54 protein-coding genes, 11 tRNA genes and 2 pseudogenes (2 of these 67 only partly in view) are annotated in these 57,671 nt (G+C 36.6%); 29 read left to right on the top strand and 38 right to left on the bottom strand.

Going from position 1 to position 57,671, the window contains the following annotated elements; genetic code table 11:
- From CVS95_RS04105 to CVS95_RS04095, 3 genes are all read left to right on the top strand, one after another.
- Positions 1 to 875, top strand: the end of a protein-coding gene (locus CVS95_RS04105; protein WP_107686147.1) for an NACHT domain-containing protein. Its footprint begins 1,621 nt before the window's first position; 875 of the gene's 2,496 nt are visible here — the last part of the coding sequence; the start codon falls outside the window, past its left edge; its stop codon occupies positions 873 to 875.
- 184 nt (positions 876 to 1,059) lie between these two features.
- Positions 1,060 to 2,781, top strand: coding sequence for a Tn7-like element transposition protein TnsE (locus CVS95_RS04100; RefSeq protein ID WP_107695663.1), 1,722 nt, complete (start codon positions 1,060 to 1,062; stop codon positions 2,779 to 2,781).
- A 53-nt stretch (positions 2,782 to 2,834) separates the two neighbouring features.
- Positions 2,835 to 3,530 (top strand): pentapeptide repeat-containing protein, encoded by a 696-nt coding sequence (locus CVS95_RS04095; RefSeq protein WP_107691788.1) that lies wholly within the window; start codon positions 2,835 to 2,837, stop codon positions 3,528 to 3,530.
- A 332-nt stretch (positions 3,531 to 3,862) separates the two neighbouring features.
- Here CVS95_RS04095 and CVS95_RS04090 read toward each other — a convergent pair whose 3' ends face one another.
- The 10 genes from CVS95_RS04090 to CVS95_RS04045 all read right to left on the bottom strand — a co-directional run bounded on the left by CVS95_RS04090 (position 3,863) and on the right by CVS95_RS04045 (position 14,921).
- Positions 3,863 to 4,657, bottom strand: coding sequence for a class I SAM-dependent methyltransferase (locus CVS95_RS04090; protein ID WP_107695662.1), 795 nt, complete (start codon positions 4,655 to 4,657; stop codon positions 3,863 to 3,865).
- On the bottom strand, positions 4,654 to 5,388 hold the full coding sequence (locus tag CVS95_RS04085; RefSeq protein WP_103600894.1) for an ABC transporter ATP-binding protein: 735 nt from the start codon (positions 5,386 to 5,388) through the stop codon (positions 4,654 to 4,656). Before CVS95_RS04085 ends, CVS95_RS04090 begins: the two co-directional genes overlap by 4 nt.
- Entirely contained in the window at positions 5,388 to 6,389 is a 1,002-nt protein-coding gene (locus tag CVS95_RS04080) for a FecCD family ABC transporter permease (RefSeq protein WP_103600893.1), read from the bottom strand. Before CVS95_RS04080 ends, CVS95_RS04085 begins: the two co-directional genes overlap by 1 nt.
- Positions 6,382 to 7,431: an ABC transporter substrate-binding protein gene (locus tag CVS95_RS04075; protein WP_107695661.1), complete on the bottom strand. Its 1,050-nt coding sequence runs from the start codon at positions 7,429 to 7,431 to the stop codon at positions 6,382 to 6,384. The genes CVS95_RS04080 and CVS95_RS04075 overlap by 8 nt, the downstream gene beginning before the upstream one ends.
- Before the next feature lie 32 nt (positions 7,432 to 7,463).
- Entirely contained in the window at positions 7,464 to 8,426 is a 963-nt protein-coding gene (locus tag CVS95_RS04070) for an ABC transporter substrate-binding protein (protein WP_107695660.1), read from the bottom strand.
- A gap of 32 nt (positions 8,427 to 8,458) precedes the next feature.
- Positions 8,459 to 10,315 (bottom strand): TonB-dependent receptor, encoded by a 1,857-nt coding sequence (locus CVS95_RS04065; protein ID WP_107695659.1) that lies wholly within the window; start codon positions 10,313 to 10,315, stop codon positions 8,459 to 8,461.
- Positions 10,316 to 10,517: 202 nt separating this feature from the next.
- Complete coding sequence (locus CVS95_RS04060; protein WP_103559944.1) at positions 10,518 to 11,483, bottom strand: TniQ family protein; 966 nt, start codon at positions 11,481 to 11,483, stop codon at positions 10,518 to 10,520.
- On the bottom strand, positions 11,480 to 12,373 hold the full coding sequence (locus CVS95_RS04055; protein ID WP_103559943.1) for a TniB family NTP-binding protein: 894 nt from the start codon (positions 12,371 to 12,373) through the stop codon (positions 11,480 to 11,482). The genes CVS95_RS04060 and CVS95_RS04055 overlap by 4 nt, the downstream gene beginning before the upstream one ends.
- A gap of 12 nt (positions 12,374 to 12,385) precedes the next feature.
- On the bottom strand, positions 12,386 to 14,284 hold the full coding sequence (locus tag CVS95_RS04050; protein ID WP_107695658.1) for a Mu transposase C-terminal domain-containing protein: 1,899 nt from the start codon (positions 14,282 to 14,284) through the stop codon (positions 12,386 to 12,388).
- Positions 14,277 to 14,921, bottom strand: a complete 645-nt coding sequence (locus tag CVS95_RS04045) for a TnsA endonuclease N-terminal domain-containing protein (protein WP_107691781.1) — start codon at positions 14,919 to 14,921, stop codon at positions 14,277 to 14,279. The genes CVS95_RS04050 and CVS95_RS04045 overlap by 8 nt, the downstream gene beginning before the upstream one ends.
- 312 nt (positions 14,922 to 15,233) lie before the next feature.
- Between CVS95_RS04045 and CVS95_RS04040 the strand changes: the two are divergent.
- The 15 genes and pseudogenes from CVS95_RS04040 to CVS95_RS03970 form a co-directional block, all read left to right on the top strand.
- Positions 15,234 to 15,869, top strand: a pseudogene (locus CVS95_RS04040) (ATP-binding protein); the annotation flags it as partial.
- Position 15,870: 1 nt separating this feature from the next.
- Positions 15,871 to 17,274 carry an NAD(P)H-hydrate dehydratase gene (locus CVS95_RS04035; RefSeq protein WP_107695657.1) on the top strand — a complete coding sequence of 468 codons (1,404 nt, stop codon included), beginning with the start codon at positions 15,871 to 15,873 and terminating at the stop codon, positions 17,272 to 17,274.
- Complete coding sequence (gene purN / locus CVS95_RS04030) at positions 17,256 to 17,843, top strand: phosphoribosylglycinamide formyltransferase (protein WP_107695656.1); 588 nt, start codon at positions 17,256 to 17,258, stop codon at positions 17,841 to 17,843. Before CVS95_RS04035 ends, purN begins: the two co-directional genes overlap by 19 nt.
- The gene (locus CVS95_RS04025; protein WP_107695655.1) at positions 17,836 to 18,558 is read left to right on the top strand and encodes a TerC family protein; all 723 of its coding nucleotides are present in this window, start codon (positions 17,836 to 17,838) and stop codon (positions 18,556 to 18,558) included. The genes purN and CVS95_RS04025 overlap by 8 nt, the downstream gene beginning before the upstream one ends.
- 427 nt (positions 18,559 to 18,985) lie before the next feature.
- Positions 18,986 to 19,063 (top strand) — tRNA-Pro (locus CVS95_RS04020).
- A 9-nt stretch (positions 19,064 to 19,072) separates the two neighbouring features.
- Positions 19,073 to 19,149: transfer RNA gene (locus tag CVS95_RS04015), tRNA-His, on the top strand.
- Between the two features lie 6 nt (positions 19,150 to 19,155).
- Positions 19,156 to 19,232 (top strand) — tRNA-Arg (locus CVS95_RS04010).
- Positions 19,233 to 19,247: 15 nt separating this feature from the next.
- A tRNA-Arg gene (locus CVS95_RS04005) sits at positions 19,248 to 19,324 on the top strand.
- Positions 19,325 to 19,339: 15 nt separating this feature from the next.
- Positions 19,340 to 19,424 (top strand) — tRNA-Leu (locus CVS95_RS04000).
- A gap of 140 nt (positions 19,425 to 19,564) precedes the next feature.
- Positions 19,565 to 19,640: transfer RNA gene (locus CVS95_RS03995), tRNA-Lys, on the top strand.
- 13 nt (positions 19,641 to 19,653) lie between these two features.
- Positions 19,654 to 19,729: transfer RNA gene (locus CVS95_RS03990), tRNA-Glu, on the top strand.
- A gap of 18 nt (positions 19,730 to 19,747) precedes the next feature.
- A tRNA-Val gene (locus CVS95_RS03985) sits at positions 19,748 to 19,823 on the top strand.
- Positions 19,824 to 19,831: 8 nt separating this feature from the next.
- A tRNA-Asp gene (locus CVS95_RS03980) sits at positions 19,832 to 19,908 on the top strand.
- 114 nt (positions 19,909 to 20,022) lie between these two features.
- Positions 20,023 to 20,098 (top strand) — tRNA-Lys (locus CVS95_RS03975).
- 8 nt (positions 20,099 to 20,106) lie between these two features.
- Positions 20,107 to 20,181, top strand: a tRNA-Glu gene (locus CVS95_RS03970).
- A 594-nt stretch (positions 20,182 to 20,775) separates the two neighbouring features.
- Here the strand turns inward: CVS95_RS03970 and CVS95_RS03965 are convergent.
- The 28 genes from CVS95_RS03965 to rpsU form a co-directional block, all read right to left on the bottom strand.
- The gene (locus tag CVS95_RS03965; RefSeq protein WP_107695944.1) at positions 20,776 to 23,151 is read right to left on the bottom strand and encodes a tetratricopeptide repeat protein; all 2,376 of its coding nucleotides are present in this window, start codon (positions 23,149 to 23,151) and stop codon (positions 20,776 to 20,778) included.
- Between the two features lie 22 nt (positions 23,152 to 23,173).
- Positions 23,174 to 24,664, bottom strand: a complete 1,491-nt coding sequence (gene nuoN, locus CVS95_RS03960) for an NADH-quinone oxidoreductase subunit NuoN (protein WP_107695654.1) — start codon at positions 24,662 to 24,664, stop codon at positions 23,174 to 23,176.
- Positions 24,661 to 26,172 carry an NADH-quinone oxidoreductase subunit M gene (locus CVS95_RS03955; protein ID WP_107695653.1) on the bottom strand — a complete coding sequence of 504 codons (1,512 nt, stop codon included), beginning with the start codon at positions 26,170 to 26,172 and terminating at the stop codon, positions 24,661 to 24,663. The genes nuoN and CVS95_RS03955 overlap by 4 nt, the downstream gene beginning before the upstream one ends.
- Entirely contained in the window at positions 26,172 to 28,010 is a 1,839-nt protein-coding gene (gene nuoL / locus CVS95_RS03950; protein WP_107695652.1) for an NADH-quinone oxidoreductase subunit L, read from the bottom strand. Before nuoL ends, CVS95_RS03955 begins: the two co-directional genes overlap by 1 nt.
- Positions 28,011 to 28,013: 3 nt before the next feature.
- Positions 28,014 to 28,316 (bottom strand): NADH-quinone oxidoreductase subunit NuoK, encoded by a 303-nt coding sequence (gene nuoK, locus CVS95_RS03945; RefSeq protein ID WP_103577233.1) that lies wholly within the window; start codon positions 28,314 to 28,316, stop codon positions 28,014 to 28,016.
- The gene (locus CVS95_RS03940; protein WP_107695651.1) at positions 28,313 to 28,849 is read right to left on the bottom strand and encodes an NADH-quinone oxidoreductase subunit J; all 537 of its coding nucleotides are present in this window, start codon (positions 28,847 to 28,849) and stop codon (positions 28,313 to 28,315) included. The genes nuoK and CVS95_RS03940 overlap by 4 nt, the downstream gene beginning before the upstream one ends.
- A 23-nt stretch (positions 28,850 to 28,872) precedes the next feature.
- Positions 28,873 to 29,490, bottom strand: a complete 618-nt coding sequence (nuoI, locus tag CVS95_RS03935; protein ID WP_107695650.1) for an NADH-quinone oxidoreductase subunit NuoI — start codon at positions 29,488 to 29,490, stop codon at positions 28,873 to 28,875.
- Positions 29,491 to 29,498: 8 nt separating this feature from the next.
- Positions 29,499 to 30,494, bottom strand: coding sequence for an NADH-quinone oxidoreductase subunit NuoH (gene nuoH / locus CVS95_RS03930; RefSeq protein ID WP_087585118.1), 996 nt, complete (start codon positions 30,492 to 30,494; stop codon positions 29,499 to 29,501).
- Complete coding sequence (locus tag CVS95_RS03925; protein ID WP_107695649.1) at positions 30,487 to 32,787, bottom strand: NADH-quinone oxidoreductase subunit G; 2,301 nt, start codon at positions 32,785 to 32,787, stop codon at positions 30,487 to 30,489. The genes nuoH and CVS95_RS03925 overlap by 8 nt, the downstream gene beginning before the upstream one ends.
- Positions 32,784 to 33,494, bottom strand: coding sequence for a hypothetical protein (locus tag CVS95_RS03920; protein WP_107695648.1), 711 nt, complete (start codon positions 33,492 to 33,494; stop codon positions 32,784 to 32,786). Before CVS95_RS03920 ends, CVS95_RS03925 begins: the two co-directional genes overlap by 4 nt.
- Positions 33,491 to 33,721 carry an NADH-ubiquinone oxidoreductase subunit E family protein gene (locus tag CVS95_RS03915; RefSeq protein ID WP_107695647.1) on the bottom strand — a complete coding sequence of 77 codons (231 nt, stop codon included), beginning with the start codon at positions 33,719 to 33,721 and terminating at the stop codon, positions 33,491 to 33,493. Before CVS95_RS03915 ends, CVS95_RS03920 begins: the two co-directional genes overlap by 4 nt.
- Positions 33,718 to 34,947, bottom strand: a complete 1,230-nt coding sequence (gene nuoD / locus CVS95_RS03910; protein WP_107695646.1) for an NADH dehydrogenase (quinone) subunit D — start codon at positions 34,945 to 34,947, stop codon at positions 33,718 to 33,720. Before nuoD ends, CVS95_RS03915 begins: the two co-directional genes overlap by 4 nt.
- Positions 34,944 to 35,696 (bottom strand): NADH-quinone oxidoreductase subunit C, encoded by a 753-nt coding sequence (locus CVS95_RS03905; RefSeq protein ID WP_107695645.1) that lies wholly within the window; start codon positions 35,694 to 35,696, stop codon positions 34,944 to 34,946. The genes nuoD and CVS95_RS03905 overlap by 4 nt, the downstream gene beginning before the upstream one ends.
- Complete coding sequence (locus tag CVS95_RS03900; RefSeq protein ID WP_021083979.1) at positions 35,693 to 36,205, bottom strand: NuoB/complex I 20 kDa subunit family protein; 513 nt, start codon at positions 36,203 to 36,205, stop codon at positions 35,693 to 35,695. The genes CVS95_RS03905 and CVS95_RS03900 overlap by 4 nt, the downstream gene beginning before the upstream one ends.
- Complete coding sequence (locus CVS95_RS03895) at positions 36,187 to 36,576, bottom strand: NAD(P)H-quinone oxidoreductase subunit 3 (protein WP_021090439.1); 390 nt, start codon at positions 36,574 to 36,576, stop codon at positions 36,187 to 36,189. The genes CVS95_RS03900 and CVS95_RS03895 overlap by 19 nt, the downstream gene beginning before the upstream one ends.
- A gap of 105 nt (positions 36,577 to 36,681) precedes the next feature.
- Positions 36,682 to 38,316, bottom strand: coding sequence for a multidrug ABC transporter permease/ATP-binding protein (locus CVS95_RS03890; protein WP_107695644.1), 1,635 nt, complete (start codon positions 38,314 to 38,316; stop codon positions 36,682 to 36,684).
- The gene (locus CVS95_RS03885; RefSeq protein ID WP_107695643.1) at positions 38,316 to 39,680 is read right to left on the bottom strand and encodes a coproporphyrinogen III oxidase family protein; all 1,365 of its coding nucleotides are present in this window, start codon (positions 39,678 to 39,680) and stop codon (positions 38,316 to 38,318) included. The genes CVS95_RS03890 and CVS95_RS03885 overlap by 1 nt, the downstream gene beginning before the upstream one ends.
- 184 nt (positions 39,681 to 39,864) lie before the next feature.
- Positions 39,865 to 40,089 carry a hypothetical protein gene (locus CVS95_RS03880; RefSeq protein ID WP_107695642.1) on the bottom strand — a complete coding sequence of 75 codons (225 nt, stop codon included), beginning with the start codon at positions 40,087 to 40,089 and terminating at the stop codon, positions 39,865 to 39,867.
- Positions 40,090 to 40,522: 433 nt separating this feature from the next.
- Entirely contained in the window at positions 40,523 to 40,930 is a 408-nt protein-coding gene (locus CVS95_RS03870; protein WP_107695640.1) for a hypothetical protein, read from the bottom strand.
- A 57-nt stretch (positions 40,931 to 40,987) separates the two neighbouring features.
- On the bottom strand, positions 40,988 to 41,545 hold the full coding sequence (locus tag CVS95_RS03865; protein WP_107695639.1) for a hypothetical protein: 558 nt from the start codon (positions 41,543 to 41,545) through the stop codon (positions 40,988 to 40,990).
- A 23-nt stretch (positions 41,546 to 41,568) separates the two neighbouring features.
- The gene (locus tag CVS95_RS03860; protein WP_107695638.1) at positions 41,569 to 42,360 is read right to left on the bottom strand and encodes a YegJ family protein; all 792 of its coding nucleotides are present in this window, start codon (positions 42,358 to 42,360) and stop codon (positions 41,569 to 41,571) included.
- Between the two features lie 274 nt (positions 42,361 to 42,634).
- Entirely contained in the window at positions 42,635 to 43,132 is a 498-nt protein-coding gene (locus CVS95_RS03855) for a YajQ family cyclic di-GMP-binding protein (RefSeq protein ID WP_107695637.1), read from the bottom strand.
- 16 nt (positions 43,133 to 43,148) lie between these two features.
- On the bottom strand, positions 43,149 to 43,907 hold the full coding sequence (locus CVS95_RS03850; RefSeq protein ID WP_107695636.1) for a hypothetical protein: 759 nt from the start codon (positions 43,905 to 43,907) through the stop codon (positions 43,149 to 43,151).
- Positions 43,907 to 44,842 carry a D-2-hydroxyacid dehydrogenase gene (locus tag CVS95_RS03845; protein WP_107695635.1) on the bottom strand — a complete coding sequence of 312 codons (936 nt, stop codon included), beginning with the start codon at positions 44,840 to 44,842 and terminating at the stop codon, positions 43,907 to 43,909. Before CVS95_RS03845 ends, CVS95_RS03850 begins: the two co-directional genes overlap by 1 nt.
- 2 nt (positions 44,843 to 44,844) lie before the next feature.
- Complete coding sequence (locus CVS95_RS03840) at positions 44,845 to 46,026, bottom strand: glutathionylspermidine synthase family protein (protein ID WP_107695634.1); 1,182 nt, start codon at positions 46,024 to 46,026, stop codon at positions 44,845 to 44,847.
- 2 nt (positions 46,027 to 46,028) lie between these two features.
- Positions 46,029 to 46,646 carry a UPF0323 family lipoprotein gene (locus tag CVS95_RS03835; protein ID WP_103588771.1) on the bottom strand — a complete coding sequence of 206 codons (618 nt, stop codon included), beginning with the start codon at positions 46,644 to 46,646 and terminating at the stop codon, positions 46,029 to 46,031.
- Positions 46,643 to 47,275: a DNA-binding protein gene (locus tag CVS95_RS03830; RefSeq protein ID WP_107695633.1), complete on the bottom strand. Its 633-nt coding sequence runs from the start codon at positions 47,273 to 47,275 to the stop codon at positions 46,643 to 46,645. Before CVS95_RS03830 ends, CVS95_RS03835 begins: the two co-directional genes overlap by 4 nt.
- 103 nt (positions 47,276 to 47,378) lie before the next feature.
- Positions 47,379 to 47,591 carry a 30S ribosomal protein S21 gene (gene rpsU / locus CVS95_RS03825; protein ID WP_009294994.1) on the bottom strand — a complete coding sequence of 71 codons (213 nt, stop codon included), beginning with the start codon at positions 47,589 to 47,591 and terminating at the stop codon, positions 47,379 to 47,381.
- A 138-nt stretch (positions 47,592 to 47,729) separates the two neighbouring features.
- On the opposite strand from rpsU, the gene ccoG reads away from it, so the two are divergent.
- The 11 genes and pseudogenes from ccoG to CVS95_RS03775 all read left to right on the top strand — a co-directional run.
- A complete protein-coding gene (gene ccoG / locus CVS95_RS03820) occupies positions 47,730 to 49,055 on the top strand; it encodes a cytochrome c oxidase accessory protein CcoG (RefSeq protein WP_107695632.1) in 1,326 nt (441 codons plus the stop codon).
- A gap of 70 nt (positions 49,056 to 49,125) precedes the next feature.
- Positions 49,126 to 49,206: pseudogene (locus CVS95_RS09750) on the top strand (TetR family transcriptional regulator); the annotation flags it as partial.
- Positions 49,207 to 49,335: 129 nt separating this feature from the next.
- Positions 49,336 to 49,713, top strand: coding sequence for a TetR/AcrR family transcriptional regulator C-terminal domain-containing protein (locus CVS95_RS09745; RefSeq protein ID WP_234400005.1), 378 nt, complete (start codon positions 49,336 to 49,338; stop codon positions 49,711 to 49,713).
- A 108-nt stretch (positions 49,714 to 49,821) separates the two neighbouring features.
- A complete protein-coding gene (locus tag CVS95_RS03810; protein WP_107695630.1) occupies positions 49,822 to 50,982 on the top strand; it encodes an efflux RND transporter periplasmic adaptor subunit in 1,161 nt (386 codons plus the stop codon).
- Between the two features lie 10 nt (positions 50,983 to 50,992).
- Entirely contained in the window at positions 50,993 to 54,118 is a 3,126-nt protein-coding gene (locus CVS95_RS03805) for an efflux RND transporter permease subunit (protein ID WP_107695629.1), read from the top strand.
- The gene (locus tag CVS95_RS03800) at positions 54,108 to 55,490 is read left to right on the top strand and encodes an efflux transporter outer membrane subunit (RefSeq protein WP_107695628.1); all 1,383 of its coding nucleotides are present in this window, start codon (positions 54,108 to 54,110) and stop codon (positions 55,488 to 55,490) included. Before CVS95_RS03805 ends, CVS95_RS03800 begins: the two co-directional genes overlap by 11 nt.
- Before the next feature lie 16 nt (positions 55,491 to 55,506).
- A complete protein-coding gene (locus tag CVS95_RS03795) occupies positions 55,507 to 55,734 on the top strand; it encodes a hypothetical protein (protein WP_021090435.1) in 228 nt (75 codons plus the stop codon).
- Between the two features lie 27 nt (positions 55,735 to 55,761).
- Positions 55,762 to 56,487: a tRNA 2-selenouridine synthase gene (locus CVS95_RS03790; RefSeq protein WP_234400004.1), complete on the top strand. Its 726-nt coding sequence runs from the start codon at positions 55,762 to 55,764 to the stop codon at positions 56,485 to 56,487.
- Positions 56,488 to 56,625, top strand: a complete 138-nt coding sequence (locus tag CVS95_RS03785) for a diadenosine tetraphosphate hydrolase (RefSeq protein WP_085657902.1) — start codon at positions 56,488 to 56,490, stop codon at positions 56,623 to 56,625. It begins immediately after the preceding gene.
- 128 nt (positions 56,626 to 56,753) lie between these two features.
- Complete coding sequence (locus tag CVS95_RS03780; protein WP_107695627.1) at positions 56,754 to 57,416, top strand: tRNA 2-selenouridine synthase; 663 nt, start codon at positions 56,754 to 56,756, stop codon at positions 57,414 to 57,416.
- Positions 57,417 to 57,671 carry the 5' end (the start) of an Mbeg1-like protein gene (locus CVS95_RS03775; protein ID WP_107695626.1) on the top strand. The gene runs 3,282 nt beyond the window's last position, so 255 of the gene's 3,537 nt are visible here — the first part of the coding sequence; its start codon is at positions 57,417 to 57,419; the stop codon falls past the right edge of the window.

Genomic DNA, 57,671 nt, shown 5'->3' with positions numbered 1-57,671 from the left:
AAAATGGCAATATGTCCTTTTCGCATAAATCATTTCTAGATTATTTTATTGCATTATATTTTAGGGACAATAAAGAAGAGTTAGATGATATTGATCAGTTTGACATATTGTTTGATTTGTATACTTCTGATGGCCTATGGGAGGATGTTGCTTATTTTTATTTTGGGTTAAAAACAAAGCTTAATCAAAAAGATTTGGAAAAATTAAGTAGTAGGATAGAGTCCTTGGAAGACAGATTTGAAAAAAATATCAATATAATGTTTTTAGGTAAGCTTCTACAATATGGTTGGATGACCGAAAATACTATAAAAAATAAGGTTATAGAAAAGGCAATAAACAATTCTTTAAATTTAAAAGATGACCTTAACTCTATATTCCAGAAAATTCTAAAAATAACAAATCCACCAAAAATACTTAGTAGCATAGCAATGCTCCATTTAACCGGAATGTATTATTCTAGTATGTTCATTGTTGACGAAGTAAAAAATATAATTTCTGAGGTTGCAAATGCTCCAATATCTGATAGTAGTATAGATTTACAGCCAGATGAAAATAAGCTCTACTTTTGCACCATCTACATACTATCAAATATAGATTTATTAGGAAAAGAATATGTGGGCGATATTTTGCTTAAGTTTTTGCCGCAAATAAATAGGATGTCAAATATTGAAAATAATCTGTTGTTGACTGTAATAATAGATATATTCAAAAATAAAAATAAATTAGACAACAAAGAAGATCTTAACTTATGTATAAAAAAAATAGTTAATAGGCAAAAGAGAAAATACCCCGAATTGATAAAAAGCATATTTTCCACAAAAAAGAAGAAGGACTTTAAAAAACTACCATGCTACAAACATAAAAAGGCAAATTAATATGTTTGTATGCCATAGGTAAAAAGTTAAAATGTTAGCAGGAAAATTAAAAAATCGAAGAGAATAGGTATACTGTACAATTTTTTTATTGCGTGGTATATAAAGATGATCTTTTATATATCAATTTTTAAGCTTAGAATAGAATAAAAATAGATTCTAAGAAGTACTCAGAGGGCTTTGGACAATGAATGAAAGTGTGAATTTGCAAGATTTGATATTGACAAAATTACCAAAAAATAAAAAATTGATTGTCTTTTCATATGGAGATATTTATCAAAACGAAACGAATTTTAGTATCCCAATCATTTTAAAAGAGATATTCAAAGATAAACCCGAATATTTTCTATCTTTTTTCAACCTAAAAGAAATTTGTGCTTTCCCACTGGGTACTGTTATTGAAAACCAGCAAAAAAATGGAACCAGTGCAGGAGATATTCACAATTTTCAAATAAGTATCGGCGATGGATTGCTGACAGCCAAAAATCTTAAGAATATACCTATTTTAGATAAGTTTATGAGTGAACTGCCTGAGAAAATAGGTAAATACAATATTGGTTGGCATAAAAATCAGCAAAAATATTCAACCTTTAAAGATAATTTATCTGGAAGAATGGTTATTTTTCCACATTATGAAATCGCAAGATATTTTTACTTTACATCAGCATCGATGACTAGACAAATCATGTCGGAGACTCATGGGCAAAATAGTTCATTGGATGGTCTTTATAAAAGAGCAACATTAGATAATGGGACTGGTGAGATATACTTAAAATTCAATGCGAATAATATTGATGCAGAAAATATATATAGATTTGTTATAGACAAAAGAGCTAATAATATGTGGCTGCAAATAAGAAGAGATATGGTTGCTAGCAAAATATTATCTGAGCATAGGAAACAAAGTGCTAACTTTGTAGACTCACCAAATACGATGACTATTCAAGCAAATTTTCCAGTACCTGGAAAAATAAATTTTAAGGCAAGAGCTAAGGTATTAAGTGATGGATCATTGCTTGTTTTAAAAATCTTGCAAGAAAATTCGTTTTATCCATTTGAACAGCTTAAAGTTATTAGAGAGCTTCCTGGAGGAAAAAAAGATATAATAGGTGTGATAAAAAGCACAAAGCTGTCCAAGAAAGATTTAACGAATCAACTCAATGAAAAAAACCCCAATATTTTACATAGTTCAGTAAGTATAGTAGATAAAGATGAGGATGCTAATTTAGAGGCAAAGTTAGATCTGCTCAATAAAACTATTGAATTTGAAACGATTACAGAAGAAGACCAAAGTAGAGAAATAGTACGAGGAAGTGATAAATTGCAGGAGGACAAATTAGATCTAAGCTCAAACGACGCGGAAGTGCAGGGCGATCTAAATACTACAGAGGGGCACTTGAAAAAAGAAGACGAGGATAGTGAGCAAGAAACCGGAAGTTATATAACTATTGAAGACATAAAAGCCATGTTGATGTATTGCTCTGATATTTATTGCGATTTTTCATACAAAATTTTACAATGCGAGGACTTGCCTCAAAAACCAAAAAACTATCGAGGAAGGCATGCGTGGAAGAGGGCTACAATGTTGGATGGAGTGACTCCTAGAAAGTATATAGTGGTTGAGATATACTACAAAAATTGTAGGTACATTATTCTTGAGATACAAAAAGACAAATTGTTAGAAACGCTTAGTACGCTTTTAATTAGGGATTATTATAATAGTATAGATGAGGCTATCGTGCAAGAAATAGTCACAAACATTGCAAAAACGAGTAATAGTTGGTTGCAGGATTTAAAATTTAAAATGACCAAATATTATTTATACCATCCATATGATGCACACGAGAAAAAGATACAAGATTGGGGCAAGAGGTTAAAATGCGTACTGGAGAGATATCAAGAAAAATGACTCATTATAATATAATCTATAAATACGAATAAAAATTAATAGATAGAGGTTGCATGCCCGTAAACGACAAAAATAAAAAAGCTTTTAGTTATAGTTGCGTGGATAGGAGTGGCAGGAAATTTATATATAAAAATTTTAATAAATCATGCAGCTATAAAACCAATTTTTCCGGCACTATATTTGACGGCACCTCTTTTGTTGGAACAAAATTTAAATTTTGTAGTTTTTATGAAGCCCAAATAAGATCTTGTTTATTAAATGGAGCGCTTTTTAGAAAATGTAATTTAACGGATGCACTTTTTGAAGATTCAATTATTTCATCTTCGGTTTTCAAGGAGTGTAAAATTAAAAATTGCAAATTTTATAATTGTAAAATAGTATGCACAAGCGGCTTATCAAAAATTATTAGTAAAAGAAATTTAAAAAATACCGAAATATTAACAGCTTTTCCTAGTAGTAATAATTATAGCAAAGAGCTATTAAAGGCTTTTGATAAACTTCGCAATAACCGCTTTATAAAAAATTCTAGCGTATTATTTCAAAAAAGAGATGCAATAAATACACTATCGGTCGATATATTGGTATCAGAATTTGGTGAAAATTTTCTAGTAAATAATTTATCAAGCCTTAATCATATATCTTGTGATTTTCATACATTGAGCTATATTAAAAAAATATTGTATAAAAAACAAAAAAATGATACAATAAATGAACTCGGTTCTATTGCCACACAGGGCTCTATAAGCTAATCAAACACTCGTCTACGGACTGATGCGAGTTAAAGGTGTTTGTAATACAAAAATTAGCGGAGGTGCTACCTATGGTATCAGATGTTTTAACGATTGCTTCTTTTTTTGCATTAATGTGCTATAAAACCTTGCATTACATTGGCTCTGTGTTTAGCAATAGGATGTATTTTTTAATAATGCGTAAAAGCCTGGCATCATAGACGATGTAATATATCAGGCATCTTAAAGAATTGCCATCGTATCCCGTATGCTCAAATATCACTAACTATAAATATATGATATTTTTAAGACCAATCCAAATTTATTGACCATAACAGCTAATTATAAAATTATCATTTATCTACTCTTATAAAAGCCCAGTTCATATGTTCTTGTTTTCGCTCAAAGCGGTTACTGTTAAAGTACTTATTGAGATTATAAACTTCCGGCTCCGTAAGCTCTCTCGAAAGTCCCCATTGGATTTTTTTAACAAGATCGTCAATAGTTTCCGGCATTCCATCACTGCATGAAGTTTGTATATACTCTAGCTTTGGAAGATATCCCATTTGGAATAAAATATTTATTAAATATATAAAGTCTGGCCTTTTTTCAATGTTGCTCCCGAGAGCATTTAAAACATCTTCATTAATGAAACTACCGACTTTAAAAGTAATATAAAGGGCTTTTTTCGTCTTTGAAAGTAATTTCTCTAGGGCTTGTTTTAAGTCATCTACGTCAAGGCAACGAGATGCAAACGTAATATCGCACTCAGGTACGTCGCTAAAGTCGTCTTCGAATGCTTTTTGCGCGAATTCAATATTTTTACAATTAAAATCCCGAGAGTTTTGTTCTGCGAATTCTAGCATTTTCGACGAAAAATCATAACCGTAAATTTTATCTACCTTATTTGCTGCAGCTATGCTTAATGCTCCAGCACCGCATGCGAAATCAAGAAGCGTTCTTGCACCATCAAAATCGACTCTTGAGATAAAGTCTTTAACATAGTCGCTCTTAAGTACGCTCTCACTAAAGCTTGCTGCCTTAACATCCCATTTGGCTACTGATTTCCTAATAAAAGAGCTATTTGTTCTTTGCTCCTTATAAAGCTTATTGAAATCCAGCCTATCGTAATTAGAAGGTAATATCATAATTTGTCCTCATATTTTTGATAATCTATTCCGTAAATCTTATCTATATTTGATGGATTTATCAATTCATCGCACTTTCCAAAATCCAGTATCTTGCCGTCCTTTAAAAACAATACTAGATTTGAAACAAATTTAGCGTGACGAGGGTAATGAGTAGTTTGTACGAAAGTATACCCCTCGTCTTTTAGCGTCTTTATCATTTCAAGTAGTTTGATTTGATTGCCAAAGTCAAGCCCGGTCGTAGGTTCGTCCATAAAAATAACTTTAGCGCCTTGTACTAAGGTTCTAGCGATATATGCCAGCTGCCTTTGTCCACCGCTTATTCTAGTATAAAGTTCATCTTTCAGCTCTAAAATACCCATTCTTTCCAATGCATACTCGGCAAGCTTTTTGTCGGTAAGGCTAAAGTTAGAAAATAAAGACGTTCTGCACAATGCGCCCATTAATACTATGTCAAATACGCTATATTCATATGACGGGGCATGCGTTTGAGGAACGTAGGCTATAAGCCTTGCAAGTTCTTTTTTTTCGTAATTCCTTACGCTTTTACCGCATATATTTACCGTACCCTCGAATTTTAAAAATCCAAGCATAATACGCAGGAGGGTGCTTTTACCGCTACCGTTTGCGCCCAGAATACTAAGCGTATCGCCTTTTTTGATACTAAAACTTATACCGTTTAGTATATTCTTATCTTTGTATCCGAATTTTAGATTTCTGATTTCTATCATTAAAAACTCTTTTTAGCTCTACGAAGCACTAGAATAAATATAGGTATTCCAAACAGTGAAGTTACTATACCTATCGGGACTTCAAAAGTAAACATAAGTCTCGAAAAGTTATCGCAAAAAAGTAAAAATATAGCACCTATCATAGCTGAACTAGACAATACGGCGCGATTATCCGCTCCGAATATAAAACGTGCCATATGTGGAACTATGAGGCCTATCCATCCGATAATGCCGGCTATCGTTACGCTTAAGGCGCTAATAAAAGTAGCAACCAAAATAACGAAAATTTTAACTCTAGCAACATTTATGCCCAGACTTTTAGCCTCTTCTTCTCCCAAACTCAGCGCATTTAAATATTTGCCGCTAAAGGCCAACAATAGTATTCCTACAAACATCGGTAGAATCGAAATTTGAATAAAATTCTTCGAAGCAAACCCTAGGCTACCCATTAAAAAATAAGTAATAGCCGGTAATGAGTCATTTGGATCGGCTGCATATTTTAATGCTGATAGTAAAGACGTAAAAAGAGAGCCGCTAATAACGCCACCAAGAACCAATACTATAATACTGCCAGAGCGTGAATAAAAGGCCGATATACTTAAGGCCGTCAGTACCGCTATAAAACCAAACACAAAGGTACTAAGCTGAATGAGATATTCGTTTAATCCGAAAAACATTCCTATGGCGGCGCCGAATCCGGCACCGCTTAAAACCCCAAGTATTGATGGACTTACTAGAGGATTTACAAACATGGCTTGGTATGCCGAGCCAGAAATAGCCAAACTAGCGCCTATTATAATGCAGGCCATTATTCTAGGAATGCGAATTTCCGTTATCAAAGTGTGCATAACTTGATAATTTTTTAAGTCTTCGCCTTTTATAACGGCTTTAAAATACGTTAGATAATCTTCCGCATTAAAGCCGTATTTTCCTATTAGTACCGAAAGCAACATAAACCCTAGCAATAAGATACTTAAAAACGTAAAGGCTTTTTTACTCACCTATAAGCTCTTTTACTTGGTTGTCGCTTACGTCAACCTCTAGGAATAATTTATAAAAGTCCTTAACTTCCTTATTCATATTGAATTTAAATACATCAGGATGAGTTAAATTTATAAGCCATTTAAGCCCTATGAATCTCATAAATGAAGGCGGGCGATCAAACCAAGAAAACGGTTCGCGAGGTAAGTAATAAGCTCTTTTATTTTTTACGGCTTTTAGTATTTGCCATTTAGGATCGTCATAGATTTTATCATAAAAGCTCTTCTCGAAAATTAATATAATATCAGGATCGTATTCGGCTATTTGTTCAAAGCTAATTTTGATGTGCCCATAAGCCGTAGCATCCGGGTTTCCGCTGCATTTATGCACATTTTCGGCACCGCTTAGCTCTATAAGCCTAGTATGCCATGAGCCCTCGCATTCGGTAGCTAGTCCGTCGGGATCTTCGGCATAGTATATTTTAGGCTTAACAACCGAGTTTTTTACTATATATTCATTAAGCTCTTTTGAAATATCCATGGTTTTTTTAGAATACTCTATTAGCTTTTTTACTCTATCTTGCTTATCTAAAATTTTGCCCAAAACCTCAAGAGAGTCAATGTAATCTTCTAGTTCATAGCCTTTTAAGTACAGCATAGGTTTATTTATGCCACCCAGGGTTTCTTTGAATTTCTTTTGAGTATTTTTAGAGTCAGAATTTACCAGTATCAAATCAGGATCTAGCTTTAAAAGCATTTCTATATTTGGAATTTTGCCTTGTCCGAAAAATCCTCCTACTACCGGCTGATTAATCATGCTCTCCTTTAGGTACGGCTTTTCTCTTTTGCCGAAACTAGAATTTATACCGCTGACTTTCTCGGGGGCAACGGCATATAGCAAAAATAGTAACGGTGGATTACTGGCGTAAACTTTATTTGGGACTCCATTTAAAGTCTGAATATCTACGCTATTTTTTGATATAAATTCATCAATCTGTTCGTTTGTCATAGCAAACGAAATATTTAGAGAAACAAATAATAAACACAAAATATGTTTTAACATGACATTATCCTTTTTTATAAATTTATCTTTAATTATAGAAACAAACTCTTGTCGGGCATCTTACCGCCCAAAAGCTTTGGATTAAACTCAAAAATAGTTTCAAAAAATGACATTATCTCATCTTGCATATCGCGAGCTTTTGTTACCGTCAAATTTGCCCTATCAAATGCATTAACCAGTGCCGGCTCTGGAACCGGTAGATATTCGGCTCCTATTTTGGCAGCACTTTGCTTATTATCTTTGATCCAAGATAGAGCGTTAGTTAAGTCGCTATGAAGCGTATCAAATAGAGGCAAATTTGCTTTATAAAAATCTACGTCGACTATAATGCCCGCCATCGGAATGTACGGCTTGGTATTAAAGCTTTCTCCCCATACCTTAGGAATATCTACTCCATAATGTACTGCTACCCCTATTTTCTTCCCGCGCAGTATGGTTGCTGCCGGAAGAGGTTGAGGGGCGATTAAAATATCATAATCTTTTTGTAGAAATAATCCTGCAGCTTCCGGTGGCGTCTGCGTATACGTAATGTCTATTTTGGAAATATCTATTCCTCGTTTTTTACAAAGCGCTCGCAGAACCAAATCAGGCATATCGCCCTTAAAAGGAATTATTAATTTTTTGCCGATAAAATCTTCAAAAGTTTTTATATTCTCATCTTTTACCATGGCTTGTATCGTACCAAGGCTAAGCAAATTTAGCATAGCTAAATTTAAGCCGTGATTTCGCATGTTTGCTCCCACGTTTGATGGCGCCATAGTAATTTTTATTTCTCCATTGGCTACGCCTGCTCGGAGTTGATCCGTACTATTCCAAATGCGTAACCTCACGTCATGAGTCTTTGCTAGCTCGCCTTGTAGGCTTGCTACGGCCATTATAACGCTAGGGATTGCCGGCGCGCCCCACATCGTGAAATTTTCCTTCGCAAAAAGGCTCGGCGCAAGAGCTGTAGCACCAATCGCCGCGCCAAATCCTAAAAAACCTCGTCTATTCATATTGTATCTCCTTGCTATACAGATAGTTGTCTTTAAAAACTAGAGTGGAAGCTGACAAACACCGCCCTCCCCGGCGCGCGCACCACAGGATCAGGATCTAACGCTCCTACGTGCTCGCCGCTGATAAACTCGGCGTAATCTTTATCAAAGATATTCGTCACGCCAAGCCTCACGCCCCAGCTGTTTTTAAACTCAAATCCGCCGTAAACGTCCATCGTCGTAAAGCTCTTAGCCGCTTCACGCTTGTCGATGCCAAAGCCGGTGGCTTTATCGAAATCTCCTCTATTTTGCTTTGCTACGTAGCGCACCGCCGTGCCGATATTGTAGCTGCCAAAGCTCGCGTAGTCCTTGTAATCAAAGGCCAAATTTGCCTCAAACGGGCGGATCTGATAGAGCGGTCTGCCGTCGGTTTTGTTTTGTCCGTAGTTGTAAAATAACGAAGTTTTTAGCCCGAAATTTCGCGCGAAATTATACTCCCCGCGCAAATTTACGCTGTAAATCCTAGCATCAACGTTGCGCGTGATGACGGCGTTTTTATTCATCGGCGCGGCAGCGGCCGAGTGGCGACGATCGTAGATAACTAGATCCTGCGCGTCGTCTGCGATAAAGTATCCGCCCAGACTAAAGCTATCCTCGCCCTGACGCGAGCTCATGTATTCTTTATAAAATTCGCTCTTATAGGTAAAGCCCAAATTTACGCGGTTGTGGCGCTCGGGCTTAATAAACGGATTGCTGATCCAGCCTCTAGTAGTCGGCCCATAGAGACTGCTAAAGCGTTCCATATTGCTCGGCATACGATAAAGACTTTCTATAGCCACATAGTAATTATCTTGCTTATTGGGCGTGAAGTCGTATTTTAGGCTAGCGCTTAAGCCATTCTGTTTTATGTTGCCGTCAAAGTCTTTGCCGTAAATTTGTTTAATAAGCTTAGCGACGGTATTTATCGCGCTTGCTCCGTTATAAACCGTATTTAAATCATTTAAATTCGACTTCATCCAGTCGTAGTTTAGAGCTAGGCTGAGCTTGTGCGCGTCAGTAAATTTATAGCTTAGCGTATCAAAAACTCTCGTTTTTTTATTCGTTACGTCTGCAAACCTAAAGCCGTTTAAAACCCAATAATTGCCTATTTTACGATATCTTTTGCCCTCATGATTATCGTGCTGATATCCTGTACCGACCACATTGTGCCAGTTTGAAAAATCAACATCGTATTTTAGCTCCGTATCTATAATCTTTCTATCTACTTCTACCTTTACCATATTAGAAGGGTCTGCGCGGCGCAAATGATAATTGTCGTTTCTTCTGCTCACGTCGCGTAATGCTATTTCAAAATTTAACGTATTAGATAAATCCTCTTTACCTAGCCTGGCGTTAAACTTACCGATATATCGTTGCGTCTTTATCGAGTCGGCAGTATGGTGAGGCTGCTTGTCGTCGTCAATATTATCGTGCACTAGCGTAAATCTAAACTCACTTAGCTCACTAGGCACGAAACCCACGACCGCGCTTTGCCCCTGCCTGGCGTAGCCGTAGTTCCATTCCCTGCCGCCACCGTCTTTGTAGCGATTGGCTTTAGAAAAGTTCGCGTTTAAAATCGTATAGAAATTTGCACCGCGGTATTTAAAAAGTCCCGAACTATAAAACGTCCTGCCGTAAAATCCGCCCGCGACGTGAAATTTGTCCATCGAATTATCGAGCAAATCCGTCACAAAAAAATAATCATCCCTTGGCACGCGGTTGAATTGATTTTCGGGAAACGCGCTTTGAGCGATGTTTGGCGTATAAGGCGGCGGAGGCGTAAAATCCTTTATCGGCTTTATAACGTCGGGATTTGCGCCGTTTGCAAATAGTACCATCGTAGCCGCAGCCAGACTGATAGCTAATCTCATTTGAAATCCTTTTAGATATAATTATGATTTTTTATATCAAAATATCAAAAAGAATTGTAGTGCAATAATTTTTAAATAAACTTGATGTGGAATAATAATTAAATATCTATGTAAAGAAGTTAATATCAAGCAGGGGGCGGATTACTGTGGCTTTTTAAATAGGTTTAATGGTAATTATATCTTTATATTCAAATACCTATTTTTATCTAAAATCTTTATATATATGGCACTGCAATATGTGATTATTTTGAATAAAATCTTTAAAATTTGAATCTGATTGAATCAAAAAACAAGAGCCGGAATACAGTAGATACTGTTCTTCTATGGTTATAAAGTCCTCATAGCATTTATTTTTAGTTGTAGTATTAAATTTTATGACATCTCCTAATATTTCGTGCTCAAATACGCCATCTGTTTTTCTCCATAAATAAATCATTTTATTAATCTGTTTTAAAAAATGAAAAAAATCGATTGACGCTACTTTTTTTCCGAATTTTATACCGTAGCCCTCACTTAGTATTTGTAGCAAACATTCTACTGCTTTAAGCCCGTAAGAAAGTTTATTTATAGTATGAGCAGGTGCCGTTTTAAGATCGGTGCCACATTTATAGCAAAAAGTAAAGTCTCTTTCGTTGTAATGCTTATAAATTACTAGTGGAGAGCCACATGTAGGACATCTGCTGTGCAGAAAACAGTCGTGCTTGATACATGCTGTATAAAAAGAAAGTCTCCATGTCTTTCTAAAGTAGGGTACTATATCCTCCTTTAGGCATTTGGGACAAAATCTTAATCCGCCATTTCTTTTTATATGGCAATAGTTCCCAAGGGGCTGTACAAAGCGAGTTCTGGTTCTACCATTAATATGTTCTTGTAGTTTTCCTTCATAGCTTTTTAATGTCATATCTAGAATTTGCTCCTTTGATAAATGACTTTTTTCCGAGAGTCGCTTCATAAGATCTTGAGGACACCATATATCCAAATCCCTTTGCCAGATAATATTTCTTGCATATTCTCTAAAATGCATGTTAGTAAAAGATGTAGCTGCTGCATCGTTTGCTAGAGCTACTCTTACTAGCCATGACGATAGTAATTCGTCGTCTTGAGGCTTTGGATGAATCACAAAGTCCCTATCGTTTAAATTTATAAATCTAGTAACATGGCTTATCATATTTCTATAAAATCAGTAATATTTTTTCTCATAGAAGGGCGCACAAAATTAGATTTTTTAAGTGTTTCCATGGTAATGCTTTCAATTTTTTGTTCTATGGCATATTGAGCAGCTAAGTTTATTAAATCTATAATTTCTCCTATATACCCTTCAGAGTAGTCTAAAATATAATTTGATATCTCTTTTGAGGTGGCCATATTTGATTGTTTTCTTAGAGGGAGAGTTTTTTCTATGCTTGCCAGTAAGGATAAAAAAGATCTATCGTATTTCCATTTTGGTACAACCAGTGGCGGAAATCGATTACTTATTTGCGAATCTGTATTTATAGCATGTAGTGCATCGGCAGTGCCTACCAATATGATGGGTATCATTAACTCGTTGCTAAGATTTTTTAATGCCACCATAAAGGCTTTTTGTTTTTGTACGGGTGCCACTATAATATTGTGTATTTCATCGATTATAAGCATATTAGTGCGACATAGTAAAAATATTCCCTCAACCTTTTCTTTCTTTTTTGTAGCTCTGTCTGTGTTTTTATATGGGACCCCTAGCTTGTGTAAAATACTTCCATATAGGTCTGATGGATTGGAGCTTTCGGGCGCACTCACCGCTACTACTGGCGTTATTTTGACATTTTCATCATCATATGGCATATGGCTTCTAATAAATTTATTTACGATAGACGTTTTTCCGTTGTTGGTTCCGCCAACAATAAGCCTGCCTTTCATTCTATTTTTTTTGGGATGCTTAAGATGAAATTCTAATTCTTTTAGAATTTCTTTGGCAATTGGGTATAAAAACCACTTCTCGTTTAACATAAAAGCAATTCTTTCTTCATCTGTAAGCAATAATGCATCTTGTGCTTGTTGAATTAAATGTTGGTTTTCCATAGGTTGTTGCCTTTATAAAATCTCTATATCATCGAAAGGCTCAACATCTTTATATAAATCAGATAAAGATATGTCATTTTCAGCATCAGATGAGGCATTTGACTTAGATTTGGTCTTTGGTATATTATCAAATTTCCTTTTCGTATCTCTATGTTTTTGTGCGGAGTGCTTCCTTCTTATACTTTTTACTTTTTGCGCAGAATCTTTTTCGATTTGTTTCATTTTTTCATATGCCGAAAAGATAGTCACTTCATCGTATCCAGTTACATTGTTGTCGTCAAGATATTTTTTGATAGCCCTTAAATCCCAGACTGATATTGGAGGATAGGATATATTCCTAAAAGGAATTGGATAATACTCCTTTATTTCAGGGTCATAGAACCAAATTGTACTTATATCTCTTAGGTCTCTTTTGAAAATAAATTTTCTAGCTTTCTTGTCTTTATCTTTGGCTCTAATCCATCTTCTTAAGGCATCTGCATAGTATTGAATGCTATCTATTTTAATTCCAGATTGCTGGATTGTGCGTTCAATAGTAGGTAGTAGCGAAATTTTAAATTTATCTTCATCAGCAATTCTTTCAGGCAGGCCTCTACCCAAGGATGTTTTACCATCGCCGAATATTCCTATCTCATATTTATGCTCTGGAGTACAATTTATGCCGCTATGTATCTGTTTGTGGTAAACATTTATGATGTATTCGGCAAGCCATTTTTCAAGAGACTTGAGCGTCATAGTGGCATATTTTTCGGATTTATATTCTCCTCTTTGCTGAATATTTGAAAAAGTGGTGCCAGGCAGAGTGTGTACTTCTCTCATAGCGGTACCTATAATCCTTTCTATGTGACCACCAAACTGCGGTCTTGCAACAGGTCTCCAATTTAACTCTATGCCGTAGTGCTCACAAACCCTTTGCAAATCCTTTCCTCTAAATTCTGCCGCATTATCGAGTCCTATTGTTTTAGGAATCCCCCAAATATTCCATTCGCCATCGACTTCTAGGCTTCTTAAATATTTCTCTTTTGATAGCATTGCTTGTGTAAGGCATTGTGAGACTGAAAAATAACTAGGTTCATCTAGGCTTATAAAAAACCCCATGACCATTCTACTATAAATATCCATCGCTATGGTCAAATATGGTCTTCCTATAGGCTGTCCGTACACTTCATCTACAACAATAATATCCATTGGGGTATGGTCGATTTGTATAAAATCAAGCGGATATTTTCCTGCTGGAAACATACCATCTGTATTTCTATATTTTCTGTCGGCCATTCTAGCGCTTTCTCTTCGTTTAAGAACTTCCTTGTCCGACAGCGACTGGATTCTGGAGCGTACCGTGTTTTCGCTAGGCGGCTTAATTTTTGCATTTTTGCATCTTTGGGCTATCGCCATATATGTCTTTTTTGATGAATATTTCTGTTTCGAGAGATATAGCTCCTCAATTGTTTTTTTAATTATCAATTCCACCTCTTCAACTGTTCTAAGACGTCCTCTGCCTCCCTTGGCTTGATTTTTTGGGGCTATAGAAGCTAGAAGATTGCCTGAGTTTTTGTATGCTTCAAGCCACCTATAAATTGTACTTGGGTGCAAGTTATATTCAGCAGCCCTTTGCTTGATGGCCTTAATTCTATTGGTGACTACACCCAAGATAGGTTTTATAATTTCTAGTCTTTTATTGGCTTCGTTCCAGTCATTTGAACTTAGTTCTAACGGGTTGATGTCTTGTTGATTATCTTCTTGATTGGAAATTTGAGACTCTTTTGTCATTTCTTGAATAGGGAGAATAGCTTTTTCTCCAGTTGAAATATTCTGTGCCATGATTTCTTGAAAGTTAATTTGTCTAACAACTATATATTCTACATTGTTATAAAAAATATGCATGCCTATAGCATATTGCACCTTATTCATCGCAGATCCTTATTGGAGTATTAAAATTTATAGGCTTATACATATCTATTTTGAGCTTTGAAGAAAAAACTAAATACCAAATATAGGGAATGAATTCTGCTTGTCTTAGTCTATTGTCGCTAATTTGGTTTAAAATATATGCAAGTGTTTTTCCTGAATATTTTTTACACAAGTTAAATGTGTCTTTGACCGCATTGGTGCTCTGAAGATTAGCATATGTGTAGATTAGTTTTGCATTCTCAAGATATATTGGATCTATATCGAGTTCTGTAAATATTTTAAAATTCATATCATTTTCATACAGATATTGTTCAATTTGAAAGAATTTTGCATCTAGAAAAACTTTCTTTTCTTTAAGTTCTTCGCTAAATTTGATTTCAAATACGCATGGAAGCTTATTAAAATTTGGATAGTATTGTACTAGACAATCAGGGGTATATCTGTAAATTGAATTTCTATAGGCATATTGTGTTGTAAGCGGTTGTTCTTCATAGGATTGAACTTCATGATTAAATTCTAAAAGTAAGTAAAAGTCTCTTTCGAGCAAAGATTCATAGGAGATAGGCGACTTGTTTTTCAAACTCTGAAATATTCCGGTGGATGAGCGATAGTTTTTTGGAATTTTTCGTACTGACATAGCTACCTTTTTATTAATTTACTTTGGATCTAGTGAAATTAATTGTTTTCTATATCTCAATTATATTTTTTAAAATACTATACATGTATTATACCGCCTTTAAAACTTTTTAGCAACTTTTATTGAATTTTTATAATATTTTAGCAACTTTTATTGAACTATTCGCAACTTTTATTGAATTTCTAGTAGCTTGTTTTTAATTTTAAAAAATAGTAAAATAGTATCAATTTAACTGAAAATAGGGCAATGATTTTACATAATGCATTTCTCAATCGCTTTTATTCATTCGCAACTTTTATTGAATCTTACAGTGGCTCAAATGTCGCAAAGATCGGTGAGATCGCACTTGCAAATGGCGGAGTGCTATTTTTTGACGAATTTCCACACTTTTCTAAACAAGTGATCGAGAGCCTAAGAGAGCCACTAGAGGACAATCAAATCCATATTTCAAGAGTAAATTCAAAAGTAACTTATGAGACTAAGTTTATCTTCGTAGCAGCTCAAAATCCATGCCCTTGCGGAAATTTATTCTCTCGCAATTTAAATTGCCAATGCAGCGAAAATGAGATAAAAAACTATAAATCAAGAATTTCAGCTCCAGTGCTTGACCGCATTGACTTAAAAGTTGCTATGGACGAGAGCTCGCCAGGTGACAAGGCGAGTTTAAGCTCACAGCAGATGAGCGAGATGGTCTTAAAAGCCTTTATATTTCAAAAAAAACGCAATCAAGATGAGCTAAACGGCAAGCTAAATGAGGCACAAGTAGAAAAATTTTGTCTATTAGATAATGAAGCAAGAGAAATTTTACAAAAGGCGGCCTCGAGGTACAATCTTTCTCAAAGAGGCATAAAAAGAACACTTAGAGTGGCTAGAAGCATCGCTGATCTTGATGAGAGCGAGCAAATTTTAAAGCCCCATATCTTAGAGGCGCTTAGTTTTAGGGCATAGAATGAAAAATTTATATTTAGACACGAGAGTTTTAGACGAGAGGGCGAGCGAGAAATTTAAACTTAGCGAAGAGCTTTTAATGGAAAATGCAGCCGTAGCCGTAGCAAATTTTATCCGTAAGAAATTTAAAAAAGGTATGAGGGTACTAGGCATTTGCGGTGGTGGAAATAACGGTGCTGACGTGCTTTGCACTTTAAGGATGCTAGAGGGCGAGTTTGAGTGCGAATTTATCCTGATTAGCCAAAATTTAAAGCCACTTGCGAGCAAGCAGCTTGAACGTGCAAAACTAGCTAATGTGCACGAAAGCCATGATATAGACATTAGTTTAAAAGAAACGAACTGTGTCATAGATGGACTTTTTGGCTCTGGTTTAAATAGAAATTTAGACGAAAAGCACATAGAGCTCATCTCAAAAATAAACGCCAGCCTCGCTTACATCATCGCTTGTGATGTACCAAGCGGGCTAAGTAGCGAGGGCAAGGTGCTCGGCGCTTGCGTAAAAGCAGATACTACGATCACGATGGGAGCTAGAAAGCTAGCTCTTTATAGCGACGCGGCAAAAGACTTTGTTGGCAAGATAAAGGTCGCTGATCTTGGCATAAGCACGCAAAACTACGAATGCGAGAGTGACTATCACCTGCTTAAAAAATGCGACCTTATACTTCCAAATAGAAAAAATCAGTGTGTAAATAAGGGCGACTTTGGCCACGCATTTATTGTATCTGGCGAGCACATAGGAGCTAGCAAACTTTGCGCAAAGGCAGCATTTGCCTTTGGGACTGGGCTAGTTAGCGTGATATGCGAGCAGGGCTTAAATTTGCCAACGCATATCATGCAAGCTAGCAAGATAAGCGATAAAATGAACGCTGGAGCCGTTGGCATGGGGCTTGGCAAAAAGGGCATAGAAGAGCTTGATACGCAAATTTTAAAGAGCAAAAAGCTAGTGCTTGACGCTGATATCTTTTACAGCGCAAAAGTGCTTGATCTACTAAATGAAAACTGTGTTTTAACGCCCCATCCAAAGGAATTTTGCTCACTTTTAAAGCTTTGTAATATAGCAGATATCGACGTAAAAACATTACAAGAAAATAGATTTGCTTATGCTAAGTCTTGGAGCGAGAAATTTAAGGCTGTGCTAGTACTTAAAGGCGCAAATACAATAATTGCTAAAGATGGAGAAATTTATATCATGCCTTGTGGTAAAAATATACTTGCAAAGGGTGGCAGTGGTGACGTGCTAAGCGGACTTGTACTTGCTCTTTTAGCTCAAGGCTACGAGCCACTGGATGCTGCTATTTCGGCTACACTAGCTCATGCACTAAGCCTTAAAAATTTCAAAAAAAATAGCTACGCGCTCGAGCCAACAGACATTATAAAAGGAGTAAAATGCTTACGAAAAAAATAGCCGTACTTTTTAGCGGTAGTGGCTCAAATTTAGAAGCGATACTTAAAAAAGTTCATAATCAAATTTTTAATGGCATAAAAATCGAAGTTTGCCTTTGTATCTGCAACAAGCCAGGCGCATATGGCATCGAGCGAGCTAAGAAATTTGGGCTTGAGACGACGATAATAGAGAGTGCTAAATTTAAAAATCGTGAGGAATTTGACGCTGCAGTTGTGGAGCAAATTTTAAAAAGCGGCGCCGAGCTAACAGTACTTGCTGGATTTATGAGGATATTAACTCCTGTTTTTACATCAAAGATAAAAGCCATAAATTTACATCCTTCCATATTGCCACTTTTTAAGGGTGCTCATGCGATAAAAGAGAGCTTTGAGAGCGATATGATGATAGGTGGTGTGAGCGTGCACTACGTGAGCGAGGAGCTTGACGGAGGTAAACTCATCGCACAAAGAGCGTTTGAAAGAGAAGATGGTATGAGCTTAGAGGATTGGGAGAGCAAAATCCATGCGATAGAGCATGAAATTTTGCCTGATAGCATAATAAAAATTTTAACAAAGGAAGCAAATGTTTGAATGGTTTAGTTCGCCAGAAGCGTGGATATCACTACTTACGTTAACTGGCTTAGAAATAGTTTTAGGCATAGATAATATTATATTTATCGCTATTTTGGTAGGCAAACTGCCTCCAGAGCAACGCGGCAGTGGTAGGATTGTAGGCTTAGGGCTAGCTATGGTGACTAGAATTTTACTTTTACTTTCATTGTTTTGGATCATGAAGCTAACAAAGCCACTCTTTACTATCGCAGAATTTAGCATAAGCGGCCGAGATTTGGTGCTCATACTAGGTGGTCTATTTTTACTTGTAAAATCGACCCTTGAAATACATTCTAGTGTTTCTGGCGAAAGCGAAGAGCATAAAAATAGCAAAAAATCACATGCAAATTTCTTGGTTATCGTAAGCGAGATAGCTGTTTTGGATATTGTTTTTTCTCTTGATAGTGTTATCACGGCTGTTGGAATGGCTGAGCATATAGAGATAATGATCATAGCTGTTATTTTAGCAGTTGGTGTAATGATGATAGCGTCAAAAGGTATTTCTAATTTTGTAGATAATAACCCGACTATAAAAATTTTAGCACTTGCATTTTTGGTGCTTGTGGGCATGACGCTCGTTGCTGAAGGATTAGGATTTCATATTCCAAAGGGATATATCTATTTTGCGATGGCATTTTCATTAGCAGTAGAAAGTATAAATATCTATGCTAAAAAGAAAGTAGTAGCTAAATAATATTTTTACGACAATGAAAAAAGCTAATGATATGATGGATAAAATGTTAATCAAAAAATTCTAGCCCGAAAAGATAAATCTGTTGAAATTTGAAGGTAAAATTTTGATAAGCATAAAATGCATAATAGACAATAGATTGATGTTTGTTTCGTTGTAATATCAGTGTAAAATATTCTTATCAAGCTACTAAAAATCCGTGAAATAAAGGTTAAATTTGTAGTAGATAGCAAAATATAGAAGCATAGAAAGCTAGCTCGTTTAAAAGATTATGTATTTAGTAAAGTGCTAATTAATATTTTTGATCGAATTATTTTTTATATATAATTTCTATTAATTTAAGTGTTTTTTAATTGACTTTATAAAAAAAACAAGTTAAAATACGACTTTTTAATGAGGTAGTGGCATAAACTCACAAACACGACTCAGGCGGGGTGTAGCGCAGTCTGGTTAGCGCATCTGGTTTGGGACCAGAGGGCCGAAGGTTCGAATCCTTTCACCCCGACCATGTTAAATGGTGAGTGTAGCTCAGTCGGTTAGAGCATCAGATTGTGGTCCTGAGGGTCGTGGGTTCGATTCCCATCACTCACCCCATTTTGGGCGCTCGTAGCTCAATTGGATAGAGCGACAGACTTCGGATCTGTAGGTTATGGGTTCGACTCCTATCGGGCGCGCCACTTAAAATACTTTATGCGCTCATAGCTCAGCTGGATAGAGCAACGGCCTTCTAAGCCGTAGGCCTCAGGTTCGAATCCTGATGGGCGTACCACCTTACTATTGTTGTGCGGATGTGGTGAAATTGGCAGACACGCCAGACTTAGGATCTGGTGCCCCACGGCGTGAAGGTTCAAGTCCTTTCATCCGCACCATTCTTTTTTTATAATTTGAGATAAACTTATATTATTAAAAATTAAAGTTACCCTTTATTATAGAAAGTATTAGGTACTTTTCTTGTTTCTTGACATGTAATAATGTTTTTTGTATAATCTCAATTCTTTTTTAAACAAATGTCTTGCTAGCTCAGTCGGTAGAGCATCTCACTTTTAATGAGGGGGCCGTTGGTTCGAATCCAACGCAGGACACCATTTTTGGGTTTATGACCCTTTCGTCTAGTGGCTCAGGACTCTACTTTCTCTGTGTAGAAACAGAGGTTCAAATCCTCTAAGGGTCGCCAGGTATTTTTTAAATTTTAGGTCGCTTAGCTCAGTTGGTAGAGCGCCACCCTTACAAGGTGGATGTCATAAGTTCGAGTCTTATAGCGACCACCATTTTAGGTGCAGCGGTAGTTCAGTTGGTTAGAATGCCGCCCTGTCACGGCGGAGGTCGCGGGTTCGAGCCCCGTCCGCTGCGCCATCTCTAAACCTTAGTTTAAGGTTATTATAAATTTTCTTATTATTGAGTGATAAAATTTAGATTTTAAGATTATTAGTTCTAAAATTAGGCTTTATAGTTTGTATTATGTTTTTTGCCTCGTTAGCTCAGTTGGTAGAGCATATCACTCTTAATGATGGGGTCGTAGGTTCGAGGCCTACACGGGGCACCATCCATTTTGGCCCATTCGTCTAGCGGTTAGGACACCAGCCTCTCACGTTGGTAACACGAGTTCGAGTCTCGTATGGGTCACCATTTTCCTAATTCTCATTACTTTTCAATTTATTAAACACAATATTTTATTCTAGAAAAATTTCTTAAAAATATATACTTATTTGCTTAGCAAATTGCTACTAAAAACGTAAAAACCATTTTTTATAATGTTGTTTAATTAGTGTGTAGTAAGTGATAAATTTTAGAAGCTAATTTACAATAAGCTAAAAATTTCTATAAATACAATAAAACACATCATATAAATATAATTACAAGCGCTACAAGTTATTTTTTGCTTTGATCTATTGGGTAAAACTCATTAAGTATTTTTAATTTTTAAGCTTATAAATCGTAAAACAGACTACATTTAGTATTGTTGATTTAATAAAATGGCCAATTCTCTTTATTTATGAGAAAGATGCTTAAAATTTAAACATACCAGCCATGCTCGTGCGTTAAAAATACATTAAGGCTTACGATAAATATAGTTCTTTTTATAATATAAAGAGTATTTGGTGGCAATGTAAAAAATATTAAAGACTCAATTATAAAGAAAGCTCAATTTAAATAGCAAAAATAAAGCCTACTAATTTTAAGCTCAAATATAAAACTAGCAAACAAGCTATCTTTTTGTATTTAGTTTTTGCCTATCATATCAAGCTTAGCTTTGCAAGCATCTTTATACGGGCTTATAAAATTTGAGTCAGAGCACTCATTTAAATAAGGCCTAGCCAACTTAAACTGCTTTTGCCTTATATAAATTTCACTTATCAAATTTAAAGCGTGTAAGCGGTCTTCTGGTCCAAGCTTCATGTTTAGTATAAATTTCGCCTCGTCAAGCGCCTCATCTAGGTTATCTGTCTTTAGTGAAGCTTCTGAGTAGTTAAAATTTATCTTTGGCGAAAATGTATTTATCTTTGCTTTTGTTTGTAGCTCAAGAGCTTTTTTGGCATATGTTGTAGCGATGGCGTAGTCATTGCTTTTCATCGCATAGTCACTTATGGCCGTATATGCTTCGATAATCTTAAAGTCTTGGCCTCTTAGCTGCTCGATAGCACTAATGGTTGAGATCGCCTCCGTAAAGCGTTTTAATGCAAGCAATGAGTAAAACCTGTCAAAAAGAGATGGTGTTGGATCTGAATATTCGACTGATGAGCCAAGTGAAAGCGCATCATTTGCGGCAATGATCGCATGCTCGTAGTCTTTATTTTTATATAAAATTTTGCTCAAATTTACCAGCCACTCAACTCTATCTTCTAAATTTTCATCTTTTGCATGAGCTTTTGCGAGCTCAAGTGCATCGTTGTAGCGGGCCGTTCTGTAATAGCAGTTAAAGAGCTTAAATTGCGGTAATGAGATTTTGTTTATATCGTAGTTTTCAAGTAAATTTATAACAGCCGTGCAATCATCTTTTATAAAATACTCTTTTGTAAGCTCTAGCGCAGCCTCATTTATCAGCTCCATTGCCTTACTTAAATTTCCATCTTTTGCCATGGTTTTGTAAGATAGTGCATCGGAGAATTTACGCTCTTTAATATCCAGCTCAAGCTCGCTTATTAGAGCCTTTTGACTAATATTTGTTCCAGCATATTTTTCAATTAGCTCTTTATATCTTGCATGAAGTGCAGTGGCATTTTTATCTTTTTCTTCAAAAAATAATCCATCTTTTGCTTTAGTGACTTCATCGATATAATCACCATATTTAAACTCTGTCTCATATCTATTTAAGTATTCGTATGCTTTTTTCTCATCTTTTGTTTTGGCTAGATTTAGTGCTAAATTTTTTAAAGCAACTTCATAAAAATCTTTCGTTCTATCGCTATTATTTATCAAGATTTCATAAATTTTAGCAGCCACATCAGGCATATCTTTACTTGCAAATGTAGTTGCAAGATTCATCGACTTTGTTGGGTTATTCATAAAAAATTTTTCATTCGCATTTGCGATTTTTAGTATAAATTTCTTTGCTTCATCAAATTTTTCTTTATCAATATTTGCATCAGCTAGGCTTAGTGCTGCTCTACTTGCAAGGTCGATGTCGTTTGTGGAGTAAAGCACTTTTTCATAGTCTTTTAGCGCCTCCTTTTGTCTGCCTATTTTATAGAGATAATCAGCGTAATCAAGCGCTGCAAGTTTCGTAAATTTTGAGTTTGCGTGCTCTTCGTTTAAGATATCAAGCATATATTTTGCATCACTTGCGATGCTATCTTTTAGGTAGGCTCTAGCGATTAGGTAGAGCACCTCTGGATAGTTTTCATCAGATGGGAATTTTCTGATCCAAGCCCTACCTTCACTTACGATATCTTTTGGCTCGATCTCTTCAAACTCATTTTTTGTCTCAAAAATTTTATCAAGAGCCCTTAGGCGAAATAGTAAAAATTCACTTGAAAAAAGGCTATTTGGATGCCTTTTTATCGCTGTTTGAGTATCTTTTACTACATTTTCATAAGCGCCTTTTTCATAAGCTCTTTTTATGCTTATGTAGATGTCAATGTCATTACTATCAAGTCCAGCAATAGGAGCTTTGTTAAGATCAAGCGCTCCGATACTAGGATTTAGCATATCTTTAAAATCAGGTTTAAAATTTAGCCCGGACTTTCTTTTGCTATTTTCACTGAGTGAAGTATCTATGATTATGCTAAAGTGTTTTGAAATGGTTGTTTTTGGGCTATATTGTACATTTTGACTGCTATAAAGCTCAGTTTTTATATTTAACAGTTTTGACGGTGCTTTTGGCATTATGACGATAAAAAGCTTGCCATCTTGCTTTTTATATTTTATATCCATTAATGGCAGTGTCGTATCTTCAATTTTTGGCAAAATTTCATCATCGAGCATGCAGACATAGCGTTTGGTGTCATAGGCTAAAATTTGCTCCACGCATTCAAATTCTTGCTCATCGCTTAGCTGAAGAACGCTATAAGGTTTATCACCATTTGCGCCGCTATTTAGGCTAAGATTAAAAGCAGTTAGATAAAGCGGAAAAAATAAAATAATTAAGAGCTTTTTCATGCCGCAATTATAGTTAAATTTTTTAAAATCCTGAAGCAAAGACAAAATGCTCAATAAATTCCAAAATCGCTCCAGAAAATAAAAACGAAAAGGCCGTTCCAGCTACCGCAATGCCAACAATTACTTTTAGCGCCATCGAGATATTTGCGGTGTAGAGATTTTTATCTTTTACGATAGGCTCTTTTAAAAACATAAAGACGATGAGCTTTAGGTAGTAATAAATAGCAATCGCCGAGTTTATCATGATGATGAGGCTAAGCACGACGTAATCAGACTTTATGAGCGATGAGATAAGTACCATCTTGCCCCAAAAGACGCTAAAAGGAGGAATGCCAGCAAGAGCGATCATAAAAATTCCCATTATCACAGCGTAACTTGGTAAAATTTTTATAAGCCCTGAAAATTTCTCAAATGGGTGCTTAAAGCGCTTATCCCAGCAGACCACATCGTCGCACCTTGCCACCCAGAGCATAGAAAATGCGCCCAAATTTGCAAACAAAAACATGATCCAGTAGAAAAACAAGGCAACATTTGCCTCGTGAGAATTTGCCACAAGCGCACAGAGTACGACACCAGCGTGAGCTATGGAGCTAAAGGCGAGCATTCTTTTGACATCCTTTTGTACTAGTGCCATGATATTTGCAAGGCTCATCGTAAGCACGGCGATGATGTAGAGCATATCTTTTATCCATGAAATTTGTGAGCCTTCAAGCATCGCAAAAATTCTTAACGCGACGATAAAAGCTGCCACCTTTGGCACTATCGACATATAGCCAGCAAGTGGGGCATTTGAGCCCTCGTAAACGTCTGGTATCCATGTGTGAAATGGTATGAGCGAGAGTTTAAAACCAATGGCAGAGGCGATGAAAACGCAGCCTAATAAAATGATCAAATTTTGATTTAGGCTAAGATCTTTTATTATAACGCCGATACGAGCGATGTCTATTGAGTTTGTGGCTAGATAAAACATCGCTATTACCATCGCAAAAAAGCCAGCTGAGAGCGATCCCATCGCAAAGTATTTTATAGCAGCCTCGACGCTTTTTGCCTTGTTGTGAAGGGCTATTAGGGTGTAGAGGCAAAGTGAGCTGATCTCAAGTCCTAAAAAGATGATGAGTAAGTTATTTGAGCTCACCATAAACAAAAATCCAGCAATCATAAACAAAAATAGCGCGTAATACTCATAAATTTTGTACTCAAAATACTCTTTTGTGCTAAGTGCGAGTGGGATAAAAAGGGCTGAGGCGATTAAGATAATGACTTGAGAAATGACCGAAACTCCATCAACTAGAAGCATATCCCAAAAGCTAAGGCTAAGACCGTTAAAATCAAGTATTAGGCCCAAATTTACAAATATTGCGATGATACAAAATACGCAGTAGAAATTTCTTGAAAGATCTTTTTTTATGGTGCCAACGATTAAAATAAAAAGCGCAAAGATTATCATGCTAAGCATCGGAGCAACCGAAGATAAAGAAATTTCTTTAAGGTCTAAAAAGGCTATTTCGTTCATAGTTTGCTCCCGCCATTTAAAGATAAAATTTTATCCTTTGTATCGCTATTTACGGCTCTAGTTTGCATTTTATTTATGATATTTTGTACGCTTGGCTCAAGCGGTTTTAGTATCAAATTTGGTGCGATGCCAAGAATGATTATGAGCAAACAAAGTGGCACAAGAGTGGCTAACTCTTTAAAATTTAGATCCTTTAGGCTTAAATTTTTCTCCTTACACTCGCCAAAAAAGACCCTTTTATAAAGCACTAGCATATAAACAGCACCCACGATGATGCTAAAGCCACCAAGTAGCGCAAAGAGCTTATTTAGCTTAAATACGCCAAGTAAGCTCAAAAACTCGCCCACAAAGCCAATAGTTAGTGGCAGGCCGATACTTGCAAGCGTTGCTATAAAAAATATGAGTGCGTATTTTGGCATCACCTTAGCAAGGCCGCCAAATTCGCAAATTTCTTTTGTGTGAGCTCTTTCGTAGATGACGCCAACTAGCAAGAACAAAGCGCCACTAACGATGCCGTGGCTTATCATCAAAAATATTGAGCCACCAAGGCCTATTAAATTTAGTGAAAAAATGCCAAGCATGATGACGCCCATGTGTGAAATGGAGCTATAAGCGATCACTTGCTTCATGTCGCTTTGTGCGTAGGCAACGAGGGCTGCGTAGATGATCATAATGATGGCTATGACGCAGACAAAGCCACTTAAAAGTAGGCTCGCGTCTGGAAAAAGTGGGAGTGAAAATCTCACAAAGCCGTAAGTGCCCATCTTTAAAAGCACGCTAGCAAGCAAAACTGAGCCGATAGTCGGAGCCTGTCCGTGCGCGTAAGGTAGCCACGTGTGAAATGGAAATAATGGAGTTTTCACGCCAAAAGCAAAGAAAAATGCTAAAAATAGCCAAATTTGAGCATTTTCTCCGATGCCAAGCTTATACCAGTCAAGCAAGCTAAAACTAAAGACGCCACTTTTTTGATAGCACAAATAGCCGATAAAGATGATCGCTACTAGCATAAAGACAGAGCCCAAAAATGTATAGATGAAAAATTTAATCGCAGCGTAAATTCTATTTTTACTGCCAAATGCGCCGATGATGTAAAGAAGCGGTATGAGGCTAAGCTCCCAAAAGCTATAAAACAAGATCATATCAAGTGCGCTAAAGACGCCCATCATCGTGCTCTCTAAAAATAACACGCTAATAATTAGATGCTTTAAATTTCCATCATCACTAAGTGCGGCGATAGAGATGAAGCTCATAAATGCACTAAGTACGATAAGTGTTAGCGAAATGGTATCGATGCCGACAAAATAGCTGATATTTAGGCTTGGTATGAGCGGGACTTGATGCATGAGCACGAACTCATAGCCTTTAAAATCAACATTAAAACAGATAAAAATGGCTAACAAAAGCTCAATAAGAGCGATGCTTGCTCCGTAAAATTTGATACTTTTATTTTCTATCAAGAAGCCAAGCATAGCACTAATGGCAGGGAAAAATATGATGACATTTAGCATTATTTGGCTCCGTTTAATAAAAATATAAAGCTTAAAAGCAAGGCAAATCCTGCAACCATAAACCTAAGCATGATGCTTAAGTCGCCGCTTTGCATTTTGTTTGCTAAATATGCAAATTTAGTAAAGGCAAGTGCGACTAGATCGACGCTTTTATCGATTATCATCTCGTCAAATTTTTTGCAATTTTGAGATAGCCTTGTGTAGTCATTTATAAAAAATTTCTCATAAAATTTTGGGATAAAGTAGGCATTTTGTAAAATTTTATAAATTCTGCTCTTACAAACACTCTCTTTAAAAATTTCTTTTTTATAAGCAAATACTGCAAAGCCAGCGCTTGCTAGCACTAGACTAAGTGTTAAAATAAGTAAAAAAATTTCGCTGCCATGAGATAAATTTAGTGAAAAATCTTTTAAGCTTTTTTCTAAAAATCCACTAAAGTTGCTCCAAAAAAAGCCGCTAATGATAGAGAGCACACCAAGTGCTGCCATGCCAGCTAGCATGTAATTTTTAGCTTCATGCACATGTTTCTCGCTCTTTGGTTTTGCAAAAAATACAAGCATAACGAGCCTAAAGCTATAAAATGCCGTAAGCATTGCACCAAATAGCAAAATAGCCCACAAAATTTGATTCTCGCTAAACGCAACCTCTAAAATTTTATCCTTCGAGAAAAACCCAGCAAATGGATAAAAGCCAGCTAGTGCGCAGCTTGCGATGATAGAAAGAAGTGCCGTTGGCTTCATAAATTTATAAAGTCCGCCCATTTTTTTGATATTTAGCTCATCATTCATCGCGTGCATGACGTTGCCAGCGCATAAAAATAGAAGTGATTTGAAAAATGCATGCGTGACAAGGTGAAAAAGCGCGATCTTATAAGCGCCAAGGCCAGCAGCTACGAACATATAACCAAGCTGCGAAAGCGTCGAGTAGGCGACTATTTTTTTAAGGTCGTTATGCACAAGTGCGATGCTTGCGGCAAATATCGCTACAAATGTGCCAAGGTAGGCTATAAAGTGCGAAACTTCAGGCACGTTTACAAAGATGAAATTCGCGCGTATGACTAGATAAACGCCAGCCGTTACCATGGTCGCAGCGTGAATGAGTGCAGAAACTGGAGTTGGCCCCTCCATAGCGTTTGCAAGCCAAGTGTGAAATGGAAACTGTGCACTTTTACCCATGGCGCCTATAAAAAGAAGTGTGGCGATGATGCCTAAATTTAGCCCAGAAAAGTCGCTTCTAGCGTTAAAAACCTCGCTAAATTTAAGTGAGCCAAAGCTATAAAATATATAAAAAATGCCAACAAGCATGGCTAGATCAGCGACCCTATTCATTATAAAGGCTTCGTTTGCAGCGACGTTTGCGCTAGGCTTTTTATACCAAAAGCCAATGAGTAGCCACGAGCAAAGTCCAACGCCCTCCCAGCCGATAAATAGCCCTATAAAGTTATCGCTTGAGACAAGGACGTTCATGCAAAAGACAAAGAGCCCCAAGTAGCTAAAAAAGCGGTTAAAGCTTGCATCATCTCTCATGTAGCCAACCGAGTAGATATGCACGATACTTGCTACGATACCAACGGTGCTAAGCATAACAAGGCTAATGGCGTCAAGATAGAAGCCAAAATTTAAATCCAGACCGCCAAAATTTATAAATTCTTTTAGTGATAAATTTAATGGTTCATCTATGCCAAGGCTAGCTGTTAGCATGAGCGAGGCGGTTGTACTAATTATCATTAAAAGTGAGCAAAAGATACCAAGTAAAAAATTTTTACTATTATGTGAAAAGAGTCCAGAGACGATAAAGCTAAGAAGTGGAAAAAATAGTGAAATGCAAAATAAAATCATCTCTTAGCCTTTCATATTTGTCATCGACTCTAGGCTAATGCTGCCAGTCTTTTTGTACCAAAGCACGAGTAAGCCAAGTCCCACGGCGACCTCGCTAGCCGCGATGGCAACTATAAAAAATGCAACTATTTGTCCAGTTAGATCAAAGTGGTATTTTGAAATGGCAGCAAGTGCGATATTTGCCGAGTTTAGTAAAATTTCACTTGAAAAAAATAGCATGATCAAATTTCTTCTTCGCATTATGCCAATTAGCCCTATGACAAAGACTAGGCTTGCTAGGATGAGGTAATGTGTAAGACCTATCATATCATCTCCTCTAGGCTGCTTTGGCTATTCATATCTTTGTGTATCAAGATGATGCCAGCAACCATTGCCACAAGAAGCATTACAGCACACATCTCAAAAGCGATTAAATACTTGCTAAAAAGCAAAATTCCAATAGCCTCGATATTGCCAAGCTCGCTAGCAATGGGACTTAATCCATCAAATTTTGTACCATAAAGAGGTGCTAAAAATATAAATATCAAAAGAAGTGCTATGAAACTATTTAAAAGATAGATGGTGATCTTTGCTTTTTTGCTACTTTTTGGCTCACACTCTTTGCTACTATCAAAAAACATCATTGCAAATGCATATAAAACGACCACAGCACCTGTGTAGACTATTATCTGCACTACGCCTAGAAATTCCGCTCCAAGTAAGAAAAATATAGCCGAGATAAATACCATGCCAGCAGCTAGCGCAGAGACTGCATTTAGTGCGTTTTTACAAAATACGCTAAAAGAAAAGCTAACTAAAACCAAGGCACTAAAAAGATAAAATGCAAAACTCTCATACATCTTTTGACCTTTTAAAATTTATACTACTCATCACTTTTTGTCTCATTTTCATTTTCGCTTATAAATGCATTTGGCGTCTTTTTGATTAAGCTGTCAGCATTTTTAGGAAGTGCGCCATAGCCTTCAAACTCGCTTTGATCTTTTAAAAATTTATCCTTTGTCAAAAATTCATCTTTTGTGCCAAATATAATCCTACTCTCGCTAGTAACTTCGTACTCTTGTCCGCAGACTATCGCGAGCTCAGGGCAAACATCAGCGCAAAATCCACAATACACGCATCTACTTAAATTTATCGAGTAGCTTGCGACTTTTTTGCGGCCATCTTCGCATAGTGAAGTTTTCATCGAAATGCAGTTGCTAACGCAAATTTTCTCACATAGCCCGCATCCAATGCAACGTTCATTTTCACTTTCAACAAATTTTAAAAGCTTGTGAATACCCCTATATCTAGCGTTTAGCTCCATCTTTTGCATAGGGTATTTTAAAGTATGTGACTTGCTAAAGAGCATCTGCTTTATCGTGACTTTTAGTCCGATCAAAAGATCAGGCTTAAATGTGACAGCGATGAAATGCTTAAATTTATCAAACGCACTCTTTGGCTTTAACTTTTCATCTATTAAAATATATTTTTTCTCACTCATTTTTCGCCTTAGATTAGTAGCATAAAGCCAGTGATTACGATATTTAAAATTCCAAGCGGAAGCAAAATTTTCCAGCAAAATGCACTTAACTGATCAACTCTTAAATGTGCCCATGAAGCCCTTACCCAAAGAAAAAAGAAAAAGACAATGCTTGATTTTAAGATGATCATCAAAGCACCTGGGATAAATAAAAATTCGTTAAATCCACCTAAAAATAAAATCGTAATGATGATGCTAGCAGCGATCATATTTGTGTATTCGCCGATGAAAAACATCGCCCATCTCATGCCGCTATACTCGGTGCCATAGCCTGCTACTATCTCTGTTTCGTTTTCTGTTAAGCAAAATGGCGTTCTGTTGCACTCCACGAAGCTTGCTATTAAAAAGAGTAAAAAGGCAAGGGGCTGCTTGAATATAAGCCAGCCAAAAATTCCTTTTTGATAGTTGTTTATATCCACAAGTGATAGCGAACTAGTTACCATTACGACGCTTAAAAGAGCCATGCCAGCGACTATTTCAAAACTAAGAAGCGAAACGACCGCACGAGCTGCGCTAATTAGTGCAAATTTATTATAGCTAGCAAGACCTGCTGCAAGTGGAGAGAAAACGCAAACTGAAGCAACACCAGCGATGTATAAAATACCAACATTAATATCTGAGAGAATCGGACGTAATGTATGCCCAAAAATTTCAAACTCAGGCAAAAATGGTACAGGTGCAAGCGCTGCAAAGGCGGCAATGGCTGATATTAGTGGAGCTATTAAAAAGATAAATTTATTCGTATTTGCTGGCACGATGTCCTCTTTTGTAAAGAGTTTTATCATGTCAGCTACTATCTGTAAAATTCCAGCTGGCCCTACCATATCAGGCCCCACGCGGCGCTGCATGTAGGCTAGTACCTTTCTCTCAGCATAAGTTGCAAGCCCTGCAAGGCTTGCCATGACGGCTAAGATGACCACGGCTTTAACGATAGTGCTTAGCACAAAAAATAGTGTTTCACTCATCTTTTGCCTTTATAATTTTAACTACGGCGTAGCTTTTGCCATTAAATATAACCCCCACATCAAGCTTATCGTCATAATCACCTAAATACGCAGCGACTCCGCCAAGTTCGCTATCAAGCTCTACGCAAATGGCAAGCTTGTGCCCATCTTTTTCTAAAATAATCGCTTCATTTTGTGAAATTTCAAATTTAGCCATAAATTCGCTACTTGCATAAAGCTTCGCTCTTTTGGCTGTTTGTGTGGCATAGTTTGTAAAAAATGATGGCAAATTTATAGGATTTGCAAGACTTATAAGTGCCTCATCGTCTTTTAAATTTATGCTCTTGCTATCTTTTAAAAGTGGCTCTATATCATTATTTGGCGTGAAATTTGAAATTTCTAGTTTATAACCTCTGTGACTTGTGCCGTCGTTTGCGTAAAAATTTTCTAAATCATCAAATTTAATGCCTCTATAACCCTTTTCTTTTGGTAAATTTGGCGTGTAATCAATCGTATCTTTAGCCATTAGTCCAAGTGCGTTTGCAATATCGTTTAGAAAATAACCTTTGTGCGGTATCGCCACATTTGTTGGTACTAGGGCGTTATTTATGCTTGTAAATGTGCCTTCTTGCTGATTTAGCGCGCTAGCATCGATGTCACCTTCAAAAATGCTAAATTTATAATCGCCATTTTCGTTATAGCCAAGCGTCTTGCCAGGCTTTTTCTCTCTTGTAAGAGTGCAAATTTTAGCAACGCCAAGTGAGTTTGTGCGTGGTGGTATTAGCATCACACGAAAAGGCGTAGCTCTTGCGATCACTCCAGTAAGTGCTGCTAGTAAATTCGCATTTTCATGAGCGTAAAAATCGCTTCCTAAAATGAGCGTAAATTTGCTTTTGCCCTCGCTTAAAGCTGGTACATCTAAGCCAAAATTTTCATCAAAATTTTCAAGTTTTGATGTAAGTGCGCTAGGTAAATTTTCGCCCCAGTTTTTAAGCACAAAGAGTAAAATTTGCTCTAATTTTCCAGCTTCATGCGCTACATAGATAAAATTTTTAGAATATTTTTTAACGATCTCATCGGCTATGTGATGAAAGTAAATTCCAGCTGCTTTATTCATTTTTAAAGCGTTATTTAACTTAAAGCTTGTCACTGGGCTTTCGTGTCTTAAAAAACTACCAGCACTGATGATAAAATCGCTATTTTTAATATCTTCAAAGTCTGCGTTATATGAGCTAAGCCCGCTAAATTCGCTAAATTTATTTAAAAATTTTTGATAATTTAGCGCCTCATTGTTTATTAGATTTAGATCAAATTTCTCTCTTAAACGCTCTAAAATAAGGGCTTCTTCGTTCGTGATGAAGCTATTAAATTTTATATTTTTGATCGTGCCATTTTTAATATTTAAAACAATCTTTTCAAATTTCTCTTCATTCTTACAGGCAAGCTCGTTGTGAAAGTCATAGCCAAACCTAGCTGCTCCACTTATTTCGCCAAATGTAAAATCATTGCTGACGCGGTAAATTTGCTTACTTCTGTCGCTAGCGCTCTTTTCTTTTACGTCATAGTAAATTAGCTCGCAGTCGCTTTGATGTGGATTTGCTGCTGGGATAGGGTTTAGCTCCCAGATATTTGTGCTATATTGAAAATGCGAACTAATAAGTGCTCCAGTAGGGCAAACGCTGATACACTCGCCACAAAATGAGCAGTCAAGACTCTCGCCCACGCTTGGACCTATTAGGCTTTTTTGCATCTTGCTAAAAACTGCATAGGCATCTTTTGGTATACTCTCTTTTAGCTCTTTTGGCACCTCAACGCCCCTTGGTACGGTCTTTAGTGCACTCTCTCCGATTCTATCCTTACAAACAGTGACACATCTTTCGCAGACTATGCAAAGAGCTGGATCGTAGTTGATTAGCCCCCATTTTTTATGTGGTTTGTGCGTGTCAACGATGGCAAATTTTTGTTCATTTACCTTTAGATGCGTGGTTAAATTTTGTAGTTCACATTCGCCGCTTTTGTCACAAACGCCACATTGAATCGGATGATTTACGCAGTAAGTCTGCATGATCGCATTTCGCTCGGCAGCGATTTCTGGCGTATTTGTATAAATTTGCATATCCTCTTTGGCTTTGGCGTTGCAGCTATAGACCACTTTGCCATTTGCCTCGACCATGCAAAGCCTACAAGCAAGAGTTGGTGAGCAGTCGTTAAGATAGCAAAGAGCTGGGATATAAATTCCATTTGCTCTTGCGATATTTAGGATGCTCTCGCCCTCATCTGCTTCTAAAATTTGATCATTTATGCTTATTTTCATTTACTAACTACTATTTGCTTAAATGCGTATCCATCAAATTCTTTTGCGCCAAATATCGCAACTGTGCCTTTTAGCGAATGATCTAGTTTAAATTTTGCCTTCACGCTAAAATCTTTTGCTTTAAGCTCTAGCATATCGCCATCTTTTGCCTTTGCTACGATACCAAATTGTACGCCGCCCACGATCTCATCGCTTGCGTTTTTGTTTAGATAAACGACTGCTCCGTCAAAATTTTCAAGCTCTTTTAGCTCGTCTATTTTGTGATAATCACTAAATTCTTTCCTGCAACCACCAGCTAAAACGACATTTTTGCCTAAAATTTCAAGTAGCCAAAAGATCGCATCTTTATCTGGATGAGTAAAAAATGAATCATCAATAATGATGTTTTTAACGTCCTTTATCCACTCGCCAAGCTCTTCAAATTCCTCTTCTCCAACATTGCACTCGCCGCTTATCAGCCCATCATCAAGCTCGCTAAAAAACTCATCGCAAGATAAATTTGCGTATTTGCAAAGAAGAGCCAAGACGTAGCTTATTGAGCCTATTTCGCAGCGGATTAAATTTTCGCCGCCAAGCTCGCTATCTTCGATGCAAGAGATGTACTTAAACTCGTGCTCTTTTATCTTTTTTGCTAAATTTTTATCGCTCAAGCTTAGTAAATTTGCGATGCTTAAGCTTTTACCTGCTATTAAATCATTAAATTTCATATCTTGCCCTTTTTTATGGTTAATAACCAATCAACTTGGTTAAATTTAAGCGAGTTCATCACTTCGCAGTTTAGATTATAGGCTAAATTTACAGCCTTTGTCACGCCGCTAAAATCGCCTATCTCAAATAAAAATATAATCACTTCGCCAGCCTCGCCAGCCTTTATCTGCTGTCCAAGAGCGCTCAAAAACTCACTCTTTAAGTGCCTAAGATCGACCCTTCTCATCTATCGACCTCACCTAAGATGATATTTGTGCTACCAATTATCGTAGCGACATCAGCGACGTACTGACCTACTAATAAATCTTCGTAAATAGCACAGTGCCAAAAGCTTGGCGTGCGAATTTTTAGGCGATATGGGCTTGCGCTGCCATCTGAGTTTATATAAATTCCTAGCTCGCCCTTTGGCGACTCGCTAGCGAAGTAAATTTCGCCTTTTGGGGGTTTTAGCCCCTGAGTTATTAGCACAAAATGCTGCATTAGTGAGTAGTTTTGAGTCATGATCTGCTCTTTTGAAGCACTCACATATTCTGGTGCGTCAGCGATGATGGCAGGGTTGCTGGTCTGATACTTGCTAACACACTGCTTTAAAATTTTCACACACTCACGCATCTCTTTCATGTAAAGTAGATATCTTGCGTAGCAATCGCCCTCATTAGCGTATGGCACGATAAATTCTAACTCGTCGTAGATGAGATAAGGCTCTTCTTTTCTGATGTCGCGCGCGATGCCACTTGCTCTTAGCATGACGCCAGAGCAGCCGCTACTAAGGGCTAGCTCTTTGCTAATGACACCAACATCCACGAGCCTTGCTTGCCAAATTCTATTTTCGCTTAGCAGATCTTCATAAAGTGTGATATCTTTTGGAAATTTTTCACAAAACTCTAGCAGCTCTTCGCACCAACCATCTGGCAGGTCAAGCGGTACGCCACCGATCCTTATCGAGCTATGAGTTAGCCTTGCACCACAATATTTTTCTATAAGATCAAGGACGTATTCGCGCTCTCTAAATGCGTATAAAAAGACGCTCATAGCCCCTACGTCAAGAGCGTGCGTGGCTAAAAATAAAAGGTGCGAGCTGATGCGGTTTAGCTCCAAAAGCATCACTCTAATGATCTGAGCACGGCGAGGTACTTCGATACCACAAAGCTTCTCTACAGCCGCACAAAACGCGTAGTTGTTAGCACTTGAGGCGATGTAATCCACCCTGTCAGTCACTGGTATAAATTCCTGATAGGTCATATTTTCAGCCATTTTTTCAACGCCTCGGTGCATGAAGCCAATCTCTGGCATGGCACGAACGACCTTTTCGCCATCGAGTTCAAGAACAAGCTTAAGCTGTCCGTGAGCGCTTGGGTGCTGTGGGCCAAAATTTAGTATCATCTTGCCATCATTTTGCTCAAATTCTAAATTCTCAAAAAATGGTTTTAAGCGGTTTGGTGCCTGGCTCAAGGTCTTTCCTTTACTATCTGGCTCTGACTAAATTTAGCCTTTTTGACAAATTTTACGCCACCTTCTTCTTGATACTCGTACTCTTTGCTAAACACCCTTGAAAAGCCAAAGGTATCTTTCTCGTCAACGAATGCTGGGTCGCGGTTTTCTTCGCCGATCTGCTCTCTAAACTCAGCGCCAAAAATTTTATCCACCTCATACCATTTAGCAGCCTCGTCACCAACTAGCGGATAGCTCTTTAAAAGAGGGTGTGAGTGCCAGTCATCAGGCATGATGAGACGCTTTAAATTTGGATGATCTTTTATTAAAACTCCACTTAGATCATACATCTCGCGCTCAGCCCAGTTTGCGCTTTTATAAAGCCCACAAACACTTTTTAGCATTTCGTCATTTTTTACAAAGCATTTTACGCGAGTGCGTCTATTTTTACTGATACTTAAAAGCTGATAAAATACCTCGTATCCGCCTTTTTGAGCTATATAATCAACCGCCGCAAGCTCACAAAGCTGCTCGTAGCCAAAGTTTTTTAACGCTTCAAGCGCTTTAAAATTTTCACTTACATAAACTACAAGCTGATCAAACTCCACGTAGCTAGATAAAATTTGCACTCCGCTTTGCTCTAAAACAGCTAGCTCTTCGTCAAATTTAGAGCCACTTGCTGCTTCTTTTGGTGTTTCTTTGGCGATATAAAATTTCTCGCTGTAGTACTGCTTTTTTTGCAGGTCGTTTTTTGGCTTATACTCTCTCATATATCTAGCTTTCTTGGCTTTTGCGCCCTAAATGCACTTTGTTTTCTTATCTTTTTTTGAAGCATCATAAGTGCATACTGAAGCGTCTCTGGGCGCGGGGCACAGCCCGGGATGTATATATCGACGGGGATTATGCGATCGACACCTTGAACGGTTGAATAGGTGTTAAACATGCCGCCAGTGTTTGCACAGCTACCCATTGAGATGACCCATTTTGGCTCAGGCATCTGATCATAAAGACGTCTTGTAAACTCAGCGTGTTTTTTAGTCAGCGTGCCAGCTATGATCATCACCTCTGAGTGTCTTGGACTTGCCCTAAAAATGGTGCCAAATCTATCAAAGTCATATCTGCTAGCGCCACTTGCCATCATCTCGATCGCACAGCATGCAAGCCCGTAGCTAAGCGCCCAAAGAGAGTTGCTCCTGCCCCACTGAACGAGCTTATCAACGGTTGTTAAAACTACTGGCAAGCCGCCATTTGCAGCGTAGTTTATCTGATGCTTTGCCATTTAAAGACTCCTTTTTGCCAAGCATAAGCAAAGCCGATAAGTAAAATCGCCACAAAAAGCAACATTTCGATTAGTCCAAAAATTCCAAGTAGCCTAAAATCCACCGCCCACGGATACATAAAGATGACCTCAACGTCAAATAAAATAAATAAAATTCCATAAAAAAAGTAGTGGATATTTATCTTATTTGGCTGTTTTACGGTGGTTGGACCACACTCGTAAAAGCCAAGTTTTAGACGCTGTGTATTGCGGTTGGCTAGTTTTTTGCTTATTTTTGAAGATAAGAATGTTATTAAACAAAATGAACAAGTCGCTAGTAAAAGTATGATAAATGCACCAAAATAAGTACTTTCAAGCTCTGAATGTGACATACTTTGCCTTTTTTAATTTTTAAGATTCTACTAAATTTAAATTTATTTGAGCTTGAAATGGCTTAAGAGTAGGGTGAGTATTGTGCTTTTGTGTAAAAATTACTCCTATTTTATCTTCTCGACTGCATCCTTTGCAGCACTTATTCGCTCGCTCTCATCTAGCTCACGCACAAAGCCATCTTTTACCAAAATGATCCTAGTTGCTATATCAAAATAGCTATCATCGTGGCTAACAGCAATTATGCTGATGCCTTTACTTTGTAAAAATGGCAAAATTTCTTTATAAAATTTTCGCTTAAAGAGCGGATCTTGATCGGCTGCCCATTCATCTAGGATAAGGATAGAGCGATGCTCTAAAATAGCTATTAAAAGACTTAGGCGCTTTCGCTGGCCGGTTGAGAGTTGTGTGGTACTAAGCTTATTATCTATGACACTTACTTTTTTGTCGATCTCAAGCAAGGCTAAAAGCTCGTCTATTTCGTTTTGGCTAGCAAAGCCATTATGAGAGAGCGTTTGCGAAAATAGATAAAAATCAGCAAAAATAGCGCTAATCTTTGCCTGATAACTTTGTAAATTTCCTTCATCTATCTTTGTGCTATCAAGGTAAATTTCGCCACTACTTGGGCGTATTAGCCCGCAAAGTAAATTTATAAGCGTACTTTTACCACTGCCATTTTTACCGATGATAAATGTTATCTCACCGCGTTTGATCTCTAAATTTACGTCTTTTAGGCTAAATTTGCCGTGAGTGTAGTTGAAATTTATATCTTTTAGTTTTATGTTTTGCCAATTATCGCTTAGGCTATCGTCAAATTTAAAGCCTTCCTTAAATTTATTGAGATTTAAGCTCATGATCTTTTCTAAACTCACTTTTGCGCTAAGTGCGGCTGGTATGGAGCCAACCATGCTCATAAATGAGCCTCTTAAAAATAGTATCGTTAAGCTAATGCTTAGTGCCGTTTGCAGGCTCGCCCAGTCAAATGCCACGCACAAAAATACACAAAGTCCAACTGAGCCAAGCAGCATAATGTTTGTAAAATTATCACTTAATGCGTGATAGATATCGGCCTTTACCATATTTTGGCGTTTTTTATCGCCTGTAAAATTTAACTCATCAAAGCAGACACTTGCCCTTGCTCTATTTAAACTAAGCTCTCTATGCCCCTCTACGATATCGTCGTAGTGCTTTTGCAATGCGTCATCTTGAACTCTAGAATGCTTAAAATAAAGATGAATTTTTTTCATAAAAAGCGTATTTATAAAAAGAGTCGCACCGATCCAAACGGATAAAAAGATAAAAATTTTTGGAGCGATTACACAAAGGTAGATGCTAGCACAGACGATAAAAACTAAGCTTTGTATGAAGCCAGTAGCGCTCATAAAGGCAAATGTGATCGTTTTTATGTCGTTGTTTAGGCTAGCTATAATCTTTGCCTTGCCGATCTCGTTTATCACGCTATTTGGCGTATCTAAAATTTGCTTTACACTTTGATATCTTAGCTCGTAGATAAATTTATGCCCAAAATTTGTAAGCGATATATTTGCGGCGATGGCGCTTATAAAAAATAAAAGTAAGACTGCTATAAATTTAATTGCAAGAATCGGGTCAAATTCTTTTAAACTTACAAGTTCATTATTTATAAACGAAAGAGTCCAGACACCAAGTCCGCTAAATAGGAGTGTTAATAATACTATTTTAGAAATTTGGTAGATATTTTTTTTGATTAAATTTGCAAGCATTACATCGCAGCTCGTGGCTGAATGATATTTGGCTCATACTTTTGTTCAGTATTTTCGCTCATTATACGAAGCACCTTGCTTCGTTTTATCTTAGCGTCGTCTTTAAATATAGCACGCACTTTGTCCATACCAGCGTAAAAATCACGCATAAGCACGATGCAGATATATTTGCCAAAAAATGTCGGCTTAATAATGCCATTTTCTTCATATATCGCATTTACAAGCTTAAGCAAGCTAAGCTCCATAAATAAGGCCTTGTTAATGTTTGTGCTATTTTCATCGTTGTATCTTTTAATATCAACTCCGCCATCAAAAAGCCTTGTTAAAAACGTGTATTTAAGTCGCTCTTTCTTGCTAAAACCACATTTTGCGATGACTGGGCTTTGCCTATCCTTGATCTTTCTGCCGTAGTCAAGTAGGTTAAAGGCGTTTATAACAAGCTCGCCGTCAAGGAAGCTAAATGCGCCGCTACCCACGCCCACGTACTCTAAATTTGAGCCCACGTATTCGTCGCGAAGGTCAGCACTTTTTTCGTTTGAAAATGCCCAAGCATTGCTTTGTTTGTAGTTGCTTTTGCTAAATTCTTCAGTGATTATCTCATAAAATTCACGCTCGTTATCTACGTTTGAAACACCAAGCGAGCGAGCTATATTCTCTCTTGTTAGCTCTGATTTCATGAGTGGATAGAAGGTGATTTGTTGTGGAGAGATCGATTTTGCAGTATTTATGTCGTTTATGAGCTGCTCTTTTGTTTGATTTGGCAGGTTAAAGATGAGATCAAGGCTAATAACTGGGATCTTACCAAGAGCAAGCTCAAGCTTTCTTTTTACCTCCTTGGCTGAGCCGAATTTTTCGTATCTGCCAACTCTTTTTAACGTTTTATCATCAAAGCTTTGTACGCCAACGCTTAAGCGATCAATTAACCCATCAAATCTAGCTAAACTCTCGGATGAGATGTGATTTGGATCGCTTTCTGCTGAAATTTCATCTATACTAAAAAGCTCTTTTGCAAGCTTAAGCGTCTTTTCAAGCTCAGGTTCATTTATAAGCGTCGTGCCACCACCAACATAAAGTGAATCAAAGTCAAATCCAGCTTCTTTAACCTGCCTCATCTCCTCACGTAAATTTTCAAAGTAAACTTTTGCAAGCTCTTGCTCATAGTGATACTTATGAAACGAACAGTATGGACAGAATGTGTGACAAAATGGCACATGTGCGTAGAGCATATACTTTTTGTCTTTTTTGGGAGTTTTGGTGTAGGTTGTGGTTAAAATGTCTATATTAAATTCATTATATAGTGATCTTTGAATAGAATTATGAGCGTAATTTACGGCAAAATTCTCGACAATATTTTTAAAGATCATAACTAATCGCCTTAAATAAGTTTGGTTTTAAATTGATGTGTTAGGATAGCTAACTTTTAATAAATTTAGCCTTGTGCTAAAGAAATTTTTAGCTTAGCTAGATAAATTTGGCCTATAAATTTTAATTTTTTAAATCTGCAAATTTCACATATCGATCAAATTTTAGCCCCAAAGCTTAAGGAAGTTACTCCTTGGCTCTTGAGATAATTTTGCTTGAGTCTAGCTCAAATTTTACTCCATCTTTTGTCTGCAGATAATAAAATTTACCAAGAGTTGATAGGGCTTTTACATTATAAAGTTTTATAACCCCGTTTGTTTCGTTTTCATCATAATAAGTTTTACTATCATCACAATATATGCCATTTTTGCAAATTTTTTCTGGTAAAGCACCTAGTGCACTTTTTTTCAATAGTTAAATATTGATATTCAACATTTGCCATCCCAAGCCAATGTAAAATTGCACCTGAGGATAACTGATATAAAATTACTAGTACTACAGTTGATACAGTCACTAAGAGTGGTTTGTAAGCTTTTTTTTTCATAAAAATGTTCCAAACCTTCAAAGAAGCAAAGCGTTATAATATGAACTGCAACTATTAAAAAAATGAATAAAAAGTCATCATCTAACGATACTTTTAAAAAATAAATTTTATAAATGTACTTAAAAATCGCAATTATTGCTATGATTGTTACTATGTTTTTTATGCATTTAAATATACATTTAAATAAAGTAGCCTTTATTTGTTCTATAACAAATACAATGTATAAGTAAATACCTAATACGATTAAAGAATACGGAAGCAATTCGTAAAATGGTTTACTTATAGTAATAGTATTTAATATTACCATGCAAACCAATATAAGAAAAGGGAGCAAGGAAAACCCAAAATAAAACATCCAAGTTTTATTTTTTTATTTTCATAGTAGCCTGGATAAACTAGACATGGAAATATAATAAAAAATGAAATAAAGGATGATACAAAAAATAATGATACACCAACATATGCTACATCTGCTCCACCTAAATCAGGAAAATATTTGAACTCAAGTCCAAAATATGCAAAATAATAGATCATGCCAACCAAGCTAATGCCAGATAGTATCAATGGATGAAATTTTAAAAGAGCATTAAAATAGTCTTTTACACTTCTTTCTTCAAAAGATTTTGTTAAATAATATTCAAAATATTCAACTGGCAAGTTTTGATATCTCTTTTGTCTTCTTGTTAATATCTTTAATATAGTGCTCATTAAAATTTGCTTTAGTTTTAAAATCTTTTTCTTTAGAGATCTCAGTTATTTGTTTCTTTATTTTTGATATATTTTTTTGAATCCCTCTTGTTTTGTGTCGCTATTGTCTTCACTGTCTATTAAATTTAAAATTTCTTTATCTGGAGAACCATCGTTTGTGCAAATAAAAAATTCATCCAATAATTTTTTAATTTCATCGGAATTTTTATTTATATTCTTAACTGAGATTTTGTCAAGTTTTTTACATATTTTATTTTTTATATTATCTATAAATTTTTCAATTAATAATTTGTCTAAATATTGCCCGCATAATTTTGTCATTATTTTAAGTTTAAATTTTTTCTTTTCGAATGTATCTAATAGCTCATATTTAATTTCTGAAATTTTAAAACCTATTTGACGTTTTATTTCCCTTAATTTATTATAAAAAACATCAGGGTCGCTTTTATCCAAATTACTATACAACCTCTTCTCTTTATTTAAAAGAACTATTAACTGGCTATATTTACTATCATATTTGTCCAAGCCATCAAAATTTTCTCTTAAAAATTTTATGATTTCATCTATCCTAGTAATATTATTTTCTTTCTGTTTTAAAATATCTTGATAATTCAAAGTTATCTCCTATAAAAATTTAACTAGCTAAGCACCTTTGCGATTTCACTCCAGCCCAAATTCTCAGCAAATTCAGCAGCCGTTTTGCCGCTTTTTGTGCGGGCATTTTTATCAGCGCCGTTTTCTAGCAAAAGATTTACAAGATTTAAATTTCCAGCGATCGCCTCGTTGTGAAGCTGCGTATAACCAAACTCATCAGCATCCGTGACAATATTTGGGTGCTCTTTTATATATTGCTTTACTTGCTCATATGTATTTTTACTCATTGGATGCTCTATCAAATTTTCAGGGTGTTCTTTTTGCTCGTAAACTACCAAAATATCGTTAAAATCGCCAAAATCAAGCCCCCACTCTTTATCGTGCTCTTTTAGTTCTTTCTTTTGCATGCGTGAGCGCATCGCCTGCACGCTAAATCCGCCGTATGCGCGTCCATCTATCGCAAAGAGCCAGTCGCTCATCTCGTCTATCTTTGCGCTTATTTGGTCGCCTAATTTCACGTTTTGCACGCTATCTGGCTCATTTACGAGCGTGCCATATATCGTTTCGCCGTCAAATTCCACATCGTCTATCCACATGTGCTCGCCGACTTCTTCGCCATTTACGACATCTAGGAAGCAAATTTTTACCATTGCATAGTCAAGCATAGGTACGATCCTGTGGCGCTCCCAGTAAATCTCACGCCAAAAATATCTAAAGCTCTCTCTGGCTTGCTCAAACGCACGCTGCATGTAGTCTTCGTCGCTACTTACAAAATAGATCGGCATTTGCTTGCCAAGATCGATTTGTTTACCGAGAATTTTCTTAAAAAAGCTCATTTTTTGTCCTTATTTTTTATTTTAGATAGATCAAATTTGAATACAAAATGATAAGGCGAATTTCACCCACGAATACGCCTAATTTTAAATACAAAAACTATGCGAGATTTCGCAAATTTAGTCCAAAATCCTACAAAATTTTAAATATAAAAGTCACACAGCCATTTCGCAAAATTAGGCGAGGCGATTTAAATTTTTGTGATGGGAGTTACCGAGTTGGTAATGACTGAGTAAAAATTTAAATCAACGACGCATAATAAAGCGAAAAAGTGCGTTATTTTAGGTTTTTAAAGCTTATCGGGAGTTCTAAATTTAACCCCCTAACGAGCTTTATACACTCCTGTAGATCGTCTATGCTTTTGCTTATCACTCTGATCTCTTCGCCCCTGATCTGCGCGCTTACCTTGATCTTTGAGTCTTTGATCGCTTTGGTTATCTTTTTTGAGTTTTCAGCGTCAAGCGTGTCGTTTAGTTTTAGCGTAGCTTTTAAATTTCCACCACTTGCTGGCTCTCTTTTTGTCTCTGTGATCGCAACTGGTGGTATGTTGCGCTTGATGAGCTTTGAGATAACTATATCCTTTAGTGCGTCGATCTTGTTGTCACTTGAGCTAAGAAGTGTGATAAATTTCTCCTTTTCATTTAGCTCGACCTCGGCCGCAAGCCCCTTAAAGTCATACCTCGCAGCGATCTCTTTTTTTGCCGTCTCAAGAGCGTTTTTAACCTCCATCATATCGACCTCAGCACTTATATCAAAGCTATGCTCAGTTGCCATTTTTATCCTTTCAAATTTATTTAAATAGCCCTTTGATCTTCTCAAAAAGTGACTTTTTGCCAGTCTCTTCTTGCTTTACTGCCTCGCCAATCTGCTGCACCGCGGTCTGTGCGTAGATGATAGCGCCCTTTGGATCGCAGTTAGAGAGGTTTGAATATGAGCTTGATTTGTTTAGATCAAGTGGATTTGGCTCCACGACCTCAGTGGCCTCAAGCAGGCCTATTTCTAGCTCACATGCGTAGTTTAGAGCATCTAAAAATGCAGGTAAATTTTGCTCGTAAAAGCCATCAATCGCCTCTTTTATCTCACCACCTGCTTCATAGTCAGCCTTTAGTTTAGCTACGTTTTTAGCGTTTACATAAGCGCCACAGCAGTAGTTTTCGGTGATCTCATTGTAAATTTCGCCACTAAATTTATCCAAAAACTCGCTTGGTAAAATTTCTCGCCAGTTGCTGATATAGTTTTTAAATTTCTCATTTTGTCGGGCCAAAGAGCTTAGTGCTGTGCCCCGAGTGTAGAAATATTTTCTAAAAAATCCTTGAGTAACAGCGATACAAAAGCCATGAGTTTTGTTAAAAATTTCATCGTCTTTATACTGCAGTGCAGCACTTAGTGTATCTTTGTACTTTTGCGCGTAAAATTCCTCTACGCCAGCCTTGTTGGCAAGCGCTAAAACCTCGTCAAATTTACCAGCCCTTGCAAGCTCAAGTGCCTCAAAATACCACTTTGAAATTTCATCTTCGCTAATAGCGTGATAGCTTATATCATAGCCCATTACTTGCTCTCATTGATAAAATTTTCGATGTTTGCGACGATCTTTGCGATGAGCGTCTTTCTAGCCTCCAGGCTACCCCATGCCACGTGCGGCGTGATGAGTAGATTTTCTTTGTTTTTTACATTTAAAAATGGGCTATTTTTGCTCATTGGCTCGCTCTCCAAAACGTCCGTACCAAAGCGTAAATTTCTCTCATCTATCGCCCTTGCCATAGCCGCTTCGTCCACTATGCCGCCACGTCCTAAATTTAGCACTATCGCATCATCTTTTAGCAAATTTATCTCGTTTGTGCCTAGTAAATTTCTAGTCTTTTCGTTTAGTGGTGCGTGGATGCTGATGATGTCGCTGCTTCTTAGTAGCTCGTCTAAACTTTTTTGCGCAAATTCGCTATTTTTATTTGCTCCGCTTGTCGAGTAGTAGCTCACATTTGCACCAAATGCACGTGCAACTACCGCCACGCCACGCCCTATCTCGCCAAGTCCGATGATGCCAAATTCTTTGCCAGCGATCTCGCTGATATCTGCGCCAAGATAGGTGAAAATTTCACTCTTCACCCACTCTCCGCTTTTAACGTATTCGTCATAAAATTTGATGTGATTTGTTAGCTCAAAAAGCATCGCAAACGTGTGTTGCACGACGCTTGCGGTTGAGTAGCCAGCGACGTTTCTAACAGCTATGTTTTTAGCTTTTGCATGCTCCAAATCGACATTATTCATGCCAGTTGCGCTTATACAAATGAGCTTTAAATTTGTCGCCTCCATCACGGCTTTGTCGATGATGACCTTGTTTGTGATGACCACATCAACGCCCTTTAGACGAGGCACGATCTCTTCGCTTTTTGTTTTTTGATAGCTGATAAACTCGCCAAATTTCTTAAAAACACTAAGATCTACGTTCTCTCCCAACGTGGCCGCGTCTAAACAAACGATTTTCATCTTTAGTCCTTAATGAAATGTCCTACAAATTTAGAGTAGTTATCTAAAATTTTGCCGCCCTTTCTATATCCAAGCGCACACGCTTCATAAGCGTAAAATACGCCTGCTTGGTAGTTATCGCCTCTTTCATCTTGATTAAACTCGTAAAATTCTTGATAAATGGCTTTATTTGAGTCGTATTCGCCGTCATTACTTGCTATTTGCGCACCGTTTTCATCGTGTATTGAGACGTTAGCTCCTTCTCTGCCAAATACCGGCTTTTTCACATATTTTTTGCCTTTTAGTGGCTCGTTTGAAGTCTCAAGTAAGAGTGGATGATTTGGATAAAGATCCCAAAGAATTTTTAAAATTCCCTTACTTTGAAAAAGTAGTGTGTAGGCTGGATTTATGATAATGGCTTTTTGGTTTTTGATGATATTTGAAAGTATGAGTGCTAGCTCGCCCTCATCGATCGCTATGCTCTCCCAAGGCACAAGCTTAAACCAGTACTCGAAATTTTCATCACCTTTAAAAATGCCCTCATCATCGTTAAAAACGACCTCATCAACGTAGGCAAAGTCGGTTTTAAATCCAGCCTCTTTTGCGATGTATTGTAGTAATTTCACGGTTTGCTCATCCTCGATACTGCCAGCGATAGAGCTAAATAGTATCCCCCAGCCCTCGTAAACATCCTCAAAATTTACATTATCATCGCCAAGAGTTATTAGACGCTTAAAATTTTGCTTTAGAGCCTCATAAAGGTTATTAAATTGTTCTGCTTCATCCATATGATTTAGCTTTAGCATCGCCCACTGGATGATCGCCGTCTCAAAGACTGCCGTTGGCGTGTCGGCGTTAAATTCGATCAGTTTTATCGGCTTGCCATCAAGCCCACCCGCTAGATCAAACCTGCCATAAAGGTGCCAGTGAACGTCATTTTCCCAGCTTTTTTTGATGCTATCAACGAGATTAAATGGTATGCCTATCTCGTGAAAAAGGTTGTTGTCAATGACGTACTGAGCAGCATTTACATACATATCGTATAGCTCATTTGCCGCTTCATAGTAAGCATCCGCTTCACTTGCTTTTACCTGTACGATCTCATCTGCGATATATGAGCTGTTATCGTTATCTGTATGCCATGCAAAGCCGATTTTTTCCATAAATTCGTTATTTAACGGAGTGATTTTTCTTAAATTTATCATTTTCAGCCTCCAAAGCTTGATGAGCTAGAGCTTGATTTTGAGCCACCACCGAAAAATCCACTCTTGCCGCCACTGCTTCTTGCAGCAGAATTTGCCGCTTTTTGCTTATTAAAGCTATCAACGCTTCTTGTGTATGCGCTTGGATTTTTGTAAGAATTTTGACGAGTAGCTTGGAAATTTTGATTTCCAAAAAGCTTGCTACCTATCCAGCTACCAAGTATCGCACCGGCTGCTGAGGCAAGTATCGTCTCACCAAGGCTTAGACTGCCGCTACTTAGCTGTGCATCACTCGTTTTTGTTAAATTTGAAGTGCCATTGTCGATATTTGCGTTTGCTTGAGCTAGGAGCTTATCGATCTCGTCTTTACTTAGCACACGCTCAGTGCCGTTGATATCTTTTAGCACGACCCTAGTTTCGGTGCTTGGGTACTCTTCTAAGATTTTATAAACGCCAGGTGCGCTCTCTTCGATGATGACAAAGGCACCATTTTTTTGTGCAACCTCATTTAGTGCGTTTTCATCACCGCCATTGTTACTGCCACAACCAGCAAGGCCAGCCATAACGATCGCACCAAATCCGCCTACCGCAGCATAAGTAGCTATCTTTTTAATGTGTTTCATATCTCTCCTATCAACTCTTTTAAATTTTTATGTCTTCTAACAAGTATCACCCCTCGTTTAAATTTTATAAATTTGGAGCGGTGTATGTTTTTTATTATCTTTTCACTGGCCTTTTTCGTTGCCTTTGGCTTTAGATTTAACTCCTTTAAAAATTCACTTAAATTTATCCATTTTGACTCATTTTCTATCTCAGCCTCTATCGCTTCATTATTTGGCATATCGTCATTTTTTTGTGCTAAAAGCGGCCTTTGCATAGCATTTAAAAACTGCATGAGCTTCTCATCTCTATCTTTATAAATTTGCAAAATTTCATTTTTTCGCTCGATTAACATCTGCTCTTTTTCTTTAAAAAGCCTATCTTTATCGGCTTGCAAGTTTAAATTTAAGCTCTTTAACTCGCTTAACTCATTTAGCAAATAATTTACAAACTCATCATTTTGGGATTTAATTTTTGTGCTTTTTGGAGCGGATTTTGTGGCTTTTTCGCTACTTGGTTTCTCATCAAGGATGACAAATTTTATGCCATTTTCAATGACTGTATTTATAGAACCACGGCGGATTCTATTATAGACTGCTTCTTTTGTTATGCCTAAAATTTCTGCAGCTTCGTTTATAGCTAGCTTTTGCATCGAATTTCCGTTTAAAATAAAATAAAAAAATTGCTTTGATTATAAAAAAATAAGGCTAAAAGAAGAGTTAAACAAAGAGAGCAAAGCCCTCTTTGTCTTGGTTTTAGAGTCTTGACTCGTAGCGTCTAAGCATATAAAGACGTTTAAGCATTTTCTTGCGAGCTGCAATTTTTTGTTTTTTGCGGATCTCAGTTTTAGGCTCAAAGAAGCGTCTAGCTCTTGCTTCAGTTACTACTAAGTTACGGTCAGTTTGTTTCTTAAACTTTCTGTAACCCTCGTCAAATGACTCGTTAGGATGTACCTTAATACCAGGCAACGTCCTCACCACCTTTCAGATTAAAATAAGCCGTGAGTATAGTTTAATTTTCATAAATTTAAGCTTTTAACTATTTTTTTTTAAAACTCTTTTAATGCCATAAGCTTTATAATCATAAAATTTCAAAAAAGGCTTATTATGTCAAAGGATTTTCATCTTAGCTACGCCAAGAGGCGTTACATTTTTTTTGCCTGTATCACGCTATTTGTCTTTGTTTTGCCATTTATCAGGGTAAATGATGCACAGTTATTTTTACTAAGTTTTGATAAAAGTAGAGTTGATCTCTTTTTTACAAAATTTGATATGCAAGAGCTTTATTTGTTGCCATTTTTATTTATTATTTTGTTCTTAAGCATATTTTTTCTAACGACACTTGCAGGGCGCGTTTGGTGCGGTTGGAGCTGTCCGCAAACTATTTTTAGAACGATATTTCGTGACCTTTTGCAAACTAAAATTTTAAAGATCAGAAAAAATATCCAAAATAAACAAAATGAGCCAAAAGGACAAATTTTAAAGCGTGCTTTAGCAGTTGGAATTTGGTGTGTTTTAGCTCTTGTTATTTCGGCAAATTTTCTATGGTATTTTGTGCCACCGCTTGATTTTTTTGCTTATTTAAAAGAGCCAAGCGAACATGGAGTTTTGCTTGCATTTTGGCTTGTTATTGCTATTTGGTTAGTTTATGATGTCATCATTTTAAAAGAAAATTTTTGTATTTATGTTTGTCCTTACGCTAGGGTGCAATCAGTGATGTTTGATAACGATACGATCCAAGTTATTTACAATCAAAAAAGAGGTGGCGTAATCTATAACGGAAAAGAGAAATTTAAAAAACCAAAAGAAGAAGGCGCGCTGTGTACTGGCTGCGAGGCGTGCGTAAGAGTATGCCCAACGCACATTGATATAAGAAAAGGTATGCAGCTTGAATGCATAAATTGTCTAGAGTGTAGCGATGCTTGTGCTAAAGTGATGAAGCATTTTGATGAAAGTTCACTTATTGAGTGGAGAAGTATAAACTCTATAAAAGAGCAAAAAAGAGTCAAAATTTTACGCTTTAGAACGGTTGCTTATCTCGTTATTTTGGGCATTGTTTTGACAGCTGGGGCATTGATGAGTGGAAAAAAAGAAAGTATGCTTTTAAACATAAATAGAACAAGTGAGCTTTATAAAATTTTAGGCGAAAATGAAGTCGAAAATTCTTACGTATTTTTGGTGCAAAATACACAAAATAAAGAGCATGCCTTTTACTTTGAAGTAGATGATAAGAATATAGAAATTTCTCGTCCAAATAAGCCATTTATATTAAAAGCTGGTGCAAAGCAACGAGTCATTGTCACATTAAAATCAAAAAATGAAAATTTAAGCGATAAAGATCTTTTAAAACATATAAATATAAAAGCCTATGCCACCGATGAGCCAGCTATCAGCGTGCAAAGGCAAAGTACTTTTATCTATCCTAAAAGATGATAAAATGGCAAAAATTTAACAGGAAGCAAGATGGCGATATCAGAAAAGGGTAAAAAAAAGATACGAACTTATTGTAAAAACAGCACTTGAGCTATTTTTAGAAAAAGGATACGAAAAGACAAGCTTAAGCGACATCGTAGCGATAAGTGGTGGATCGCTTTCTAGCATTTATACGTTTTTTGAGAACAAAGAGGGGCTTTTTGAGGCGATCGTTGAGCAAGAGATAGATAGCCTTATAAAAGAGATCGATGAGAAAATAGATCTTAAAATTTCTCACAGCTTGGAGGAATTTTTAACTAAATTTGCAACCATAATATTTTCTATCGTTTGTAGCAAAAGGCATATCTCTCTTGGTAGGATAATGATGAGTGAGGGTTCTAAAAATGGTGGCAAACTTGGTAAGACGTTTTTGGATCAAATTTTAAAAAAGATCGATCTTGTGCTTATAAATTTCTTTGAAAGAGATGAGGTAAAAGCCAAACTTGATTCAAAATTTTCAGCCAAATTTGCTGCAAAGTACTTTATACAAAGTGTGATAGGAGCTTATTACTACGATTCGCTTTTGATAAATGAAGAACCAAAGCTTAGTGAAAAAGAACGTAAAAAGCATATTGGCTTGTGTGTTGAGTTGTTTTTGAATGGAATTAGTAAAAAATAAAATTGACTTTTTATTTGTTTTCTAATAGAATCGAGAACTTTAAATTTTTGTAACAATTATTACAAAAACTAAATATGATATTAAAATTTAAAATTAAGAGAGGTTTTTATGGCAAATTTTAAAAGTGCTCTTGTGCTTTCGGTTGCAGTTTTATTTCTAAGTGGTTGTTTCGAAAATAAAGAGAATAAAGCGGCAGCAGGTCGCCAGATGCCACTATCTCATGTGGATATTTTTATCGCACAAAAAACAGACATACCTATTAGTTTTGATTACACTGCAACGGTTGCAAGTAGTCAAGATGTCATCATCTATCCAAAGGTTGGCGGCACGATCATAAAGCAGTTTTTTAAGCCAGGAAGTAAAGTAAAAGCGGGCGATAAGTTATTTTTAATAGATCCAGAAAAATATCAAGCTAGCTTTGACTCACTTGATGCCTCTGTTGGCGTGGCAAATGCAAATTTGAAAAATGCCGAGACCGAGTTTAAAAGAATTTCTGCCCTTTATAAGAAAAATGCAGTCTCTCAAAAAGACTATGACGCAGCAGTTGCAGCCTATGACATTGCAAATGCGAATTTAGTAAGCGCAAAAGCAAATTTAAAAAATGCAAAAATCGACCTTGGTTACACGACTATCATAGCGCCATTTGACGGCGTAGTGGGTGATAACCAAGTAGATGTTGGCTCGCTTGTCATAGCAAACCAAACAAAGCTTGTAAGACTTACAAAAATAAATCCTATTGAAGCAGAATTTTATATCGCTGATGTGGATAATCTAACTAGAAAGACAAATTTGGATAACGGCTCGTGGCAACAGCTAAATAGTGATGCTGTGTTAAGCGTCAATGGCGAAAATTTTAATGGTAAAGTAAATTTTATAGATAACGTCGTAAATACCGCAACTGGCAGCGTTTTAGCAAAGGCTAGCTTTGATAATAGTGAAGGTAAAATTTTACCAGGTGCGTTTGGTCATATAAAGATGAGTGGATTTGTTCAAAAAAATGCCTTTAACATCCCACAAGTTGCTCTTCAACAAAGCGCTACAAACTCTTATGTTTTAGTCGTAAAAGATGGCAAAGTAAGCCAAAAAAATGTAAAAACAGGATATCAAACAAAAAATATGGTAGCAGTCACTGAAGGTCTTGAAGATGGCGATAAGATAATCGTTAATAACTTCCTTAAAATCGGAGTTGGTGCACCAGTTGAAACTGATAAAGACCTAAGTGCGGAATTTATAAACGGCAAAGATGTAAACGCTACAAGTAGCAAGTAAAGGCAGATAGATGTTTTCAAGATTTTTTATAAACCGCCCGATATTTGCGACTGTTATATCTATCATCATAGTTATAGCAGGTTTTATGGGTATCAAGGGGCTTCCAATAGAGGAGTATCCAAGTCTTACTCCACCTACTGTCTCTGTAAGTGCGACATATAGCGGTGCCGATGCGCAGACTATCGCCGACTCAGTCGCAAGTACGATCGAAGATCAGATAAATGGCGTTGAAAATATGCTCTATATGCAAAGCACATCAAGCTCAGCAGGTACTATGAATATAAGCGTATATTTTAAGATCGGCTCATCGTCAAAACAAGCTACGATCGATGTAAATAACCGCGTGCAAGCTGCTCTTTCAAGGCTGCCTCAAGAAGTGCAAAATATGGGCGTAACAGTGCGCGAAAGAAGTGGCTCGATCCTTCAAGTTGTTGGCTTTACAAATCCAAATATGGATTTGATCGAACTATATAACTATGTAAATTTAAATATTGCTGATGAGATAAAAAGGGTTAGTGGCATAGGTGATACAGTATTGATAGGTACTAAAGAGTATTCTATGAGAATTTGGCTAAAGCCAGATAGACTAGCTCATTTTAAACTAACTCCAAGCGACGTCATTTCTCAAGTAAAAATTCAAAACTCACAATACGCTGCTGGCAAGATAGGCGAACAGCCATCGGATGGTGGTAATCCTTATGTTTATTCTGTTCGTACCGATGGACGTCTTAAAAATGCAGCTCAGTTTGGCGATATAATAATTAAAAGTTCCGATGGATCAGTGTTGAAGCTAAAAGATGTAGCTACCATAGAGCTTGGAGCAGCTAGCTATGCTAACGATGCGATGTTAAACGGCAAGCCGGCTATTCCTCTTTTGTTATTTTTACAAAACGATGCGAATGCTCTTGCTACCGCAAATGCTGTAAAAGAAAAGCTTAATGAGCTAAAGAAAACTTATCCTGTTGGACTAGAGCACACCATAGCTTACAATCCAACAGAATTTATAGATGTTTCAATTGATGAGGTTATAAAAACTTTCATTGAAGCGATGGTACTCGTCTTAATCGTAATGTACTTTTTCTTAAAAAGTTTTCGTGCGACTATCATTCCGATGCTTGCCGTGCCAGTATCTATCATAGGTACATTTGGCGGACTTTATGTGATGGGTTTTAGTATAAATTTGATTACACTTTTTGCCTTAGTTCTTGCCATAGGTATCGTCGTAGATGACGCTATTATCGTCATAGAAAATGTCGAGAGAATTTTGCATGAAGATAAAGAGATCAGCGTAAAAGACGCGACGTTTAAGGCGATGGAAGAGGTACAAACTCCAGTTATCTCTATCGTACTCGTGCTTTGTGCTGTTTTCGTGCCAGTCTCTTTCATGGAGGGCTTTGTTGGCGTTATACAAAAGCAGTTTGCTCTAACGCTTGTTGTTTCTGTTTGTATCTCAGGCTTTGTTGCTCTTACTCTTACGCCAGCGCTTTGTGCGGTTATGCTTAAGAAACAGGAGAGTAAGCCATTTTGGATAGTTCAGAAATTTAACGACTTCTTTGACTTTAGCACTAGACTCTTTACGGCTGGAGTGGCTAAAATTTTAAGGCATATTATTATTAGCTTTATTGTAATTGGTATTTTAGGATTTGCCACTTATAAGCTATTTGATGCTGTGCCAAAAGGGCTTGTGCCTTCAGAAGACAAGGGTGCTTTAATGGTTATCACCTCACTTCCGCCTTCAACAAATATGCTAAAGACAAAAGAAGAAGTAGTCTCGATTAGCAACGCCATTTTAAGCAATCCAAATGTTGAGTTCACTATGGCTTTTGCAGGTTATGACATACTAGCTAGCTCGCTTAGGGAAAATTCAGCCGTTAGCTTTATAAAGCTAAAAGATTGGAGTGAGAGAAAAGGCGCTAACAATGGAGCTGATACATTAGCTGGCCAGTTTAATGGTATGCTTTGGGGCTCAAAAAACTCAATGACATTCGTTGTAAATTTACCACCTATCATGGGTCTTTCAATGACTGGTGGCTTTGAGATGTATCTACAAAATAAAAGCGGCAAGAGTTACAACGAGATAGAAGCAGACGCTAGAAAAGTATCAGCAATAGCTAATGCAAGACCTGAACTAACAAATGTTAGAACCACGCTTGAGACAAATTATCGTCAGTTCAAGATAACAGTTGATAAAGAAAAAGCTAAATTATTTGGCGTAAGTGAGAGCGAAATTTTTAGCACGGTAGCAGCTACTTTTGGCTCTTACTATATAAATGACTTCAATCTTGCTGGTAAGTCTTACCGAGTATATGCAAGAGCCGAGGAAAGTTTTAGAAATAATCCTGAGGATCTAAGAAAAATTTTCGTCCGATCATATGATGGCGGCATGGTGCCACTAAATTCAGTAGCAACACTTACAAGAACGATTGGACCTGATATCGTTGATAGATTTAACCTCTTTCCATCAGCTAAGATCATGGGCGATCCAAAACCTGGCTACACATCAGGTGATGCGATAAGAGCGATCCAAGAGGTCGTAAATGATACGCTAAGCAGCGAGGACTACGCTATAAGCTGGGCGGGAACGGCATATCAAGAGGTAAATTCTCAAGGAACAGGCACAGTTGCTTTTATCTTTGGTATGATCTTTGTATTTCTCATCCTTGCTGCTCAGTACGAGAGATGGCTCATTCCACTTGCGGTTATCACAGCCGTACCATTTGCGGTATTTGGTTCATTGCTAGCAGTCTGGATAAGAGGGCTAACAAATGACATCTACTTTGAGATCGGACTCTTGCTACTCATCGGTCTAGCGGCTAAAAACGCCATTTTGATCGTAGAGTTTGCAATGCAAGAGCGTGATAGCGGTAAGAGTATATTTGACTCAGCGATAAATGCAGCTAGACTTCGCTTTAGACCAATTGTAATGACATCAATTGCATTTACTCTAGGCGTTTTCCCGATGGTTATAAGCACAGGCGCAGGCGCTGCATCTCGCCACTCGTTAGGAACTGGCGTGGTTGGTGGTATGATCGCTTCTACGACGATAGCTATATTTTTCGTGCCAATGTTTTACTATTTGCTTGAAAATTTAAATGAGAAATACTGGAGAAAGGGAGCAAAAAAAGATGAAAAATAAGGCGTTTATACTTATAATGGCGGCGTTTTTAGCTGGTTGCTCATTTCGTCCAGATATGCCAAATGTAGATACAAATTTCACATCTACTTACACTTATGAGACAAGTGATATAAGGGATCTTTGGTGGAGAGAATTTAACGATGAAAATTTAAATTCTCTAGTGGAAAATGCACTTGAGAAAAATACAAATTTACGTGTTGCTTATTTAAATTTAGAGAAAGCAAAAGCAAGCCTTGGCGTTGCTGAGGCTGACTTGCTCCCTGGGGTAAATTTAAATGTAGGCTACGAAAAAGCAAAAAGTAGCGGTGAAACATATACTAAGCAACCACAAACTCGTTATAGAAAATCAGATATAAATTTAGGATTAAACTATGAGATTGATCTTTGGGGTAGAGTAAGAAATAATGTAGCAGCGGCCGAAGAAAGCCTAAATGCAACCAAATTTGACTATGATAGCGCGAGGCTAAGTATCAGCTCAAGTGTTACAAAAAGCTACTTCGCGTTAGTTTCATTAAATATGCAAGAAGCTGTGCTAAGAGAGACTTTAAAAACTTATGAAGACACGCTAGCGCTTCGCAAAACACAGCTTGATCTTGGAAGCATAAACGAGATGACTTATTTGCAAAGTAAGGCAGCAGTAGAAAGTGCTAAGACCAATCTTACTTCTATATTAAACGAAAAGTCAAAGGCTATCACCTCACTAGCCATCTTGACTGGTAAAAGTAATAATGAAATTTTAAGTGGAGCTGTTGCTAGCTCGCAAAATTTACCAGCTTCTCCAGAGATAAGTGCTGGCATTAGCTCTGAAATTTTGCTGAGAAGAAGCGATGTGGCAAAGGCACTAGCTGATTTAAAAGCTACAAATGCTCTTGTTGGTGTTGCAAGGGCTGAGTATTTTCCAAGTATTTCACTAACTGGACTTTTTGGCTTTTCAAGTATTGATTTTGAAAATATCTTTGTTGGAAATGCCAATACATGGAGTATAGGGGGCTCTTTAGCACAGAAAATTTTTGATTTTGGTAGGACAAAAAATAATGTAGCAGTGGCTAAAACAAATGAACAAATTGCCGCTATTAATTATGAAGCAGCGGTAAAATCGGCTCTTGGCGAAGTAAGAGATGCGCTTGTTTCAAGGCAAAATGCAAAAATTTCTTTGGAACAAGTGAAAAATTTGCTAAAATCCCAACAAAGAATTTACTCGCTTGCTAAAGAGCAATATGACGCTGGCTACATTGGACATTTAGAGCTTCTTGATGCGGAGAGAAATTTACTTCAAGCAAAATTACAAGATGTCTCAGCTAAGCTTGATGAGGTCGATAGTGCAGTCGAAGTTTATAGAGCTTTTGGTGGCGGTTTTAAGTTAGAAAAATAATTAAAAAGGAGAGAAATTGGGAACTAAGATATTAAATTTCTTGTTTTCTTGGGGATTTTTTGTTTTTGCTATCGCTCTTGGCGTAGCATTGTGGTTTGCGATAAATTACGTGGATACATTTAGGCTTGAGTCAAGCTTTTATGATATCGGTGAGATATTTATGATGGCGGCTGTTTTTTGTATTGCTTTTTATGTGATCGCAGCGATATTTGTTATTCCTATTAGAGCGATCAAAAAATCTTAATCTTTCATCTAAGGACAAAATCCTTAGATGAACTTCTTGACTTCATTGTGTAAAATTCTTAGATTTTTGATTATTTATTTTAAAAATTTATTTATTAAATTTACCGTATTTATATTACTAATTCTAACAAGTATATTTTTAATAGCTTGCTCAGCTAATCAAGCAAATAAAAAGATAAGTAACTCCGAACTAGAAAACTTAGCTAAACAATATGGTGGAGTATATATATTTGATGAGAAATTTGAGAAAGAGATAGAGAGACAAGAACAAATAAGAGATAGTAAAAGAAAAGAAATTTTAGAGAGAATAAAGACAATACCTAATAAAAATGAAAAAAATAAAAAAATGAGAGAAATTTTAAAAACAGAGTTTTACGATAATCCAAAAATGGATCAAACCCTCTCAAATGGTAAAAGATATTATGAAAATTCAACAGACTATGAAAACCAAACCAAAAAAAAGATAAAAATCCCAACACAATATAAAGAAAAGGTTATAAATTTTATAGGTATAGATAATTACAACAAATATAAACCAGGTTTTGATCTAGGTTATTTTTGTATAGATCAAGAAGGCAATATCGAAGTAATAGATATGACAGTTGATTACTATATTGTAAAAACACAGTATGGACTATTTGGTGATGAAGGTAGAGGTGTATCATTTGCCAAAGAGTCTTTTGGTACAAAATCAGGAGATAATATTTTCTACTTAACAAACAACAAATTCATAAAAGCAAACAAGGACAAGTAGGTGCAAACTAAAAAATCAAATAAAGAGCTAATAAATTGCTTTAAAGACTATATTGATATAGCTGATGCAAGTTATGCAATGCTTCATAATGTATTTGAGAATGAAAGAAATGGACTTGATGAGCTTTATGATAAATGAAGTAAGTTATAAAAATACTTGAAATAAATTTTAATAAACCCCAAACAGCACATAATAAATTAATAATATTATAAATACAATAACAATAAAATATCCAAACTAAAATTTCAAACATAAAAGGATAATCAATGAAATTTCTAGCTATAACACTCTTACTTCTAACAAGTATATTTTTAATAGCTTGCTCAGCTAATCAAGCAAACAAAAAGATAAGTAACTCTGAATTAGAAAACTTAGCTAAACAATATGGCGGAGTATATATATTTAATCAAAAATTTGTTGATGAGATAGAGAGAAGAGAAAAAGAAAGAGAAGATCTAGCCAAAAATTTAGGTGATAAAATAAGATCAAATCCTAGAAAGATAAAACAAGGTGATAAATTTATAACGATATATGATGTAGATATGACCTTGGTAAATCAAAAACTCCCTCAAACCCTTTCAAATGGTAAAAAATACTACACTCGCTGGATAGATTATGAGAACCAAACTGGTAAAAAAGCTAAAACTTCTGAGGTCTATATAAATAAAATAATTGAGTTTATAGGTTTAGAAAATTTTAACAAAGAAAAACCATATTTAGATTTAGGAAAATTATATGTAGATGATAATGGAGAAATAGTTCCTATAAGCATAGATGTTTATTATGAAACATATAGCACTAAATATGGCTTATTTGGAGATGAGGGAATGGGAATAAGCTTTAGTAAAAAAAGTATAGTTCCAGTAAGTGGCGGAAACAAATTCATTCTAATAAACAATAAATTTATAAAAGCAAACAAGGACAAGTAGGTGCAAACTAAAAAATCAAATAAAGAGCTAATAAATTGCTTTAAAGACTATATTGATATAGCTGATGCAAGTTATGCAATGCTTCATAATGTATTTGAGAATGAAAGAAATGGACTTGATGAGCTTTATGATAAATTTGGCAAAGATAATGTCCCTGAAAATATCGTAAATTCTTATAGAGAAGATGAAATAAAAAAGCCTGTTTGGAGATATGCAGATGGCATAACAAAGGGAGATATTTTAAAATCAGACCAA

The organism is Campylobacter concisus (genome assembly GCF_003048905.1).
In the GTDB taxonomy this organism is placed as follows: domain Bacteria; phylum Campylobacterota; class Campylobacteria; order Campylobacterales; family Campylobacteraceae; genus Campylobacter_A; species Campylobacter_A concisus_V.
Note: the sequence above shows the minus strand (reverse complement) of the source record. Positions and strands in the feature narration are given on the sequence as shown.

Bases quoted from the DNA above. Each gene is read 5' to 3' on its own strand.
- CVS95_RS04100 (WP_107695663.1), top strand. From the start codon at position 1,060: ATGAATGAAAGTGTGAATTTGCAAGATTTGATATTGACAAAATTACCA.
- CVS95_RS04095 (WP_107691788.1), top strand. From the start codon at position 2,835: ATGCCCGTAAACGACAAAAATAAAAAAGCTTTTAGTTATAGTTGCGTG.
- CVS95_RS04090 (WP_107695662.1), bottom strand. From the start codon at position 4,657: ATGATATTACCTTCTAATTACGATAGGCTGGATTTCAATAAGCTTTAT.
- CVS95_RS04085 (WP_103600894.1), bottom strand. From the start codon at position 5,388: ATGATAGAAATCAGAAATCTAAAATTCGGATACAAAGATAAGAATATA.
- CVS95_RS04075 (WP_107695661.1), bottom strand. From the start codon at position 7,431: ATGTTAAAACATATTTTGTGTTTATTATTTGTTTCTCTAAATATTTCG.
- CVS95_RS04070 (WP_107695660.1), bottom strand. From the start codon at position 8,426: ATGAATAGACGAGGTTTTTTAGGATTTGGCGCGGCGATTGGTGCTACA.
- CVS95_RS04065 (WP_107695659.1), bottom strand. From the start codon at position 10,315: ATGAGATTAGCTATCAGTCTGGCTGCGGCTACGATGGTACTATTTGCA.
- CVS95_RS04060 (WP_103559944.1), bottom strand. From the start codon at position 11,483: ATGATAAGCCATGTTACTAGATTTATAAATTTAAACGATAGGGACTTT.
- CVS95_RS04055 (WP_103559943.1), bottom strand. From the start codon at position 12,373: ATGGAAAACCAACATTTAATTCAACAAGCACAAGATGCATTATTGCTT.
- CVS95_RS04050 (WP_107695658.1), bottom strand. From the start codon at position 14,284: ATGAATAAGGTGCAATATGCTATAGGCATGCATATTTTTTATAACAAT.
- CVS95_RS04045 (WP_107691781.1), bottom strand. From the start codon at position 14,921: ATGTCAGTACGAAAAATTCCAAAAAACTATCGCTCATCCACCGGAATA.
- CVS95_RS04035 (WP_107695657.1), top strand. From the start codon at position 15,871: ATGAAAAATTTATATTTAGACACGAGAGTTTTAGACGAGAGGGCGAGC.
- purN (WP_107695656.1), top strand. From the start codon at position 17,256: ATGCTTACGAAAAAAATAGCCGTACTTTTTAGCGGTAGTGGCTCAAAT.
- CVS95_RS04025 (WP_107695655.1), top strand. From the start codon at position 17,836: ATGTTTGAATGGTTTAGTTCGCCAGAAGCGTGGATATCACTACTTACG.
- CVS95_RS03965 (WP_107695944.1), bottom strand. From the start codon at position 23,151: ATGAAAAAGCTCTTAATTATTTTATTTTTTCCGCTTTATCTAACTGCT.
- nuoN (WP_107695654.1), bottom strand. From the start codon at position 24,664: ATGAACGAAATAGCCTTTTTAGACCTTAAAGAAATTTCTTTATCTTCG.
- CVS95_RS03955 (WP_107695653.1), bottom strand. From the start codon at position 26,172: ATGCTAAATGTCATCATATTTTTCCCTGCCATTAGTGCTATGCTTGGC.
- nuoL (WP_107695652.1), bottom strand. From the start codon at position 28,010: ATGATTTTATTTTGCATTTCACTATTTTTTCCACTTCTTAGCTTTATC.
- nuoK (WP_103577233.1), bottom strand. From the start codon at position 28,316: ATGATAGGTCTTACACATTACCTCATCCTAGCAAGCCTAGTCTTTGTC.
- CVS95_RS03940 (WP_107695651.1), bottom strand. From the start codon at position 28,849: ATGTATGAGAGTTTTGCATTTTATCTTTTTAGTGCCTTGGTTTTAGTT.
- nuoI (WP_107695650.1), bottom strand. From the start codon at position 29,490: ATGAGTGAGAAAAAATATATTTTAATAGATGAAAAGTTAAAGCCAAAG.
- nuoH (WP_087585118.1), bottom strand. From the start codon at position 30,494: ATGAGTGAAACACTATTTTTTGTGCTAAGCACTATCGTTAAAGCCGTG.
- CVS95_RS03925 (WP_107695649.1), bottom strand. From the start codon at position 32,787: ATGAAAATAAGCATAAATGATCAAATTTTAGAAGCAGATGAGGGCGAG.
- CVS95_RS03920 (WP_107695648.1), bottom strand. From the start codon at position 33,494: ATGAAATTTAATGATTTAATAGCAGGTAAAAGCTTAAGCATCGCAAAT.
- CVS95_RS03915 (WP_107695647.1), bottom strand. From the start codon at position 33,721: ATGAGAAGGGTCGATCTTAGGCACTTAAAGAGTGAGTTTTTGAGCGCT.
- CVS95_RS03905 (WP_107695645.1), bottom strand. From the start codon at position 35,696: ATGAGAGAGTATAAGCCAAAAAACGACCTGCAAAAAAAGCAGTACTAC.
- CVS95_RS03900 (WP_021083979.1), bottom strand. From the start codon at position 36,205: ATGGCAAAGCATCAGATAAACTACGCTGCAAATGGCGGCTTGCCAGTA.
- CVS95_RS03895 (WP_021090439.1), bottom strand. From the start codon at position 36,576: ATGTCACATTCAGAGCTTGAAAGTACTTATTTTGGTGCATTTATCATA.
- CVS95_RS03890 (WP_107695644.1), bottom strand. From the start codon at position 38,316: ATGCTTGCAAATTTAATCAAAAAAAATATCTACCAAATTTCTAAAATA.
- CVS95_RS03885 (WP_107695643.1), bottom strand. From the start codon at position 39,680: ATGATCTTTAAAAATATTGTCGAGAATTTTGCCGTAAATTACGCTCAT.
- CVS95_RS03870 (WP_107695640.1), bottom strand. From the start codon at position 40,930: ATGAGCACTATATTAAAGATATTAACAAGAAGACAAAAGAGATATCAA.
- CVS95_RS03860 (WP_107695638.1), bottom strand. From the start codon at position 42,360: ATGAGCTTTTTTAAGAAAATTCTCGGTAAACAAATCGATCTTGGCAAG.
- CVS95_RS03855 (WP_107695637.1), bottom strand. From the start codon at position 43,132: ATGGCAACTGAGCATAGCTTTGATATAAGTGCTGAGGTCGATATGATG.
- CVS95_RS03850 (WP_107695636.1), bottom strand. From the start codon at position 43,907: ATGGGCTATGATATAAGCTATCACGCTATTAGCGAAGATGAAATTTCA.
- CVS95_RS03845 (WP_107695635.1), bottom strand. From the start codon at position 44,842: ATGAAAATCGTTTGTTTAGACGCGGCCACGTTGGGAGAGAACGTAGAT.
- CVS95_RS03840 (WP_107695634.1), bottom strand. From the start codon at position 46,026: ATGATAAATTTAAGAAAAATCACTCCGTTAAATAACGAATTTATGGAA.
- CVS95_RS03835 (WP_103588771.1), bottom strand. From the start codon at position 46,646: ATGAAACACATTAAAAAGATAGCTACTTATGCTGCGGTAGGCGGATTT.
- CVS95_RS03830 (WP_107695633.1), bottom strand. From the start codon at position 47,275: ATGCAAAAGCTAGCTATAAACGAAGCTGCAGAAATTTTAGGCATAACA.
- ccoG (WP_107695632.1), top strand. From the start codon at position 47,730: ATGTCAAAGGATTTTCATCTTAGCTACGCCAAGAGGCGTTACATTTTT.
- CVS95_RS03810 (WP_107695630.1), top strand. From the start codon at position 49,822: ATGGCAAATTTTAAAAGTGCTCTTGTGCTTTCGGTTGCAGTTTTATTT.
- CVS95_RS03805 (WP_107695629.1), top strand. From the start codon at position 50,993: ATGTTTTCAAGATTTTTTATAAACCGCCCGATATTTGCGACTGTTATA.
- CVS95_RS03800 (WP_107695628.1), top strand. From the start codon at position 54,108: ATGAAAAATAAGGCGTTTATACTTATAATGGCGGCGTTTTTAGCTGGT.
- CVS95_RS03790 (WP_234400004.1), top strand. From the start codon at position 55,762: ATGAACTTCTTGACTTCATTGTGTAAAATTCTTAGATTTTTGATTATT.
- CVS95_RS03780 (WP_107695627.1), top strand. From the start codon at position 56,754: ATGAAATTTCTAGCTATAACACTCTTACTTCTAACAAGTATATTTTTA.